The sequence below is a fragment of the Candidatus Afararchaeum irisae genome, assembly GCA_034190545.1.
Lineage (GTDB): Archaea > Halobacteriota > Halobacteria > Halobacteriales > Afararchaeaceae > Afararchaeum > Afararchaeum irisae.
Genome location: JAXIOF010000039.1, coordinates 1 through 54,508, shown reverse-complemented (window position 1 = coordinate 54,508; position 54,508 = coordinate 1). Strand labels below are relative to the sequence as shown.

The window sequence follows — 54,508 nt, the reverse complement described above, 5'->3', positions numbered from 1 at the left end:
GCCTCCGAGGGAAGGAAGTCGGACGCAGCCACGATTCCGACGGCTATCGACAGGTTGCGCATGCTGGTGGCGTAGACGAAGGCGACCGACTGTTCGGTTTCGAGGATGGCTCTTCCGACGACTGAACCCACTCCGAGTATGACGGCGTAGAATATAACGAGAGGGACGACAGTTGCTCCCGAGGCGACGGGGTCTGCGAGTATGCTCTTTGACCGCATCGACATAGCTATGAAGACTATCAGCATGACACCCAGAGAGCTCAGACCGCCGAGACGCGGCTTTATCGTCTTGAAGCCGTCGGAGCCGTACCTTCGGAGAAGGAGATGGCGTATGGCTGTTCCGAGAGCCATCGGAACCACGACGACGACTGCGAGCTGACGGTAGAGTGACGCAGGGTCGAAGTCGACTGCGCCCTGTACGAGGAACGAGAGGTATGTCGGGAGTAACAGAACCGCGGCTATCAGGTTGACTGCGACTGCGACGAGTGAGGCTTCGAGGTCGCCTCCGGCTAATCCCGTCCACGCCGCGGTCATTCCCGAAGTGGGTATGAGGGCGATGAAGTAGAGTCCGACAGCGTAGGCGGCAGATCCCCCGAAGAAGGTCTGAGAGAGACCGACCGCGAGAAGCGGTACGAAGACGAAGTTGAACACGATTAAAAGCAAGCTTGTAAGCCACTCCGCTACGTTCAGTTTGAGCTCTCGTTCGTATTAGAACGCTACTGAGACATTTCGGAGACGGCCGCATCCAAAGTCAGCATTAAGAACAGCATCGAGAGAAGTGCGATATCTCGGTCAAGATACGCTAAAGTTGGAGAGCCGTGAACGATGGCATTTCTGTGCTCGTAGAAGTCTTCGTAGGGTGGAATAACGTCACCTGTTTCTACTCCGTGATATCCTGAATTATTGTATGCTCTCGCAAACGCATCTACCTTGTCTGACCGTCCATAGTAACCCTCTGAGTTAGTAGAATCTCCAAAGTGGTCACAGAGCATCGACATTATGCCGTCTTGGACGCTAATGAAGTAGAAAGCAGCCGCGCCGTATTCGTCATTTGAAATATGGTTACGGCCATATCGAAGCCGGTCAAGATATGCATCTAAGTCGCTATAGCCGCCAGATTCCAGTTCATCAATCAGCCTATCGGTCGAGTCCTTTGCCAGTTGTTCTGAAAAAGGCGATATAGTCAATTCATCTGGGTCATAGTCCTCTGGTTGTTCAAGTCCATCAATATCGCTTGCAATAACCTGTGATACATTTTCGAAGTAACTCTCAATTGCATCGTACAGACTCGCCCAATCTACGGAGTCTTGAACCGTTTCACGAGCCTGTCTAACGGCCTTTGTTGCTTTGTGCATACTAGCTACTGTTTCTGGGGGAATACTGTCCTCCAAATCCGTCTCTGTCAACCCCGCTACTGCAGCCGACTTATCATTATCAACGATGGAGGATTTTTCATCATCTGTATCATCTTCTGGAGCCATATCCTGATTGTTAGAACCAACCACTGTAGAGGTGGTGGTATAAGGTCATTTCCGAGCGATTCCCGTCTACCAATAGATTTCGACTTTAGGAACCCCCAAATGGAGGTTGTAAGGGGTTCTCGGTAGGTGGGAACCGGAAATAACTAGTCAGAAGACAGATCTTGAAGCCGCGGTGTAAATGAAGAAGACGCCGAACGCGGTGAGAATCCCACCACTGAGGTAGGTGACGCCTCTCGCGAAGCCTCCGTCGAATCTCTCAGATCCGAGGCTGAGACCCGTGGGGAAGACTGTAATCCAGACGAGGATTCCGACAAAGAAGCCGACAAGTGCGACGGGTCTCGACTCTACGAGTGTGACACCGGCTGTGAGCCACCAGGCTATCTGGTACGGGTTGGTGAGTGCGAGGACGAAAGCCTTCGTGAAGCCTCTTCTTCCCCCGTCCTCGGCGTGGGTATCGGCGTCAGCGCGAAATCCGAACGTGTCGCCCGAACGTATGTCAGACACAGCCGAGTATCCGAAGTAGAGCATCAGAAGACCTCCGAGTGCATAGAGTAGGGTTCTGGTGCGTGACCCTACGACTGCGAGCAAACCCGCGACCGAGAGGACACAGAAGACAGTGTCGGCGGTGAGTGCTCCGAGTCCCGCCCTGAAGCCGTCTCTCAGCGATCCGAGGGCGGTCTCCTCGGCTATGACGGCGTTCATAGGTCCGGGAGGCGCGGCGAGAGAGAGTCCGAGTAATACGCCAGACACAAGAGATCCGGCTATGGTGGAAAGCATGGGCGTAGATGTCAGACGTGTGACCTGTAACTCTCGAAGACCATGACAGTCCCCACGAGTATAAAGCTAAAGCCGACGACTAATCCGAGTACCATCGATGCATCGTCTGAGATGGGAACACAGACACCATCGGGAAGAGGCGAGGCGTCTGTCGGAGTCATATCTGTGATCCCACCTGTGTCGGCGCACTGCCAGAGACCGGGGTTCATGCCGACCCCGAGTACGACGAAGCCGACGACGAAGAGGAGGACTCCGAGCTTAATCATACCTATCAGAAGAACTTGAGGAGGTCGTGTCTGTTCTGGTGTCTGAGCTTCTCGCCGACCGCCGAGTTGAGAGCCTCTATGTTGCCTCTCTTCGCCGAGATGGGTGCGATTGTGTCGTCCCACTGATCCCACGGCGGCAGGAGACCCAGACGTTCGCCTATCTCGTCGAGTTCGGAGTCACGGTCGTCGATCTTGTCTGTCTTGTTGACCGCAACGACCGTCGGAATTTCGAGGTCGGCGAGGAACCGGAACATGTCGACATCGTGGGGAACCTCTCCTCTCTCTGTCCATCTGTCGACTATCTCGACGAAAGAGTTGCCGTCTACGACCTCGACCGCGACGAGTATCCTGTCGGAGTTCGACTCGACGTACTCGACGACGCCGTCTTTTATCTTCTCGCGTCGCGACTCCTCGACTCCGTTCATGAATCCGAATCCGGGGAGGTCGGTGACAGCGAACGACTCCGCCGACCAGTCGTACGAGTTGGGCTCGAGAGTCACCCCGGGGCGTCGTCCCGTGTCGTACTGCTTCCCCGTGATCTCACGCATAAGTGTCGTCTTGCCGACGTTCGACCTCCCGACGAGGACGACCTCGGAGTCGACATCCGGTCCTTCGAACATACTGTGTCTATGTCGCAGACGCTCAAAAGCTTTTAAGAGACGCAGTCGAAGACAGACTGTGCGGCTAATACAGGTCGCGGTTCCGGAAGGGAAGATAGATGCAGTCGTCGAGACGTTGGAGGAAGCCGACTTCGAGTACACAGTCACTGACGAGACTTCAGGCAGGGAGTACTCGAACGTCGTGAGCTTCCCCGTCGAGGAAGACGGTGTCGAAGACGCCCTCGAACGTCTCAGAGAGGCGGGGGTCGAGAGAGAGGGCTACACTGTAGTCACAGACACCGAGACAGTCGTGTCGCGGAAGCTAGAGGAGAAGAGAGAAGAGGAAGAGGAAGAAGACGGGTCTGAGTCTGAGGAGGGGGAGGATGAAAACGCGACTGACAGCCGTATATCGCGCGAGGAGATGATCTCAACGGCGCGGGAGATGACACGGAGTAAGTCACATTATGTCCTCTTCACATTACTTAGCTCAGTCGTCGCGACTGCGGGTCTTCTGACAGACTCCGCCGCGGTCGTCGTGGGAAGCATGGTTATAGCCCCCCTGATAGGACCTCCGATAGCCTCTAGCGTCGGCACTGTCGTGAGGGACGACGAACTCTTCTACGACGGCGTCAAGCTCCAGTTGGTCGGTGTCGTGGTCGCAGTAGCGAGTGCGGCAGTCTTCGCGGCTTTCGCGCGTTTCGTCGCAGTTCCACATATCGACCTGCGTCTCCTGAGACAGGTCAACGAGAGGGTCAACCCGGGGATACTCTCGCTCACGGTCGCGCTGGGTTCGGGAATAGCGGGCGCGCTCTCACTCACATCGGGTATGAGTACGGCACTCGTGGGGGTCATGATAGCCGCCGCACTCATTCCTCCCGCCGCGACCGTCGGACTCGGAATAGCCTACTTCGACTACCCGATGGCTGTGAGCGCGGGGTTACTCGTACTCGTCAACGTCCTCTCTATAAACCTCGCAAGCCTCGCGACCTTCTGGGCGGAGGGCTACCGTCCGAAGTACTGGTTCGAGGAGGAGAAGGCGAAGAGCACGACACTGAGACGGATGGGAGTTCTCCTCATCGTCGTTCTAATTATGTCGTCGGTTCTCGGGGCGACGACTGGGAAAGAGAGACAGAACGCCGAGATTGAGGAGACTGTGAGAATGATAGGCGACGAGATGGATGTCGAGGTTCTGTCTGTCGAGGTGTCTTACAGTTCGGGTGTCGTCTACAGAGATCCCGAGGAGATCGTTGTGAGGGTCGCCGACGGCAACAGGGGTATAGCCGAGGAGATGAAAAGTCGGCTCACCGAGAGGATCGGCGGAAACGACATACGTCTCGTAGTTATACACGAGGACACCGAGTCGGCGGTATAACTATACTAATATAGATCCGAGCCAGACAGCCGTGAGCGACAGAACGAGATTGGCGGCGGCGTTGAGAGCCGACCGTGGTTTCTCGCCCGTCTCCCAGAGACGGAAGGTCTCGAACGAGAACGACGAGAAAGTAGTGAAGGAGCCACACGCTCCCGTGCCGACGAGAAGTGTTAGCTGGCTTCCGGCGTCGGAGAAGGTCACGAGTGCGAGTACGAAGCTCCCGACGGCGTTAACGACCAAGGTCGAAAGAGGGAACTCTCTCATGCTTACTACTCTCGAGACCGAGTACCGTGCGGCTGCCCCCATAGCACCGCCGATGCCGACGAGTAAGGCGGTCTGGACAGAACTCATCGATCACACCTCGTTGTTCTCAGGATTAGTTCGCGTCCGAGATACACCGCAGTGAGACCGAGGACGTAGTTGGCTCCGAAATTGGCGACTGTATACGTGACGGTAGGCTGTGTAAACGTCTCAACTCCAAAGGTGCTGTAAGTCGTGAGAGACGACAGAAATCCCGTCGAGACGACGTAACGTGACTCCCTCGATACGAAGCCTATGTGGATAGACTCATACATCACGACGCCGAGGAGGAAGCTCCCAACGACGTTGACCGCGAGAGTGCCGAGAGGCGATGCGAGAGAAGCCGAGACGGCATAACGTAGACCCGCACCGGCGAATCCGCCTACTCCTACGAGTACGACGGCTTTAAGGTACGAATGCCCCTCTCCTGTCATCGTATTTTACCTATCTCGACCTTTTCACCGAGCTTCGGCGCGTGCGCCTCGACCCCGATATCCTCGCGGACCCATTCAGCGAAGGCGACACAGTCGTCTTCGTCGCCGTGGACACACAGAACCTCCTCGACCCCGTTCTCGACTGCCTTCTCGACGTATGACTTGAGACCGTCACGAGAGCTTTGCTCTCGTTGGCTAACGAAATCGGAAGATTTCGTACCGTCGCCATCGGCGTGGGCGGAGAAGTCGTGTAGCTCGACCTGTGCCGAAATCGGGAGTATCTTGCCGTCGATCTCAGCGCGGCTCGAATCGAGTGCACGCCTGCCGGGGGTTCCCTCGACCTGGTAGCCCGTAAGACAGATCTTGTTCGCGGGGTTGTCGAAGAGACCTTTTATGTAGTACATAGCGGGTCCGCCCGTGAGCATACCGCTCGTGGTGACGACTGCTGCACCGTTTCCGAGAACTCGGTCTCTCTTCGATGGGTCGACCTTTCTCGCGTGGTTCCACGCTCTCTTGAGAGCCTCGGGATCACGGACGTAGTCGGGATGTTCGCGGAGTATAGTCGTGACGTCACAGCCCATTCCGTCGACATAACACGGTATGTCGTTTTCGGCGAGCACCATCAGAATCTCCTGAGTGCGTCCTATCGCGAAGACGGGTATCAGTACGTCGCCGCCCTGGTGGAGGGTCTCCCTCACCGACCTCACGAACTCTTCCTCAACCTTCTCGCGGTCTTCGTGTTCGTAGTTAAAGTAGGTGCTCTCGATCATTAGGGCGTCTGCAGGAGGCGGCGGCGAAGCGGCTTCTAAGAGACGTGTCTGTGTCGTGTTTATGTCTCCGGTGTAGAGGAGTCTCGTCTCGCCGTCGTCGATCCTGACCGAGGCACTCCCGGGTATATGTCCAGCGTGGTGGAAGTCACAGTCGAAGCCCGCCGCCTCGAACCCCTCTCGGTCTCCGTAACCGTGGAGACGTGAGACCTCCGAGAGACGTGAGACGTCCTCGCGTGAGAAAGGTGCTCTGTACGACCCGGATCTCTGGGCAATCTTGAGAGTGTCGTTGGCGAGTAGCTCCGAGAGGTTACGTGTCGGAGGTGTCTGGTGGACGGATGGGTAGTCGTGCATCAGGGTCGGGAGCGCGCCGACGTGGTCGAGATGTCCGTGTGATATAACGACCTCTTCGGGGTCGGCACGTGAAAGAGGGAACTCGGGAGGGTTGCCCGTCTTCATTCCGTAGTCAACGAGGAGGTCGTCGATAAGGAACGCACTCCTGCCGACCTCGCGGGCACCCCCGAGACAGCTTAGTCTCATGGCGGTGGTAGAGAGGCGGAGTCTTAATTACTTGCGTTCTGCCGGTAGGTAGTAGTAGCCGCGTGTAGTAGTTAGGACAAGAAGATGACTGTGAACGACGAAGACGGCGAGATACATCCCGACGTGAGGGATATACTCGAAGACGCGAGAAAACGAGCGAAAGAAGCCGAGAGAAGGATAGATGAGGTCGAACCGAGAAGCTTCGAGGACGCAGTCGAAGACGCGAACGACGACAACAGAACACCACTGATAGCGGAGGTCAAGCCGACTTCCCCGACGACTCAGGGAGTGAAAGAGACAGACCCCGTCGAGGCGGCGAGGGAGATGGTCGAGGGCGGTGCTTCGGCTCTCTCAGTACTCACGGAGCCCGAACATTTCGGGGGGAGTCTCGAAAATCTGAGACGCGTGAGGGACGCCGTCGAGGTGCCCGTACTCCGGAAAGACTTCATACTCGACTCTTCTCAGCTATACGAGGTCGAGACCGACATGGTACTCCTGATAGCCGCGTTCCTCGACGACGAACTCGGCGAACTCGTCGACGAGGCTCTAAGTCTGGGTCTACAGCCCTTAGTCGAGGTACACACACACGAAGAGCTCGAACGCGCGCTCGATACAGACGCAGGTCTGATAGGGGTCAACAGCCGTGACCTCAAGCAGTTGGAGGTCGACCTCTCAGTCTCGGAGGATCTTCTACCCGAGGTGCCTGACGACAGAATAGGTATCGCCGAGAGCGGAATAGAGACGCGCGAAGACGTCGAGAGGATGGTCGAGGCAGGTGCTGACGCTCTCCTCGTCGGAACGGCTATAATGCAGGACGACGACGTGAGCGCGACGACACGGAGGCTCGTGGGGGCGCGCGAAACACAAGCTTAATGTACAGATGAGTACATAGATGAACAAGAAAGAACATGACTGCTAACTCAGAGGGCAAGTTCGGGGATTACGGAGGTCAGTACGTTCCCGAGGTTCTGATGCCCGCGATAGAGGAGCTTGAGGAGGCTTACGACGAGTATCTGAGTGACGACGACTTTCTCGACGACCTCAACGCGAAGCTCAGAGACTACGGGGGACGTCCGACGCCCCTCTACCACGCTCCCGAGCTCAGCGAACGCGTGGGTTCGAAGGTCTACCTCAAGCGCGAGGATCTACTCCACGGAGGCGCGCACAAGCTCAACAACGCTCTTGGTCAGGCACTCTTAGCGAAGAGGATGGGGAAGGACAGGATAATCGCCGAGACAGGGGCGGGACAGCACGGGACTGCGACAGCGATGGCTGCGGCGGCACTCGGAATCGACTGTGAGATATACATGGGAGCGAAGGACATAGAGAGACAGAAGCCCAACGTCTTCCGTATGCGTCTGATGGGGGCGGAGGTCAACCCCGTCGAGACAGGGACGGGTACTCTCAAGGACGCCATAAACGAGACGCTGCGTGACTGGGCTACGAACGTCGAGGACACACATTACGTCATAGGATCGATAGTGGGTCCCCATCCCTTCCCCGCGATGGTACGTGACTTCCAGAGCGTGATAGGCAGAGAGATACGTCAACAGTCGGTAGAGAAGGAGGGTCGTCTCCCCGACTCGGTCGTCGCTTGTGCGGGTGGCGGGTCGAACACGATGGGGGCTTTCTACGACTTCATAGACGACGAGGAGGTCGACCTCTACGCCGTAGAGGCGGGGGGTTCTTCACTCGAAGTCAACGAGGAGAGGGCACCCAACTCGGCTTCGCTCAACATAGGTGAGGAGGGCGTCCTCCACGGCGCGCGTACTAAGATTCTCGAAGACGAAGACGGACAGATACTCGAAAGCCACTCTCTGAGCGCGGGTCTCGACTACTCGGGCGTCGGACCCGAACTCGCCTACCTCGTTGACTCGGGCAGGGTCGAGCCGAGGACAGCCGACGACGACGAGGCACTCGAAGCATTCCATCTCGTGAGTGAGACTGAGGGGATAATCCCCGCTCTCGAATCGAGCCACGCGGTCGCTCTACTCGAAAAGGAAGACCTCGGGGACTTCGTCGTCGTCAACCTCTCGGGGAGAGGGGACAAGGATCTCGACACAGTCATGGAGAAGTCGGGGGTGGAGGTATGATCGAGTTCCCCGACGAGCCCGCTCTGATACCCTACTTTACTGCGGGCGACCCTTCGGTCGAGTCGGTTCCCGAGATAATAGAGGCACTCGAAGACGGAGGCGCGGACGTGATAGAGGTCGGACTCCCTTTCAGCGAGCCCGTCGCAGACGGTCCGACTATACAGGAGGCGATAGCGCGCGCACTCGAAAACGGAATGACACCCGATGTCTTCTTCGAGAAGGTCAGCGAGGCGGAGGTCGAGGTTCCACTCGTCGTAATGACCTACTACAACATCATATTCCACAGAGGGGTCGAGGAGTTCGTCGAGGACTGTGCCGAAGTCGGAATAGAAGGTATAATCGTCCCCGATCTGCCGGTCGAGGAGTCGGACGAGCTCTACGAGGCGTGCCGAAAGAACGATGTTGACCTTATCTTCATAATCGCTCCGACGACAGACGACGAGAGAATAGAAGGTATCATGGAACGTGTCTCGGGCTTCGTCTACGTACAGGCACGTCTCGGCACGACGGGGGCGCGCGAAGACGTCTCGGGGACGACATACGACGTCCTCGAAAGACTCGAAGGCTACGACGTCCCAAAGGCTGTCGGATTCGGCGTCTCGAAGGAGGAACACGCTCGGTCGATAATCGAGGGAGGTGCCGACGGAGTTGTCGCAGGGAGCGTCTTTGTCGAGACTGCTGCGGAGAACGAGGAGTACGCCGAGGCTGTCGAAGAGAAGACGCGCGAGTTAAAGAGAGGTGCAGTCTCAGGCGAGGAAAGATAATATCCTCACATTCGATCCTTGAGATAAGAAAGCTTGAAGTTAAGGGGGATTGGTAATGTATGTAAAACATTAGCATGAAGCCTCAGTCGTATCTCGCCCCTCTTCTCCAAGGGTCGAGGGTCGGATGGAGAAGATGGCTCTCTAACACCTCGAACCTCGTTCATATCTCCGTCCTCGTCTTCGTGCCCGCACTTCTCGTCCTCATAATAGAGATAGGGGTGATGAGTCAGATCAGTTACTTCCTCTTTCCACCGCTCGCGTCAGCGACATACACACTCTTCTCCGAACCTGACGGCGACTACTCGAACACGAGGAGCCTGATAGGAGGACTTACGCTGGGTGCTTTCATAGGCTGGGCTTCTTTCACCATCTTCGGCTACGGCGGTGTCGCGGCAGGAATTGCTCTCTTCGTCACGGGTGTAGTAACCTGGTTCGGGGGATTCGAACATCCGAGTGCTTTCTCAGCGACACTCCTTGCGGTTATTCTGAAGACCGACTCTTACCTGTATGTCATCTCAGTCTTCGGTGCTACGTTGGTTGTCGGAAGCGTATTCTACGTCTGGAAGACGCGTTTCTACGACGTGAGGTCGGAGTACCTCTACGAACACACTTGGAGTGACGACCGTGTCCTCGTGCCTATACGCCACAGAGAGGACACGGGTATAACCGACTTCGCCGCACAGATAGCGGGGGCACACGAGGCGGGACGGGTAGTCCTCCTCAACGTCACCGAGGACGAAAATGTCATAGAGAACGCGAGGAAGTTAGAGGATCTCGCAAACGAGATCAGAGAGGGGTACGACGTCAACGTCAAGGTCTCTATACTCGAAGCAGAGCTCGACGACGCGCGCGCAGTCTTAGACGCCGCCGAGAGGTACTCGTGTGACCTCATAGCGGTGCCGTGGGAAGGCGACTCAAGCCTCTCCGACTATATCACGCGTCTCTTTGGAGGTGACAGGGACGTAGTCGTCTTCCGTCCGTCGCCGTCCGAGGAGAAAAGCGACTCGGGTCCGTGGCACGACATACTCGTTCCCGTCAAGGGGGACGATGAGATCTCACGTCTCATGGTCGATTTCGCGTCACGTCTCGTCGGAAAGGGCGCGATAAGTGTCTCGAAGATCATATCGAACGAGAGCGGGAGAAGGACTGCCGAGAAAGGTCTCTTCGACCTCGTCGACGGCTTCTCCGGAAGGTTCGAGACACGTGTCACGAACGCGTCTAACATCTCACGAGAGGAGTTCATATCGAAGGCATGCAGGGAGTACGACCTTATGTTGCTCGGCGCGTCGACCGACAGACCCGTGGCTTCGAGGATCTTCTCGCCCCCGATGGTCGAACAGGTCATAAACAAGGTCGACATACCCGTCGTAATCGTCCACAGTGAGTCGGCTTCGAGGTGATATACTATCTACTATACCAACTACTCCGGAAAGACTAGTTCTCCGTGTCCCGCCTCGCCGAAGCTCCCGTTATCGGCGTCGTAGACGACCTCGCCTCGGCAGAGAACTAGGTCAGGAAAGACGGCATCGAAGGACTCGAAAGGTGTCCAGCCTGCCTTCGAGTGTAGCTTCTCGGCTCTTATCTCCTCAGTCTCCATATCTGTAACCACGAGGTCAGCGTCGTTTCCGACCTCTATACCGCCCTTCGAGTCGAATCCGAAGACTTCAGCGGGGTTCGTCGAGGTTAGCTCGACGGCTCTCGAAAGACTGAGTTTGTCCTCGACGACGGCTCCGAGAACAAGCGGGAGTAGAGTCTCGACACCGGGTACTCCCGAGGGTGCCTGAGTTATAGGAGCATTCTTCTCGTCTACTGTGTGGGGAGCGTGGTCGCTCGCGATCAGATCGAAGGTGTCGGTCATATCCCAGAGAGTCTGTCTCGCCTCCTCGGTGCGAAGGGGCGGGTTCATCCTGCCGAATGTACCGAGTTGGTCAAGGTCGTCGCGCGAGAGGAAGAGATGGTGAGGTGTGACCTCGCACGTGTGAGAGGTCGACGAGACGGCTTCGACCGAGTCGGGGTGTGACGTATGGGCGAAATGGAGACGCGCGTCTTCGATCCCGTCGGCGATTCCGAGGGCGTCCTCGACTGCGGAGACCTCCGCCTCGGGAGGACGGTGGACAGACCAAGCGTCTGGGTTGTCCTCGTCGTAGTCGTCTATTTCGACGAAGAGAGACGAGTCCTCGGCGTGTATAGTCGAGAGCTTTCGATCCTCGGATATGATCCCGACTGCCTCAGCGAAGAGGTCACGTGGTATGCCGAGCTTTCCGGTCGAGTCAGCCATGAATATCTCGCCGAAAGCCGTGACGGGGAGGTCGAGAAGCTCATTGGGCTTCCAGTCGGTCGTGACCCCCGCGTTTATGCCGAAGTCTATCACTGACTTCTCGTCCGCGAGACGTCTCTTCTGTTCGAAGGCGTCGGCGTCGACCGTCGGCGGAGAGGTGTTGGGCTGGTCGACTACAGTCGTGACGCCGCCTGCCGCCGCCGACCTCGATCCTGTGTGCCAGTCCTCCTTGTGTGTCGCTCCGGGCTCCCTGAAATGGACGTGGACGTCTATAGCACCCGGGAGAACGAGACCCCCGTCGGCGTCTATCTCGTCGTCGGCTTCTACGTCTGTGTCGATTTGGGCAATCTCGCCGTCGTCTACGAGAATGTCGACGTCTCTGAGACTGCCGTCGTAAAAGACGCGTCCGTTACTGATCCTGAGACTCATTAGACGGTTTTGGGGACACGTATAGAAGAAAACGCGGGTTTCGGCTCGGTTCGGGTTCTATCCGAGGTCTCTGCTTCTACTCGTCTCCGACTCCTAGGTCCCCGGTGACCTCGACGGAGCCCCCGAGATCTCTCTTCGGGAACGGCATCTCTATGCCCTCCTCGTCGAACCTCTCTTTTACCCTCTGTACGTACTCCGAACGTGTCTTGACGTAATCGGAGCGTCCGGGGTCGTTTATCCAGATCCTCGACTGGAGACCCACATAAGAGTCGGCGAGTTCGGAGACACGTACCGACGGCGAGGGCGAGTCCATTATGCCGTCGTCTTTCTCGGCTTCCTCGATTATTATGTCAGTCGCCTGGTCTATGTCGTCGTCGTAGCCTATACCGAAGACGAACTTGAGACGTAGCCTGTCTTTCGCCACGGGGTTCTTGACGACTCCGCCGGTGAGCTGTGAGTTGGGGACTGTGAGTAGCTCGTTGTCGAATGTCCTGACACGTGTCACGCGGAGGCTTATGTCCTCAACTACGCCCGAGTAGCCGTCCCACTCGATCCAGTCACCTATCTTGAACGGCTTCTCTATGAAGACGAATATACCTGAGACGAAGTTTTTCATCACGTCCTGTGTCGCGAAGCCGATAGCGAGTGTCGCCGCAGCACCTATCGTCGCGAGAGAACTGAGGAAGCTCCCGAATCCCGCGGTTCCGAAAGCCACACCGAAGGCGACAAATACTATAGCTATGTTGAGTATCTTGATGAGAGGCTTGCGGGCGTGTTCGTCCATCTTCCTCGCTGAGAGAGTACGTCGGAAGAGAGGTACGACGACTGTCTTTCCGATTAGGTAGACGGCGACGAAGCCGACAACGAAGAGTATGAGCTGGGTTATGACACCGCCGTAGGGAACTCCCCCGAGAAACGGGAGTTCGACTGGTGGATCACCTGTCTGTATGGGCATGTCAGTGTTAGTGTCGGTACCTGTACCCGTACCTGTCTGAAGAAGCCAGCTCGCGGCGCGATTCGGAGGGGGTAACGAGAGATCCATACAGACAAAAGACGGCGAATTCACTTATACTTAAGTCTAAACCTTCTCGGCGAAGCCGTAGCCCGACTTGAGGTCGGTGACCCGAACCTCCGTAGTCTCGCCCTCGTCTCCGCCCTTTACTATGAGTGTGTAGCCGTCTATCTTAGCGATTCCGTCACCCTCGTCACCCTCGCTGATTATGTCGACTTCTAACTCCTCACCCTCCTCGACAGGAGCGTCTATGTACTCCTTCCCTATGACATAGACCTCCGAGCTCTCGTCACGTGAGGCATCGGGAGAGGCTGTCGAGACGTAGTCGAAGCTCGACTCGACGTCGGATCGGAAGTCGTCTATCATGTCACCCTGGAAGACCTTGACGACGAAGCTTCCGCCGGGTCTCAGAAGATCCTCGGCGGTCTCAAGTGCCGAACGGGCGAGATGTACAGACCGTGAGTGGTCGATGTTCCAGTCGCCGGTGAGGTTAGGAGACGCGTCGGAGGTCACGACGTCGACTTCTCCTCCCGTAATCTCACGGATCTCGTCAAGTGTTCTCTCCTCGGTCATGTCTCCGCGTACCGTCTCGACGCCGTCTTCGTCGATGGGATCTATCGACTGGAGGTCGACACCGACCACCTCACCGGCTCTCTCCGCCTCGACCTGGAGCCATCCCCCAGGTGCGGCACCGAGGTCAACGACGGTGTCGGAGGGCGAAAGCAGGTTCCTCTCGTCGTCCATCTGTATGAGCTTGTACGCCGACCTCGCCCTGTATCCCTCCTGTTTCGCCTTGTTGTAGTACTTGTCCTTCGGCATTCTCTTACACGAGATAGGTCGGCGGCTCTAAAGAGGGTACTGCTTGGGGCGTGCGACGTGGTGAAGACTGTACCGACAGACGGAGACAGAGGAGGAGACAGAGACAGCGACAGTATTAAGACTCGCCGAGAGCAATTCGTCGGCATGCCCGAGGAACTTCCTCCTAAGGACGATTTCAGCGACTGGTATAACGAGCTTCTGTTTGAGGCAGAGATAATGGACGTGAGGTATCCCGCGAAGGGGGTCTATGTCTGGTTCCCGTTCGGGTACGAACTCAGGAACCTCGTCTACGACCGCCTCAAGGAGCTTCACGACGACACGGGACACAGGGAGGCGAGCTTTCCCGTCCTCATACCTGAGGGAATACTCGCGAAGGAGAGCGAACACATAGCCGGGTTCGAGGAGGAGGTGTTCTGGGTCACACAGGGGGGCGACAAGGAGCTCGACGAACGTATGGCTCTCCGTCCGACGAGTGAGACGCCGATGTACACGATGTTCGACCTCTGGGTGCGTTCACACACCGACCTGCCTCTCAAAGTGTACCAGGTCGCCAACATCTGGAGGTCGGAGACCGAACACACACGTCCTCTGATACGTCTGAGGGAGATAACGAGCTTCAAGGAAGCACATACCGCACACGCAAACCCCGAGGAGGCGGCGGAACAGGTCGAGACCGCACTCGACATCTACGGCGACTTCTTCGACTTCTTAGGGGTTCCCCACGTCGTCTGTGAACGTCCCGAGTGGGACAAGTTCCCGGGTGCCGAGTACACATACGCCGTCGATACACTGATGCCTGACGGACGTGGACTCCAGATAGGTACAGCGCACAACCTAGGACAGAACTTCTCGGAGCCCTTCGACGTCGACTTTGAGACGCCCGAGGGAGAACACGACTACGTCTACCAGACATCGTACGGCGTGAGCGAGAGATGTATCGCGTCAGTGATGTCGGTACACGGCGACGACAACGGTCTCGTCCTCCCGAGTGAGGTCGCTCCAACACAGGTTGCGATCGTCCCGATACTCTTCGGAGACGACGACGAGAACGAGGCTATACTCGAAAAATGTGAGGAAGTCGCCGATGAACTCAAAGACGACTACGGTATGCGTGTCGAGATAGACGACTCCGACGATAGCCCCGGAGCGAAGTACTACAAATGGGAGCTAAAGGGAACCCCCGTACGTATAGAGATAGGTCCACGTGACCTCGAAGAAGGGTCCGCGGTCGTCGTCAACCGTCTCGGAGAGGAGTCGGACGCCGACTTCGATCAGATAGGTGAGGAGATAGACGACGAGCTAGAGTACCTTTCGAGACAGATAGGACAGAAGGCACAGGGAGAGCTCGAAAGCAGGACTGAGGTCTGTGAGACCTACGACGAGGCGAGGTCGGTGATAGGCAACGGCTTCGCCGAGGCGATGTGGTGTGGAGAAGAGGACTGTGGGAAGGAGATGGAAGACGAGATAGGCGGCGACATGCTCGGCGAGGTGATCGAGGGAATCGACACTCAAGCCGAGGACGAGACCGACGGAAGCTGTCTCGGATGTGGCAGCGAGGGAGAGAAGTCGGTGATATTCGCGAAGACGTACTGAGACTTAGACTTAGACTTAGACTGAGAGTATGAACGACGAGACTGAGACGGGAGACAAAGACGGAGAAGAGGATCGAAGCCGGGACGGAGACGGAGACGCAGACGAGGTCGAAGTAGAAGACGAAAGCCATGACGCAGACGAGGTCGACGGAAGAGAAGACTGTGAGGCGTGTTTCGAGGCGGGGATAAAGCTGGGCGCTCTCTACCACCAGTTCACGGGCACGCCGATCTCGGACGGATCGGCGGAGTCACTCGAAACCGCGATAGAGGAAGCAGTCGGGAACCAGAGGTACGTCGAGGAGGTCGGCGTAGAGATAAGGGGCATAGAGCCCAACAGGTTCGGCTACTCCGAGCTAGAGGGAGAGATGGTCGATGTGAGTCTCGTAGTCGAGAAGGAGGGTGTGGTCGTCGAGGCAAGCATGAGTGAGGAGGACGGCTACCCCATGATGAGGGTCGACGAGGTTCTCGAAGAAGACGAAGAGGAAGACGAAGAGAGCTACGAGAGCCAAGACTAAGGCGGGCGGGACAGGTAGTAGTTGTGACTTCCTCCCCACCCTCCACTCGCACTTAATGTGCGAGTTTAAGGATGGGGCTTCCAGAGCGATTTGACCATGATGCCGTCTTCTTTGGGCCTCACCTCAGAGCGGTCTTCTCTGGAAGTCATCAAGCAGAGCTTGATGGCTCGCAAATCTTTGATTTGCGAAGCCTCTAGGAGGTTCCTGCTTCCACCACGAACTTATAAGCCGTGAAGCCCACAGAGGTTCTGTGTCCACAGGCGTAAATTCCACCGTGCCCCTGTGTACTCAATGCTTAGAAATAGTACCAAGTACGCAAATAGCTTACGGCTGTCGCAAGATCTCTGATCTTGCTACCCACGAATTCAAAGAATTTGTGACTGTATCCCCTCCCTACTGCGTATGCAAATCTTCGATTTGCTTGTGCTAGAAAACTCTACGAGTTTTCTGCATCACAGAAATCTCTGATTTCTGAAGACCCGTGAATCTTAGATTCACGAACGTTACGAGAGCTTTGCTCTCGTTGGCTCGCTAATCGGAGATTAGCGAACGTCTCAAACTCTACGAGTTTGATGGCTCGGAAATCTTTGATTTCTGAACGTCCTCAGAACGCGAAGCGTTCTGATGTGCGAACGAATCGCTACGCGATTCGTTAACGCTTCTTGTCTACTAAAGCAGACTGCGATGTGTTGAAAATCGGAGATTTTCATACGTGATTCGCAACACTCCTTGAGGAAGGGGACTTAGCCTGTAAAAAGTTAAGTCGTGTCGGGTCTAAGCACCGGCATGTCAGAGTCACAGACAAAGCTCGACGACGACGACCTGTTCACAGAGGCGTCCGACGAGATGAGGTCGGACATAACCGAGGCGCTCAACGACGCGCGCGAGGCACTTCCCGAGACAGACAGTCTTCTCGGGATAGAGGGAGAGAACAACAACCTGATAGGCGTGCTCAACGGTCTCAAGTCGGATCTCGACGCCGAGAATGCGGCGGAGTCACTAGCCGAGGCGAAGAAATGGTTCGAGATGGGGAGACGTGCGGACGCATTCGACAGTGACTTCGTCGAGGAGACACAGGGGAGAATAGAAGACCTACATGAGGCGGTCGAGGCGGTAGAGACAGCGGAGGAGTCGGCGACTCAGCTTACCGACTCGGTCGCTAGTCTCAAACATCTCCTGTAGCTATAGCTCCTCTATTCTGTCGAGATATCCCTCGTAGACGTCTATCGCGTCCTCTACGGGCTGGGGTGACGACATGTCTGCGCCCGCGTCTTCGAGGAGGTCGAGGGGATACTCGCTCGATCCCTTCGAGAGGAAATCTATGTACCTCTGTCTCGCCTCGTCGCCGTCTTCGAGTATCTGATTGGCGAGTGATACGGCGGCACTCAGACCCGTCGAGTACTGGAAGACGTAGAAGGCGCGGTAGAAATGGGGTATTCTCATCCACTCTGTCCTTATACGGTCGTCGACGGCTGCGGGTTCGTAGAACTCGGTCTTGAGGTCACCGTATATCTCGTCGAGCCTGTCGGGGGTGAGAGCACCGCCGTCCTCGACTATACCGTGGGTGCGGTCTTCGAAGTCGGCGAACATCGTCTGTCTGAAGAGTGTGCCACGGAACTTCTCTAACATATGGCTGAGGACGTGTCTCCTGAAGTCGTCGTCCTCGACTGTGTCGAGTAAGTGGTTGGTGAGTAGAACCTCGTTGACAGTGCTGGCGACCTCTGCGACGAAGATCGAGTAGCCCGAGTAGACGTAGGGCTGGCTCTCCTTCGTAAGCTCGGAGTGGAGCGAGTGTCCGAGTTCGTGGGCGAGTGTGTACATCGAAGAGATGTCGTCCTGGTAGTTCATGAGTATGAAGGGCTGAGTGTCGTAGGTTCCGCCCGAGTAGGCACCCGATCTCTTCGCCTCGTTCTCATAGACGTCGACCCATCTCGACTCAAGACCCTCCTCTACCCTAGTCTGGTAGTCGTCTCCGAGGGGATCGAAGGCATCGACGACGTGTTGGGTCGCGTCGTCGTAGGTAACCTCGGGCTCGGGGGTATCGGCGAGGGGCATGTAGACGTCCCACATCCGGAGGTCATCGACGTCTAAGAGGTCGCGTTTTATCTCGACGTGTCTGTGGAGAGGATCGAGCCTGTCACGAACCGTCTCGACGAGGCTGTCGTAGACGTCGACGGGTATCTTCGACGAGTCGAGAGACGACTCCCTCGCTGTGTCGTAGTTATGTATCCTCGCGAGCTTTACGTCCGCCTTGACGCTCTTCTCGTAGGTCGTCCCGACTGTGTTCCGGAGTTCGCCGAGTGTGTCGTAGAACTTCTCGTAGACCTCGCGCCTGAACTCCCTGTCAGGGTTCTTCTGGAGCTTAGTGAAGTTGGAGAGTGTGATCTCGACCGCCTCAGAGTCGGGCTTCTCGACAGTCGGAAACTCGGTGTCGGCGTTTGTGAGTATACGGTAGGCAGAAGACGGCGCGCCGAGGACATCACTCAGATCCGAGATGAGAGCCTCGACCTCGGCAGATCGGGTGTGGGGCTTCTTCCTCATCACGTCGTCGAGGTAGTGCTCGTAGATACCGAGTCCGTCGGTCTCGTCTACCATCTCGTCTATCTCGTCGCGGGTGTGGGACTGGATCGCGGGACGTATGAAGCTCGCCGCACTTCCGGCTTCGGACGAGACTGTCTCTGCGCGCGTCGTCATAGCCTGGTACTCCTGTCTCGTGGTATCCTCGTCACGTCTCATCCGGGCGTACGACGAGAGCTTAGAGACCTTCCTCATGACCTCCTCACGTTTCTTCAGGATGGTGAGAAGATGTTCGCCGTCGTCGAACGAGTCGGTCTCCGCCTCGTCGAGTTCGTCGACCATCCCCTTGGTCTCCTCGAACTCCTCCTCCCAGTCTTCGTCTGTCGCGTAGATACTTTCGAGATCCCACCTGTACTCCTCGTCTATCTCCGAACGGTCAGGAACAGAGCTCATGTTATTTATATATGCTTACAGACTAAAGTCAGTCTTGGTTGGGAGTCTCAGACAACGTCGAAAGTATAAAATATCCTACATTTGTATCTGGAGTAAGATGGCAATCGGTCTCACGGGTCTTGCGAGCGTCGAGATCATAGGAGTAGAGCTCTGGAAGGCGTGGATATTCACACATCTCGGAGGTGTCATAGCCGGAGTTGGCTTTATAGTCGCAGGAAGCAAGTCGGGGAAGAAGGTCGAATCCGAAAAGGACTGAGACAGTCCGAAAGACGTAATCCGAGTCTCGCCGAAGACCCCTTATGGAAGACACCGAGAGGAGGGTCGAGGTTCTCAGGATGGGTCACAGACCCAAGAGGGACGAGAGGATGACGTCACACGTGGGGCTTACGTCGCGGGCTCTGGGTGCGGACAGAATACATATAGCGACTTCGAGCGAGAAGCCGAGGGAGACGATAGAGTCGGTCACGGAGCGTTTCGGAGGCGACTTTGAGGTCGAACTCACCGAGGAGCCTAAGAGTATCATACGCGGCTGGGAGGGTGACGTCGTCCATCTCACGATGTACGGTCTTCCGATCCAGGATGTGATAGACGAAGTACGACAAGAGGACGTCTTAGTCGTCGTGGGATCACAGAAGGTTCCGGGATACGTCTACGGTCTGTCGGACTACAACGTCGGTGTGACCAACCAGCCCCACTCCGAGGTCGCGGGTCTCTCAGTCTTTCTCCACGAGTACTTCGAGGGGGCAGAGCTCGAAAACGAGTTCGAGGGTGGTGAGATAGAAGTCGTACCCAGCAACGGCTCGAAGAAGACAGTCGAAAAGGAGTAGAGAGTTAGTAAGAGTTCTTCTGTTGTTTTCTATCTACTTACTCAGACAGGTCGGATATAGCCTGTGCGAGGTCGCCGTCCGCCTCCACGAGTGCTTCGCGCGCTGTCTCGTCGTCGACACCGGCACGCTCGGATACGAGTTCGACGTCGTCGTCGGAGACATACTCGTTCTCGGATACCTCGGGGTTTCCGACTACCTGGAAGGTTCTCTGACCATCTGCCTCCATCGATGTGACCTGAGCGTCGTCGAAACGGTACTCCTTGTCGGAGGTGCGTATGACTACCTCCTCGACGTCGTCTATCTCGTCGATATCTATACCCATCTGGTTCATCATCTTCTGCATCCTCTTGGGGTCCATATTCCCTCTTCCGCCGCCGAACATAGCTCGACTTAGTCCTCGACAGTTAAAAAACGAGGGGTTAAGCGGCTCTGAGACGTTCGACGACGAACTCCCTGTCGAGGGCGGCGAGTAAGGGTCCGAGCTTCGGACCGCTGTCCTGTCCGAGGAATAGCTCGTATCCCGACGAGAAGAAGTCGCCGACTCCTACGTCGTGTCTCCTCGCGGTCTCGAATATCTCACTCTGTATCTCGTCAGCGGAGTGTCCCTCGTCTATGAAGTCGGCGAGATCCTCGAATGCGGCGCGGGTACCGTTGTCGAACTCTACGTCGGGCTTGTGGTAGAGTACCTCGACGTAGTAGTCGTTGTCGAGACGCCGCGCCCAGTTACGTGCGAGATCGACACGTTCGAGGACATCGTCGCGCTGTTGGTGGGTGGCATCTTCAGGGAGATGTCCCGACCGTCTCAGAACGTCGAGTATCGCGTCTTCGTTCTCGGAGACACCTACCATCGCGGCGAAGGTGTAGGGGACACGTATACGTCTGTTAGAGGCTTCTCGTTTGTCGGAGTCAGAGCCGGAGTCAGATCCAGAGACGAGTGTCGGGTAGACCCTTTCGGCGAAGAGTCTCTCCTTATCGTCGGCGGGGTCTTCGTCGCCGTAATGTATCTCCTCTATCCTGTCGAACTCATCGACTAACTGGTCTATCTCGGAGACGTTGAAGTCACGCTGCTTCGTGGGATCGAGCGCGAAGAAGTACTTGAGTACCTCGGGCTCGACGATCTCGAGGAGCTCCTCGACTGTGTAGATGTTGCCCTTGCTCGCCGACATCTTGTCTCCGTCGACGAGGAAGAACTCGTAGACGAGGGGTTCGGGCGGCTCGTGGTCGAATATCCCGCGCGAGATTGCCTTTCCGCTCTCCCACGATCCCTCAGCGTGATCCTTGCCGAAGGGCTCGAAGCCGACGTCGAGTATCTTCCACTGAGCGGGCCACTCGAAACGCCACGGGAGCTTGCCCTGGGTGAAGGAGGCGCGTCCCTCGTGTCCACAGCCTTCAATCTCGTACTTCCCCGCGAGCTCTGTGTCACGGCAGACGTATCCGACATTCTCGTCTTCGAGGTCGACGTCTGTGGGTGTCGTGGTTATACGTCCGCAGCTCTCACAGATCGGCATGAAGGGTATGTAGTCGTCGTCGACTGTGCGCTGGTAATCCGAAAGTGTCTCGCGCGCCTTCTCGACGTCGGAGAGAAGGATACGTGTGGCGTCTAAGAACTCTCCGTCGGAGTACATCTCGTCGTTCGAGTAGAAGGTAATAGGAACATCGAGTCTCTCGGCTCCGTCTCTCAAGAGCGATCCGAAATGGTCAGCCCACGAGTCGCAGCATCCGAAGGGATCGGGGACATCGACGTAGGGCTTTCCGAGATGCTGCCGAAGCTCGTCCCTCGTCTCGTCGTCGAGCTCTACTATCTCACCGTCTGAGTCTGCGAGCTTATGTGGTATGCTTCTGAGAGGGTCTCTGTCATCGCGCGTGAAGACCTGTTGGGCTTCTATGTCCTTTTCGCGGAGGGCGTCGGCGACGAAGTAGCCGCGGAGAACCTCGTTGAAGTTACCTATGTGTGGTATTCCCGAAGGCGAGACACCGCCCTTGACGACCGGGTTTCTGTCGTTGTCTATTACGCGGTCAGCCGCCTCGTCAGCCCAGAAACGGGTTTCAGACTGGGTCGAGTTAGAGTCCGTCATTCGGGAACTACCTCCGTACCTTCGTGTTCGCCTTCGAGTATCGCCCTGCGTAGGTTGTCGGGGTCAGTCCCGTCTAAGACGAGAGTCTTGACGCCGCTTCTCTCGATTATCTTCGCGGCGAGTGCGTCGACGACCGCGCTCGATCCCGCCGAAAGCTCGGTCTGCATCACTATCTCGACGAGCTTGTGAGGCGGAAGCTCCTCGAACTTCTCGGCGTCTTGGTTGGTGCGGGGATCGGAGGAGTAGACGCCGTCGATACTCGTGGCATAGACGAGAAGGTCGGCGTTAGTGTACTCGGAGAAGACCGCGGCGACGGCGTCGGTGGTCTGTCCGGGTGCCATCCCACCCATCACGGGTATCTTGTCGTCGGCGAGTGCATCCTCTGCCTCGCGGTAGCTCGTGGGTGGCTCGGGATACGCGAGAGGATCGAGTGCCGAAATTAGAAGTCGGGCGTTTATCCTCGTGATATCGATTCCGAGGTAGTCACAGATGGAGTCGTTGGCTCCGAGGTCGCGCGCGACCCCTATGTAGTCACGCGCCGTCTGCCCCCCTCCTGCGACTATGCTGAGGCTGTGTGAGTTGTTTATCTCCTCAGCCACCCGAGCGAACTCCGAGATACGTTTCGACGACAGCTCGGGGACGAGAACCGAGCCGCCTACCGAGATTACTACGTCCATGCGCGAGGATTTGTCTCATTGTGACTTAACCCTTGTTTTGTCCTAGTCGTCAGTCGACGGTATAGATATCTGGTAACGTCCGTCCTCCTGGAGGGTTATGACGCGTTCGTCGTTGTCGTAAAGGTTCATGAGGTTTATCTTGTAGCTCCCGGGTTCGATTATACGTATGCTCTCGAACTGTTCCATCAGCTCCTGCCGTAGCTTCTCCTGCCGTATCCTCTCTCTCTCCTCTTCAGTGACCTCAGTCTTATCCTCTTCAGACTCGGATGTCTGTGAGCGTGATCCCGAGACTTCCTCGTCGGCTCCGTGGTGGTCGGGCCAGTCGCCCGAGTAGTAAGACGAGGAGTCGGCTTCAGACTCGGACTGTTCAGACACCGAGGAGTCGGACTGAGACGCCTCTATTATCTCGTCGTCATCAGTATCATTAGTGGATACGGATAGATCGCCGACGTACCTGAACTTGCCCCCGCCACAGACGGGACAGCCGTCGAGAACTTCATCGGTTCCGTCCTCGAAGATTTCGCCGCAGTTTGTGCATTTGTGGGGCATCTTGTCTATCCACCCGAGACGAGTGCTGTTATTAGGTCGCTGTCCTTGTGGAGTGTCTGTATCTGGTTAGCGGGTCCTATTACAGTTAGCTTCGAGGGTTTGTTTCCGAGTATCTTTCCGAGTATGCCCTGGCTCGCCTCCTGTTTGGGATACGACTCTATCTCTATTCCCGAGAATCCGTCAGGGGAAATCTCCGACATAGTGACCTCTATGAGTTTCGACTCCTCGTCAGGGGAAAGTCCGGACTCAAGTATGACGATCTTTCCCTCACGGACGCTGTCGAGTATTAGGTTGACCTTCTCTATGCTCGCCATGCCTTCCATCCTCTCGGAGCTTATCATGTCGATGGGAACTCCATCGGAGTCTGTCTCTAGCTCTGGCATATATTTAACCCCCGAACTCCTCGGCTATCGTCTCATAGAGGTTGTCTATGTTGTTACCTTCGAGACCACTGATACGTACGGTCTCGTGCTGTCGGAACATCTCCTCTATACGGTTGGGAGACGCGTCTTCGAGGTCGATCTTGTTAGCGACTACGACGACAGGAAGACTCCTCTCCTGTATGATGCCGTTTAGCATCGAGTTGACCGCCTTGTAGGGATCCTGTGTCGAGTCGAGGACGTAGAGGACACCGTCGAGATCCTCCTTGAGCCAGTGTATCGCCTCGGTGACTCCCTGTGTAGCCTCACGCGCCCTCTCACGAGCGAGATCCTCGTCGAGACCGTAGTCGACGAACTCCTCGTACTCAACCTTGGTGGCGACACCCGGGGTGTCAACTATGTCGAGAGTGACTGACCTTCCGTCGTGTTCTATAGTTATGTCCTTCTTACGTGTAGCCTCCCTCGTCTCGTGTGGGATCTGAGACTCGGCACCCATCGCGTCGTCTCCCCAGTCTCTCGATATACGGTTCGCGAGGGTCGTCTTGCCCGCGTTAGGTGGTCCGTATATGCCTATCTTCGCGTTCTCCTCGTCCTCGAAGATACGCGATATAGTGCGACTTATGCTGTCTCGGATCTCGGAGATTATGCCCATAGTATCCCCCTGCACATGTTATCTCGGTGATAGTACGTCTAGGGTTATATTAAACCTGCGTCAGACGCTCGTCAGACGGAGTCATAGGAGATAAGGAAAGAGAGTATGAGAAACTGTGACATAGGTACCCCCCACCCCTTCGTTTCAACTGGAACCGAGAAAAAGGGGGTGGGGGGTGGGAGGGGTGGGGAGAAGGGAGTAAACCCCCGGTATATTTCGTGTCTCGTCGTGAGCCCCACGGGATCACGAGTGGGTTAGCCCCGACAGAATTTATTATAGATACGAAACTAATAAGATTTGGTTCTGTTGACAGTAAGTATAATCCTTTTGAAAATATGATGTTGTTAATGATGGAGCTAAGTATTATCCTACCTCGGAGAAAATTACATAGAGTCTCTAAGAAATATGATGTGAGGGTGAAGGAGGAATTCCACCTAAATAGAGGAAATAATATCCAGACTCAAGAGTAATTACATGAAGATAGTGCATCAATTACATGTAGATAACATGTCAGAAAGATAACAAGTCTATTTACAGTCTACCATACTATAAATAACAATTAGTACTATAAATGCTTTATGATAGACAATCCTGATCCTGCTGACTTCGTCACTACTTCTGTCACTCCCCTCCTGTCACTTCTTTTCATTCCGACGAAGACCTCAAACCTCGGTACACGATGCCTTTCCAACTCTTTTACAGGTCTTTCTTAGGTTACACAAAGGTCTACACAAAGATTCTCTCACCCTCCTACCCCCCACCCCCACCCCCTCTTTTTCGCGTTCCAGTTGAAACGAAGGGGTGGGGGGTTAGACGGGAGACACTCGCCGACGTCCTCAGAAGACTGGACATCCTCAGACTCTTCTTGGAACGTCAATCGGATCAGATCAGTTCGCAGGACTTCACTCACAGTCTGTCCGGGGTCAGATCACCCTTTTTCGAGTCTCTTCGCGGGTCTCTGTCAACTACCCCCATGTTTCAACTGGAACATAAGCTATATATTGGTCAAGACTAATCTCATTTGAACGGTGCCTGGCTTGCATCGCTTATCTCGGTCTACGACTTCGCAAGCCTCGGAATGTACACGTATCTCGAAGGGAAAGCATGGTAGGCAGTAATGACACGGACTCCGACGGAACAGGAACCTCGGGCGAAAAGACTGATTTAGGGGACTCGGATCTCAACAGCCTTGAAAGTATAGTCGACAAGGATCTCGTGGACGTCGACGTAGACGTGGGTATAGACGACTCCGACGAAGGACTCTTCGATGAGCTTCTCGAAGTCGAGCCGATATTCGACAACAAGGAGGTTCTCCGACCCTCTTACACCCCCACGAAGCTCCCCCACAGGAACGAACAGATCAACCGGATAGCGACGGTTTTAGTCTCCGCACTCAGGGGGGACACACCTTCGAACCTCCTCATCTATGGCAAGACGGGAACCGGAAAGACAGCGAGCGCGAAGTACGTCTCACAGGAGCTCGAGAAGACTAGCCAGAAGTTCGAGGTCTCGTGTGACGTCGAGTACATAAACTGTGAGGTCGTCGACACACAGTACCGTGTACTCGCACGTCTCGCGCGGGAGTTCGGACGTGACGACGTTCCTATGACAGGTTGGCCCACAGACAGGGTCTACGACGCCTTCTTCGACGCAGTAGATGAGGATGAACGTGTCGTCGTCATAATGCTCGATGAGATAGACAAGCTCGTCGAGAAGAGCGGCGACGACACTCTCTACAACCTCTCACGTATGAATGCCGATCTCGAAAATGCACGCGTCTCGATAATGGGAATCTCGAACGACATACAGTTCACCGAGCTTCTCGACCCGCGCGTCAAGTCGTCGCTCGGCGAGGAGGAGATAGTCTTCCCGCCTTACAATGCCAACCAGCTCCGTGACATACTCGAACAGCGCGCCGAGATCGCTTTCAAGCCCGACTCACTCACCGACGACGTGATACCTCTGTGTGCCGCATTCGCAGCGAAGGAACACGGCGACGCGAGACGTGCACTCGACCTCCTACGTACTGCAGGAGAGCTCGCCGAACGCGCCAAGGCGGAGATAGTCAATGAGGATCACGTCAGAGAGGCACAGGGGAAGATCGAGCTAAACCGAATCGTCGAGGTCGTCCAGACACTTCCGACACAGTCGAAGCTCGTCCTCTTCAGCATAATCTCGCTCGCTGAGGAGGGCTCCGAGAAGATGAACACCGGCGAGGTCTACAATACCTATAAACGTGTCTCGAACCAGATGGAGATGGATGTCCTGACTCAGAGACGTGTCACCGACCTCATAAGCGAACTCGACATGCTAGGAATAGTAAACGCAGTCGTCGTCTCGAAGGGACGTTACGGCAGGAGTAAGGAGATTTCGCTCAGCGTTCCGAGGGAGGAGACAAAGAAGGTAATACTCGAGGACTCGCGCCTTGGATCTCTCAGCGAGGTGTCGACGTCGGCACAGTCACGTCTGGATGACTGATCGATCCTAAGAGAAGACGTATCCTGCCGAGGTATGGTACCCTGACCTTCGCTTTCCCTACGACCCAGTCGGGCTTTACGACTCTGCTTATTCCCGCCTCCTGGTCGTAGAGTCTGTTGTTGTCTCCCTTAGTCACGAAGCCCGAGTGCTGTGCTATATGTACTCCGTTCGCACCCTCCCACCTCTCTCCTTTTTCGACGTACTTCATCGCCCTGTGAATAATGGGTGTCGCCCCGACTCTCCCGTTGGGCTGGTAGACTATGACGTCGCCGTAGTTTCCGAAGCTCTTGTACCTTGACTCTTTACCCTCGGAGTAGGTCACGACTCCGTTTACTGCGTCAGCGTTGTCGGGGACGAACTTCGAGTTGTCTACGAGGTATATCAGGTCTCCCCTATGCATATGTGGTTCCATACTTCCGCTCTCAACTGCGACGAGAGGAGGCCAGATTCCAGCGACAGCCCACAGAACAGCCGCTATTCCGACTACGGCTACCGCGGATGTCAGAAAGTCCTCGACGACCTTTCCCGTCTCCGTCCTCCGAGCCTTCTTCACCTTCTCTATCCACCTTTCGTCCATATACGACGTAAGTAATAGCTCCATATTACTGTTTCCACTCGTTCATAAGGTATATGCCCCGGTCGTTACCTATCCCATCCACATGCAAAACTCCGGCTCTGGGTCGGACGCTGACAGATCTCTCAACACCGAGATTGTCGAGTCCCTCGCCCGCAGGGGTTTCAACGCGACACCCGACGCCCTCAAGGCTATTGCGGAGTCCGACTCGCCCCACGAGACGGTTGAGCGTCTCTCGTCGAGAGTAGACGGTCCCGTCGTCACTGCCCACCACGTCGCCGACCTCAATGGTACTGGTACTGGTACTGGTACGTCCTCACACGACCCCTCTGTTTCGTCTGGAGAAGCGACCCACGGCGTCTCCCCACCGAGCCGTGACGACGACACCACCTCGTCTCGGTCGACGAGCACTGTCTCCCGGAGACCCGACTCCGAGAGACATGTCTCTGTCGAAGACACCATAACCGGCAACTCTACGACGACGGGTGAGATCGACGACTTCGTGGGTCTCTTCCGTGACCGTTACGAGAAGCTCTCGGGGATTCTCAGAAAACGTCTCTCGCCCCGGACTGTCGAGTCGCTGTCGTCGCGTGGGGGCGGCGGCGACGAGGTCGAACTAGTCGGGATGGTCAACGACATACGTTCGACGTCGTCCGGGAACACACTCGTAATAATCGAAGACACCACGGGCGAGATGCGAGTCCTTCTCTCAGACGACCTCTCCGACGAGGCTCAGAGTCTTGTGGTCGACGAGGTCGTGGGGGTCAGGGGACGTCTCTCCGATGACGCCGGAATTGTCTTCGCTGACTCTCTCCATTACCCCGACGTTCCGCCGAGACGACAGCCCAACACAGCCGACCTCGACAGAGACGTCAAGGCTGCACTCATCAGTGACATACATTTCGGCTCCGATGCCTTCCTCCGCGACAAGTGGGACGCATTCACCGACTGGCTACATTCTCAGCCCGAGATTGAGTACGTACTCGTAGCGGGAGACCTCGTCGAGGGCGTCGGAGTCTACCCGGGACAGGACGACGAGCTAACTACGGTCGATCTCTACGAACAGTACGAGGACTGTGCCGACGGTCTCCGTCAGATACCCGATGACATAGACGTAATTACGATACCCGGAAACCACGACTCAGTCCGTCTCGCCGAGCCTCAGCCCGCTCTTCCCGACGAGTTCAGAGAGCCCTTCGCCGAAAACGTCGAGTTCTACGGAAACCCATCGACCGTCGACCTCGAAGGCGTCAAGGTGCTGATGTACCACGGTATGTCGCTCAATCCCTTTGTCGAGAAGACACCCGGGGCGGAGATAGAGAGTCCCGAGACTGCGATGATCCCCATCATAAAGAAGAGGCATCTTGCTCCTATGTACGGCGATGTCCGTCTCTCTCCCGAAACTACGGATCACCTCGTTATAGACGAGATACCCGACATACTCCACGCAGGACACGTTCACACGGTTGGGGTCGACAGATACAACTCCGTCACCCTCCTCAACTCGGGGGCTTGGCAGGGACAGACCGAGTACCAGAAGTCTATGAACATACAGCCCGATCCCGGCATCGCACCCATAATAGATCTCAACAGCCTCGAAGTTACACTAAGACAGTTCTAACGAACAGTTTTTATTATCTGTGTTCGAACTTGGGTGTAGGTAGTAATCATGTTAGAGAACGAGCCCGTAAAACGGGTGGGTCTTGACAACATCGTCGTAGCCGACTCTACTATAACCTACATCGACGGTGAGAAGCCCGAGCTGATATACAGGGGCTACGACGTTCAGGATCTCGCCGAGAGATCGACCTACGAGGAGGTGGTCTATCTTCTCTGGTTCGGCGAGCTTCCGACCTCCGAAGAGCTCGAAGAGTTCAAGTCGGATCTCGTCGGGAGACGTGGTCTGTCGGACGAGACAGTACAGATACTCGAACTCATATCCGAGGACGGAAACCCGATGGAGGTTCTGAGGACGGCTGTGTCGTCGCTGCCTGCGTCGGCGGAGTTCTCCGTAGACACCTCCGAGGCGTCGCGCGACGAGTTCCTCGAACTCGGTAAGTCGCTCGTGGCGAAGATACCTACTATAATAGCCAACTACGACCGTCTCAGCCGTGGACTCGACACCGTTGAGCCCCGAGACGACCTCGACCACTCCGCCAACTTCCTCTACATGCTCGACGGCGACAAAGACGAGCCCTCCGAAGACCGCGTCGAGGTACTCGATGCCGCACTCGTCCTCCACGCTGACCACGGAATGAATGCCTCGACCTTTACGTCGCGCGTCATAACCTCGACGGGCTCTGACCCCTACTCCGCAATAGTCGGTGCGATCTCGGCACTCAAGGGGTACAGACACGGAGGCGCGAACCAGGACGTGATGGAGATGCTCGAATCGATAGAAGGCGACCCCGTCGAACACGTCGAGACGATGCTCGACAACGGCGAGCGCGTCCCCGGATTCGGACACCGTGTCTACCAGACCATGGATCCGCGCGCTGTCGTCCTCAAGGAGACCTCACGACGTCTCTCCGAGTCGTGGGACGGACGTGACTACTACGGGATGTCGACACAGATACAGGAGTACATGGAGTCGGAGAAGGGAATCGCCCCCAACGTCGACTTCTACTCCGCGAGCACCTACAGATGTCTTGGAGTCCCCACGAACCTCTTCACGCCGATGTTCGCGATGGGACGTATCGCGGGCTGGATGGCTCAGGTTCTCGAACAGAAGGAGGACAACCGTCTCATACGTCCGAGGGCAGACTACAAGGGCGAGAGAGACAAGGAGTACGTCCCCATAGAAGAGAGATAGAAGTAGTTTAGTCTTCTTTCTTCTACTACCTACTCTACTCCTCCAATTTCTACTCTAATCTACTCTATCTTCCAGTCGTCTTCCATCCCGCCGAGTACGTCGTTTCTTCCGCCGTACTCAAGCTCCGACGCCTCGACTGTTCCGAGACCGAAGCTTCCCTGTTTCTCCCTGAACTTCCTGAAGAGCTCGCTCGTCTCGTCCCTCACCGAGTCCCAGAACGAGAAGTCGAACGGGTACATCGGCTCCGAGAACTTGCCGTCCTCAACTACCATTCCCGCAGCCTTGACTATCGGAGGTCCGTCGAAGTAAGACGGGAACTCGGTCTGGTCGCTCTTCGCGGGGTAGAATATAGAGTTGTGTGACCCTCTCATCGATCCCGCTACGAATGGCGGGTTTCCGAAGGGATGGAGAACCTCACCCGGCGACGGGTAGTCAGACTGGGTTCTCACGAGTGCGACGGGGTCGTCCTTTCCGACGTACTCTCCTGCTACGTTTCTGAGCTTCTGTGTCGAGACAGAAGCCGCGGGCTCCTCTGTGTGACGTGAGTATATCTTCTTGATACCGAATCTGTGTGGCTCCATGAAGAGACTGACTATCTTCCAGGTGTCCTCGGGCGTCCTGAGACGTACTGTCTTCTCGCCGTCTCCCGTGTGTTCGAGATCCATTATCTCGAACTCGAATCCCTCGTGTATAGTGTCCTTGAGGACTAAGCCGGGTGTCACGCGTGCGTCGGCGAAGACGGTGTACATCGGCTGGTTGAACGCGCCGGGCTCAGTCTTGTCGGCTCCGAAGAAGAGGAAGGGCTCTGCCTCACGCTCCTCGAACTCCATCTCGGCGACTCCGGGTCCGAGTCCACGTACGTTCCCCGAGAATGCGTCCTTGAGGAGATCCTGCCCCGCTCCGTAGAGACCCTCTTCCTTCGCTACGTCGGTACCCTCCTCGAATGCGTCCCACGCGAGCTCGTGAACCTCATCGGAGTCCTCACCCTCCTCGTGGCTCATGAGTATGTCTATGTCGTCTCCGACTGTGAAGATCTGGTAGTCATCGAGGAAGTTACCCTCGGATTCGAGAGTCTCCTCGACTGCGTCGACGACGCCCTCGGTCGGCTTCCAGTGTCCCGCGTTGCTGCCTATGTCCGCCTTTATGACAGATAAGGTTCTCATTGCTATACCATACGGTAGAGAATCCCTTAATTATAGTGTTTGTCAATTCAGATAGGGCGAGCACAAAGTAAATCCAAGATCAAGACCAGATAGACTCGGACTGAATTCGCGTCGAATCGGTCAGACGAGACGAACAGTACCGTCCCTCTGTCTCATCGCCTCGCCCTCGATACACATTGAGTCTATGATCTCCTCGGTCTTCTTCTCGTCGACCCCTCTCTGTCTCGCGTACTCGATGACGTCCTCGTCTGTCGGCTCGTCGAGGTTCTCGACTCCGTCCATCACTATTCTCTTCTGTGGCTTCGACCCACCTGACTTCGATGACTTCCTCTCTCCTGCCTCCTTAATCTCTTCGGCGTCGACACCCTTCTCTTCGAGAAGTTCGTCCTCTCCAAAACTCTCTTCGACTTTCGTGTTGAGGACATCCTCCTCCATCAAGCCGTTGTAGAGTGTCTCCATGTCGTTCCTCTTTGCGAGCATCAGTGACCTCGCTTCCTTTGCCTCTTCGAGGTCGTCTGTCTCGTGGAAGACCCTGAGACGGTCGAACTTCAACGTCTTTCCACAGCTGTGACACGTCGTCGTCTTGGGTCTGCCCTCGACTATCTTGACGCTCTCACAGTTCGAGCATCCGACTACTGAGTACACGACTGTCTTCTAAGCCACGGTCGATATAAACTCTTTCGTACGTCTCAGCTTTAGACCGAGTATGGATCTCGGAATTCAAGACAGAACCGCCGTAGTCGCGGCGTCGAGCCGTGGTCTCGGAAAAGCGTGTGCCGAACATCTCGCGCGTGAGGGCGCGAACGTAGCTATCTGTGCGCGCGACGAAAGGGAGCTAAAATCGACAGCAGACGAGATACGTGAGGAGACAGGTGCCGACGTACTCGCCGTACCCGCCGACGTCACCGACCCCGACGACATACAGAGACTCGTCGACGAGACGCGCGATGCCTTCGGCAAGATAGACATAACTGTCCCCAACGCCGGCGGTCCTCCGTCGGGAGAGTTCGAGGAGTTCACAGACGAAGACTGGAAGTCGGCGTTCGAGCTAAACCTCCTGTCGAGTGTCCGTCTCGCGCGTGAGACAGTCCCCGAGATGGCGGAAGACGGCTGGGGACGTGTCGTATTCATAACCAGCCTCTCCGTGAAGGAGCCCCTACCCGGACTCGTCCTCTCGAACTCGATCCGTGCGGGGGTCACCGGACTCTCAAAGACGCTCTCGAACGAGTACGCCGGAGACGGCGTGACGGTCAACTCCGCGATGCCTGGCTACACACTCACCGACAGGATGGAAGACCTCTTCGAGGGACAGGCTGACGAACGCGGAATAAGCTTAGAAGAGAGACTCGATGAGGTCGCCGAAGAGATACCCGCGGGACGTCTCGCCGATCCCGACGAGTTCGCCGACCTCGTCGCCTTCCTAGCGAGCGAGAGGGCGTCGTACATAACAGGGGCTTCTATACAGGTCGACGGCGGATTCGTGGGTTCGCCGTTCTAACTTAACGTACACCGTCGAGAACTTCGAGAAGACCGTCGGCGTAGCTCTCCTCTGTGACGTCGTCGGCGGCTTCGAGAGCCCTCTCGTCGGCGTTCGATACCGCGTACGACTCTCCTACGACCTCGAATGTCGGGACGTCGTTCTCCGAGTCACCGACTGCGACGAACTCCCCGGGGTCTCGTCCCATTATATCCGAGACTGTTACGAGACCCTTCCCCTTGTCGACGTCGGGCGACTTGACGTGGTAGGCGTACTTTGTGTCGTAGACCTCCAAGCCGTGTCTCTCGGCTATCTCCTTGACTGCGTCGAGCGAGACCTCGCGGCTCACGGCTATCTCGGTCTCTCTCCACCGGTTGACGAGGTCGAAGTTACCCCATCCTAAGCCGTGCCCTTCCTCAGCGAGATCTTCTGCGACACGTCGCGCCGCCTCGCCGTCGCCGTTTATCTCGACTCTGTCGTCGCTGTAGACTATTCCGCCGTTCTCGGCTATGACGTGGTCGTCTATGCCTATGAAACGGCATACTGCGTTCGCGTGTGCGAGGACTTTCCCCGTGGCTATGACGACCGGCTCTTCCCAGTCTCTCAGAGGATCGAAGACACGCGGGTCGAGCGATGCGTCTCGTCGTGTGAGCGTTCCGTCTACGTCTAAAACTAAGGGTCGACTCATCTGTCCTTCTGCCTTCTTCTCCCGTTTACTACTCGGGCTTGAGACCTTCTTCCTTTATCCTGAGGATGCCCTCGCCGTTGGGCAGATTCGGAGCGTCTACGAGCTTTATTATTCTCTTGTTGTCCTTGCTCTTCTTTATGTAGACACGGAATGTCGAGGTGTGTCCGAGTATGTTTCCTCCGACGGGCTTTGTCGGGTCTCCGAAGTAGGCGTCGGGATTCGACTGAACCTGGTTCGTCACGACAGCCGCGGAGTTGTAGAGGTCGGCGAACCTGAGTATGTCGTGCATGTGTTTGTTGAGCTTCTGCTGTCTGTCGGCGAGGTTGCCCCTGCCGACGTACTCGGCTCTGAAATGTGCGGTCAGTGAGTCGACCGCGAGGAGTCTCACGGGCTTGTCGGTCTCCTTCTTCTCGTCACCTATCTCCTGAGCCTTCTCGGCGAGGAGTATCTGGTGGTCGGAGTTGAATGCCTTAGCGACGTGTATGTTGTCGAGGAATATGTCGACGAGTTCGTCGAGTGCGTCCTCGTCGTCTACGTCGCCCTCGATACCCTCTCTCTCCAAGACGTCTTCGAGTATCTCGTCGTCGAGACCCTTCACCATCTGTGAGATTCTCTCGGGTCTGAATGTGTCCTCTGTGTCTATGAAGACGGTGCTCCCTTCGAGACCTCCGTGTTCCTCGGGAAGCTGGACGTTGACCGAGAGCTGGTGGGTGAACTGACTCTTTCCACTACCGAACTCGCCGTAGATCTCTGTGATCGACTGTGTCTCTATCCCGTTTCCGAGGAGGTCGTCTATCTCGGGTACGAGAGTCCCGAGCTTCGAGATGTCCTTTCTTCTCTCGAAGACCTGACTCCCCGTCTCGAAGCCGCCTATCTCCGCCTCGTCGCGCGCGCTGTTTATGATCTTCGACGCCGTCGAGTCGCCTATGCTCGTCTTCTCCGATATCTCTCCCGGGTCCGCGACTGCTATCGACTTGACTGTGTTGAACCCTGCGTCGATAAGCTTGTCTGCGGTCTTGGAGCCCACTCCCGAAAGCTCTTCGAGCTCCTCTCCTGTCGTACTCATACTTCTGAGTTGGTCACGAGATCGGTTAAATCTTTGTAGTGTGTTGTCTCCTCAGCTTAGAGTCTCAGAAAGGCACTCCCCAGACGGGGTACCACTGAGTCTCGTCGTCCTCGATCTCCATCTCGCCTTCGACGACAGTCGTGACACTGAACTCGGCTGCTGTGTCACGTTCCTTCGATCTCTCGTCCTCGGGAGCGAACGGGTACCAGCTTCCCGTGTTGAAGCTGTATATCCAGTAGATATCCTCGCCATCTCTCCCCGTGAAGCCGAAGACCCCACACAGGAGATGCTCCGAGTAGCCTCTCTCGACAATAGTGTCGGTCGCCATATGTACCGCAGTCACGAGATCCTCGAAGTCGTCGTCCTCGACTGTGATCCACGTGTAGCCATACGAGTCCTCGACCGTCTCGTGTGTAGTCCCCGTCTCGTCCTCCGAGACTTCGAGAAGATCCCGTATCTCTTCTACGAGACTGTCGAACTCCGCCGAGTCTACTGTGTTGAAACACAACGCAGCCTGCGAGTTCGACCCGTATCCCTCGGCTTCGAGTGTTAGATGTGCCGTAGATATCTCGAAGAGATCCTCGGGGTCTGCCTCGTTAGAGACGCCCTCACCGAGTGCTGTGTCGACTACGTTACGGAGTCTGCTGAACAGAGACATTCTTTACATCTGGGACTCGAGTTCCCTGAGCCGTTCTATCCTCTTTTCTGTCGGCGGATGTGTGCTGAGGAGACGTGAGATTATTCCCGTCTTCACCGGGATTATGTAGAAGGCGTTCATCGAACTCTCCTCCTGTCTCAGGTCTCTCTCTGGCACCCTGTCCATACGTCCGTCTATCTTCATCAGAGCACTCGCGAGTGCCGACGGAGACCCTGTTATTCTCGCGGCTCCCCTGTCGGCGGCGAACTCACGGTAACGTGAGAGAGCCCTCAGGAGAAGCGTGCTCACGATCCAGACGACGACCGACGCCACGAGTGCGACCATGATACCGCCGCCGTTCTGCCTGTTGTCACGTCCCATCGCCATGAACGGTGACCATCTCACGACCATGAACGCGAGTGTGGATATGAACGACGCAATCGTCATCACTGCGACGTCTCTGTTCTTGACGTGTGAGAGTTCGTGTGCGAGGACTCCATTTATCTCGTCGGAGTCGAGCGTGTTCATCAGACCCGTGGTGACGGCTACGGTCGAGTGCTTCGGCGACCGTCCCGTAGCGAAGGCGTTCGGAACCTTTGAGTCGATCACAGCGACATCGGGCTTAGGAACGTCCGCCTGCTGTGACAGACGGTCTACCATCTCGTGAAGCTCGGGTGCTTCTTCCCTCTCGACCTTCGTAGCACCCGCTCCGTAGAGGGCGATCTTGTCGCTGTAGAAGTACTGTCCCAGCATGAAGAGACCCATCACCACGGTGATACCCACGAATCCCACGCCGTTTGCGGCGAGTACGCCTATGAAGACGAGGTAGAGTATACCGAGGAGCCCCATCGTGAAGAGCATCCTCAGTCTGAGACTCCAGTCTGTTTTCCAGTCCATCTTTGACGGGGATACGTCGTCTAAAGGCATAAGTCTAACCGGAGCTGACCGTGAGACTCGGCGCCGTATGAGAGTCGTCTCCGCGAAACGTCGCCACGCTTAAATTCGACCACGGCTTACTCTGGAGTATGTCTTCGGCTTTCTGTCCCGAGTGCGGGGAAGAGACCGACCCCGACGAACTTCTGTGTGACGCGTGCTATGCCGACTCGGTCGACCCCGTCGAGGCTCCAGAGAACCTCGAACTTCGGGTCTGTTCTGTCTGCGGCTCCTTCGTCGACGACGGCGACTGGACGTCCGAGGAGGGCGACGTCTCCGAGGAGCACGAACTCGCCGTCGAGAGGCTCCAGAGCTCTCTTCGGGCACACGTTGAGGCGGAGACTCCGCGCGTCGACCTAAGTGCCGAGAGGGTTGACCCCGACGTCTACCATATCTACGTCTCCTTCTCGGCTGAAGTCCGCGGCTATCCCGTACACGAGGAGTTCAAGACCTCGGTCAACGTATCGCGTGAGACGTGTCCGACGTGTGCGCGTATCTCAGGAGGCTACTACGAGAGCATAGTCCAGATACGTGGCGAGAACCGTCTCCCGACAGACGACGAGTTACACACGGCTAAGGAGATAGCTTACGGGATCGCGGGAGACGACTTAGACGACCGTGATACATTCGTGACCGATGTTAAGGACGTAGACGACGGGATCGACATCTATCTGAGTACCAACAAGGCGGGTCTCCAGACCGCACGACAGACAGTCGAGGAGTTCGGGGGCTCTTACTCCGACTCGGCTACACTCGTCGGCGAGAAGGACGGCGACGAGCTATACCGCGTTACCTACTCGGTGCGTCTCCCTGAGTTCAGGGAAGGAGACCTTCTTCTACTCTCCGAGTCCGGTGAAGACCGTCAACGTCCCGTATTAGTGACACACAACGCAACCGGTAAGGGAGACGTAGAGAAGGCACTCGACCTCGAAACCGGAGACGAGATAAGAACGTCTTCTTTCGACGACGCCGAGAAGATAGGCGACACCGACGACTCGTCGGAGACGGTCGTAGTAGACGACACCGACGACGAGATACGGGTTCTCGACCCCGAGACCTACGAGACTGTCACACTCCGCAAGCCCGACTTCGTGCGTGAGCCCGGAGACGAAGTCGAAGCTGTTACGACCGAAGAGGGCGTATTCCTGTTACCTTAGTTAATGCTCCCTCACGGATTCCGTCTCCCGCCGGTCGATTACCTGATACCTCTCGTCTTAGGAGTAGCCCTCGCGGTCTACTTCCTCTTACGCACGAAGCCAACTGTCGAAACGTCGACAGTCGTCGGACTCCTGCCTTGGGTAGGGCTCGGCGGCGTACTCCGTGTCGGTCACAGGGTCGAGGTCTTCCCCCCGTCGGTAGAGCCCCTGTTTGGCACCCCCGCTGTCTACCTCACGACCTTCGTCGCGGCGGCGGCAGTCTGGTTACTCTCGCTGCGTTACGACAGATCCGACACAGTACTCGGTGGGGTCGGTCTTCTCGTTATAGCCCCCGCGATTTCCTCACTCTACCTCCTACGTGACACTGTACATACAGCCGCTCCTCTCGCGGGCGTCGTAGCCACAGCGGCTCTGACAGCCGGCGTCTGGCTCGGGATTTCACGTCTCCAGCCCGACGCAGCCGAGACGACGGGATACGTGGGTCTCGCCGTCGTCCTCGGTCACGTCTTAGACGGTGTCTCGACGGCTGTCGGAATCGACCTCCTCGGATTCAACGAGGAGACCCCCCTCTCACGTGTAGTAATAGGGATCGGCTACCATCTAACACCCTCGTTTGGAGGGACGTGGCTCTTCGTATTACTCAAGGTCGCAGTCGCCGTCGGTGTCGTAGTCGGCTTCACCGAGTATGTCGACGAGAGACCCTCTGAGGGAAGACTAATACTCGCTGTCGTCGCCGCGCTCGGTCTCGGACCCGGCATACACAACATACTCTTTTTCACTGTCTCTCCGGCGTGACTGTGTGAGACCGAAATACCGAAGGACTCGAAACACGAAGATCGGGTATGCGCATCGATCTTCAGGTCTGTGAGGGGTGTTACACGGGGGAACACGACGACGAGACCAAGAACGCCGTGACGTATGACATGGTCGAACTCGCGGATGTCCTCGAAAGACACGGTGAGGTCATAGGTATAGACGAGGTGACTGTGACGATGCTCGGCGAGGAAGATGAAGGGGGCGACCTCCCTGTAAACGTCGCATTCATGGAGAACGGTCAGCCCGTTGTGACAGACACACAGCTTACTATGGAGAACGACGATGGGCAGTACTACGCCTACGTCAACCTCGATGACATACTTGAGGTACTCGCTCAGAACGTACAGGTAGTCTCCGACAGTGTCGACGAGGAGGTAAACGTCGGTATCAGTCCAGACGCGGGTGAGATGCTCGGAATGGAGAACACTGGAAGAGGAAGCGGAACCGAGTCACAGCCCAAGCCTGAGACACAGCCCTTCGAGACCGGCTCTCATCAGTCTCCGTCGCCGACTCCGCCGGACGACGACTCCGATGACGACTCCGACGATGTCGATCATATCTCTCTCTGACAAATAAGAAGCCTTAACTTAATTCTCGCCACTTCTTGTATCCGATGTTTAGTGTCGAGAACGTCGACTACACCGACTACACAAACCGCCAACTCCTTGCGGTTCCCGCGGGGATACTCCTCGCCACCTTCGTAATCATAGGTGCGACTATGGCTCTCACGGGAACCCCAGCACATCTCGGACAGGAGTTCACCGGAGGCGTGACGGTACAGGTCACGACGGACGCACCGATGGATCAGGTTCGATCCGACTTCTCGTCGGTGGCTACACCCGAGTCGGTTCAGTCGACACGTACGGGATACATACTGTCTTACCAGCCGTTGTCTGAAGACGAGATGAGTCAGCTCAGGAACGTAGCTTCGAGCTACGCCGACAACTCAGTCAGCCAGATAAGTCCGACCTACGGCGCTTCGTTACAGACACAGGGAATCAGCGCTGTTGTCTTTGCGTTCGCCGTGATGAGTATCATAATATTCGCCTTCTTCAGGACAGTCGTACCATCTCTCGCTGTCGTCCTGAGTGCTTTCAGCGACATGGTGGTTCCGATAGGCGTGATGAATCTCCTCGGAATCGACCTGTCTCTCGCGACGATACCCGCTCTCCTCCTACTCATAGGATACAGCATAGACTCCGACATACTTCTCACACGGAGCGTCCTCAAGGGAAGGAGAAGTGAGTTCCACGAAAACGTCGAGAAGGCTATGGAGACGGGTATAACCATGACGACGACGTCGATGGCGGCGATGTTCGCTATGGCTGTCGTCTCACATCTCGCGTCAATATTCGTCCTGCGTGACATAGGAGTGATACTCTTCGTCGGACTCGGAGTCGACATAATCAATACCTACATGATGAACGTCAGCCTACTGAGATGGGAGGTAGTCGACAGGAGAGGTAAGGCGTCGAATTCGAGAGGTGGTGCGTGATGTCGGATCTAAAGGGACTTCTGAAGGACTGGAGGGTCGTCCTCCTCATAGTCGTGATGGTTCTATCGGTCGTTGCGATAGCTCCCACGGGTGATACTGAGGGCACGACCTCACTCAAGTTCGGACTCCAGCTCGACGGAGGAACACGTATGCAGCTTGAGCCCGTCGGAACCACGGCTCAGGTCTCGGGACTCGGAGACACGGACCCCGCGGAGCTACAGTCCGAACTCACACAGAGCCTCGGTGTACGTACGAAGGTCTACTCGAACGACGGAATAGTCGAGATAAGAGGAAACGCGACCGACGCCGAGATACGTACAGCCCTCGAATCCCACGGCTTGACGGTTGAGTCGATAGACGAAGGGGTTACGCCCGCAACCCTTGAGGAGCTACGTAACTCGTTACAGACACGTATAGAGAACACGCCACAGGTCGGACAGCTCTCGGGTGTGCGTGTCTTCCAGCAGTCGAACCCCATAACCAACCAGAACTTCATAGTCGTCGAGCTTCCCGGAATACAGGAGAACGCCTCGTCTATAATCGCCCAGCAGGGACGGTTCGAGATAAGGGTCGTCGAACAGGGCAACCAGACGAGACATGTCCTCTTCGGAGACGCAGTCGAGAGGGGAAGTGTTTCGAGACCCCGTCCGTCACAGCAGGGAGGCGACACCTACAGCGTCGCTTTCAGCCTCACCGACTCGGGCGTTGAACAGTTCAGAAGTACTGTAATTGATGTCAACGCCACGACTAACCCCAGCGCGCATCCACTCGTGATGTACTTCAACGACGACGAGGTCTTCAGAGGACCCCTCAACCCGACGCTCGCGTCTGACATAGAGTCGGGGAGATGGCAGGGAGGCGGTCTCCAGGTCACCGGTATGACCGAACAGCAGGCACAGAGAGTCAGTGTCTCGCTCAGGTCGGGTGCTCTTCCGACACAGGTCGAGATAGCTTCGTCGACCTCTATAAGTGCCTCTCAGGGATCGCGGTTCAAGACCTACTCGCTCCTCATAGGCATCTTCGCCGTAATAGTAGTCGGAGCCACTATCTACTGGAGGTACAGAGACCTACGTGTAGCAGTTCCAATGGCTCTCACGGGACTTGCCGAGGTCGTTGCCCTCCTCGGATTTGCCGCTGGATTCGGTCTCAGCCTCGATCTCTCACACATAGCCGGGCTCATAGCCGTCATAGGCACGGGAGTCGACGACCTCGTCATAATCACCGACGAGGTTCTCCACGAGGGCGGAGTGAGTAGCTCGAACCTCTACAAGAAACGTATAAAGAAAGCCTTCATCATAATAGGAATGGCTGCGGCGACGACTATCGGAGCGATGCTCCCGCTTGCCTTCCTTGGACTCGGAAGACTCACGGGATTCGCCATAGTCACGATAGTCGGAGTCCTCATAGGGATTCTCATAACCCGACCCGCGTACGGATCTATACTCCGAGTTCTCGTAACCGAGAAATAAACTACATCTCCGACTCTATCGCCGATGCGAGTCCTTCTTTCACCTGTTCTCCGTTGACGAATACGGCAGGTGTCCCCGATACGCCTCTCTCCTCGCCGCTCTTCCTGTCGGCGTTGACCTCGGGTAGATACTCCTCGCTTTCTACTGCGGATCTGACCTCCGAGCCGTCGACACCCACCTCGTCCGCCGCAGTCTCTATGTACTCCATCGACATATTCCCCTGACGTGCGAAGATCCTGTCGACGTACTCCCAGTAGGCGTCGTCGCCTCCGAGTACATAGACCGCCTCGCCTGCTATCGCGGTCGTCTGTGACCAGTCGTCGACAGGCACGGGAAAGTTGCGGTGGACGAACTTCACATCGCCCGTCTCTATGTACCGACTTTCGAGTGCCGGCATAGTCTCTTCGTGGAAGCTGCGGCAGTGGGAACACGAGAAGTCGAAGTACTCGACGACGGTCACCGGCGCGTCCTCGTCGCCCTTAGTAGGTTCACCGTCTACCTGACTCGGTCCCGAGGCTTGACTGTTCCCCCCAGCACCCAGACATCCGGCTGTCGAAGCTACGGCTAACGACGAGACTAAGAAGCCACGTCTCGACATTCCCCTGTTGATCTCCATATTCATATTAGACGTGTATATAAGACCCGAAGCCATAAGACTGACGCTGTGACGTACTTTCTTCTTCCGACTCCGTCAGAAGTCGTCTATCCCCGACTGCTTCGCCTCGTCGAGTATACGTTCGGCTGTGCTCCAAGACTCACGCGCGAAACCCGGAAGACCACGGTTCTCCTCGACGTACTCCCTCAGGTACTCGACTGTCTTAGAGTCCGACGGATAGCCGCTTCCGACCTCCCCGAGACTCTCGACGTGTGAGTCGCGTTCTACCTTCGCTATAACAGACGCTCCCGCGACGGCGTCGTAGCTCTCGTCCGCGCCGTGTTCTGCTGTGACTTCGTAGCCTGTTTCCTCTGAGACACGTCTCCCGAACCTCTCCGCCGACGTGTCGCTCGCGTCGACGACTATCTCCTCTCCGTCGTCGGGGTCTAAGCGACGTACAGCCTCCGACTGTGCCTTGACGACGAGACGGTTCATACCTCCTTCGTCGACGTACTCGTCTATCTTCTGAGGCGTTACCTCGACTACGGAGTAGTCGTACTCGGTCAGCCTACTGTATATCTCGCGCCTCCTCGGTTCTGAGAGCTTCTTAGAGTCACGAACCTCGAAGTCGAGACCGTCTCCGGGCGTCCTGACTCCGGCGACGAACATACTACCCAAGACGGGTCCCTTGCCTGCCTCGTCGACTCCTATCACGTTACTTGGCTCGTCGTCGGACGTAATATATCTGCCGAGGTCGGATCGCAACCGCCAAAAACAACTAATATACCTCTCCGACACCCAGTCCCTGTATGTCGACACTCGAATCAGATATCAACGAGGCGTGGGACGAAGACGAAGCCGACACCGACCTACTCGACGACTTCCTGGACGCCCTAAACTCCGGTGAGGTTAGAGCGGCGGAGAAGGTCGACGGCGACTGGGTCGCCAACGAGTGGGTCAAGAAGGGCATACTCCTCAACTTCTCGGAGCGCGACAACAGGGAGTTGGAGTACGGCGACGTCACCTACCACGACAAGTTCGAGCTAAAGGACACCTCGGAGTTCCTCGAAAAGGGCACGAGAAACACCCCCGACGGTACAGTAGTGAGGGACGGTGCCTACGTCGGCGACTCTGTCATAATGATGTCGCCGAGCTTCGTCAACGTCGGCGCACACGTCGGTGACGGAACCCTCGTCGACTCGTGCGACACCGTGGGGTCGTGTGCACAGATAGGCGACAACGTCAAGATAGGTGCTAACACACTTATCGGTGGAGTCCTCGAACCCGTAGAGGACGCCCCCGTCGTAGTCGAAGACGGCGTCTCGATAGGCGCGGGAGCACGTATAACCAGCGGCTTCGTCGTCGGCGAGGACTCCGTGATAGCCGAGAACACTCTTCTCAACCCCTCGATTCCGGTCTACGACCTTGTGGAGGACGAGGTAGTCTACGGAGAGGTTCCCGCCGAGAGACGCGTGATGCAGAGACACGTCAAGTCGTCTGTCGAGGGATTCGGAGAGGAGTTCTACAAGCCCGCCGCAGTCGCTACGTCGCTCGAAGACGACACACTCGAAAAGACCGAGAAGGAAGACGCTCTCAGGGATTAAGGGACTCGGCTGACTACTCTACTCTACTCTACTCCACTTCACTCTACTTCTCGATTCTCATACTGTAGTCGAGCCAGTCGGACGAGTGTATCAGGCTCCCCATAGAGACGACGTCGACTCCCGTACCGGCGTACTCGCCGACGTTCTCGGGCGTTATACCGCCCGACGCCTCTACTACGACGTCGTAATCTCCGAGTTCGTCTACGCAGCTCTCGACCTCCGACGGCGACATATTGTCGAGTAGGACGATGTCGGCACCGAGTTCGGCGGCTTCTACCGCGGTCTCGACAGTCTCGGCTTCGACCTCTATCTTCGAGGTAAAGCTCTTTGTGTCTCTCGCTCTCTCGAAGGCGGTTTCGAGTCCCTCTAACTCTATGTGGTTCTCCTTGAGCATCACTACGTCGTCTAAGCTGTACCTGTGTGGATCTCCGCCGCCGACGCGTACCGCCTTCTTCTCGAAACTCCTGTAACCCGGCGTCGTCTTACGTGTCGCCGCGACGGTAACTTCGCCCGCCTTCTCGACACAGTCGGCTGTCACGGTAGCGATACCGCTCATGCTCCCGAGTATATTCAGACACGGACGTTCTCCTCTTAGTAGAGACGTGGCGTCGCCCTCGGCTTCGAGGACGGTGTCGCCCTCCTCTATCTCCTCACCGTCCTCGAACCGCGTCTCGACCTCCACTCCGGAGTCTGAGTCTAAGAGACCCAACAGCCTCGAAGCCTCGTCTAAGCCCGCCACGACGCCGTCTTCTTTCGTCACCACTCTTGCGCGCGCGTCGCCCCTGACGACCGAGCTACTCACGTCTCTCCATCCCGTCGAGTCCTCGTCTAGGAACTCACGGAGTCTGTCGTCTAACATTGTTACAGCTCTGCTTCGGTCACGACGTTGACATCGAGGGGCTTCTTGACGACGTGTCCAATCTCCTCTCCTGCGACGGTCTCGACTCCGTTTAGGCTCGCCGAGTCGAGTGTCGCCTGTGTAATCTCGCCGTCTACTACGACGTTCTCGACCTCGCCGTTCGTCTCGTCGAGCTTCTCGCCGAGTGCCTCCGAGTCAACCTCCTCGACCTCGTCGAACTCCGAGTCGAGGAGAAGGCTCTTGCCGTTGCCCTTCACGGCTTCTATCCTGTCCCTAAGTGGACTCTCTCCGTCAGTCTCCGACTCGGACTCCGACTCTCGCTCGTCTGACCCCTCCGCAGTCTCTGTCTTACAGCTCCCTTCCGAGTCGTAACTTCGGTTCTCCTCCTCGGAGTCGACCGCGAGTTCAAGAGGAACCTTGTTTCTGAGTGACTCACGTATCTCGTCGTGTGACATGTCCTCGACACATTTACCTTCAGGTGGATGTGCGACGTAGTCGACGTCTCCGACCTGATCGAGTTCCTTGAGTATGAGGTCGCCGCCCCTGTCGGAGTCGAGGAACGCCGTCACGGTCTTCTCCTCCGAGAGACGCACTATCTCGTCGGGTATATTCGTACCCTCAACTCCTATCGCGTTCTTGATGCCGTACTTGAGTAGGTTGAGTACGTCGGCGCGTCCCTCGACTATCAGGACGGCGTCGCTCTTCTCGACGTTGGGTCCCGCGGGGAGCCCGGCGTATCTCTGTATCCCCTCGGTTCTGACCGCCTTCCTGACCTCGTCTATTATCTCCTCGGTGTCTATGCCGCCCTCGTCGAAGAGCTCTGTGAGTATGTACTTCGACCTCTCGACAATCTGTTTCCTCTTCGCGGCGCGGATGTCCTCGACCATCTCGACCTCGATCTCGGCGGTACACGGTCCTATCCGTTCTATCGTCTCGAGGGACGCCGCGAGTATAGCCGTCTTGACCTTGTCGAGGCTACTTCCGAGGGTGATCGTGCCGTATGACTGACCGTTCTTGCTCTCGACGTTGACCTCCATCCTGCTTATCTTACTCGACCTCTGTAGGTCGCGCAGGTCTAGTTCGTCGCCCAAGAGACCCTCTGTCTGTCCGAATATCGCTCCCACGACGTCCGATCTCTCGACAACGCCGTCTGCTGTCAGATTCGCGTGTATGAAGTACTTGACTGTGTCTGAGTTCTGCATTTTTGACCTCCTTAAACCGAATGAACGTGTTTAGGTTACGCGTAGAGATACAGCCTCGTCAGTACATTAAGCTTGTTACTGGAGTCAGGAGAGCGAAGAAAAGTCTCAGGTGTCTCAGTTACGCGAAACGACGGTCTATGGTACGACTACTACTCGAACTCCTTACGGAAGCTCTTGAACTCGGCGTGGTGTGACTCCTCGTCGGTGAGAAGCTGTACGGCGAGGTCTTCAGTAACGGGGTCGTTCGCCTCGTCAGCCTTCTCTATTATCGACCTGTATGTCTCTATGGCGTCTTTCTCGGCGTCTATGACGCCGTCTATTACCGACACGACGTCGGTCGAGTCCTCGGGAGGCTGCATGGACTCCTGTCGAGCCTCGAAGTCATACGACGCGGGCGGACGTTCATCTAGCTCCTTGAGACGTCTTCCTAACATCTCGGCGTGGTTCAGCTCCTCCTGTATGTCGGCGTTGAGTGACTCCTTTATCTCCTCGGCGCTCACGCCGTCGAGTATTATCGAGTTGGCGAGGTAGTTCATCACTGTCTCGATCTCGTCCTCATACGCCTTCTTGAGTAGGTCGACGACCTCTTGGTTCGTCATGTCTCGGAGGTACACGCTACTTCCTCTTAGTACTTTGGCGGCTCGCGTCGAATTCCTAAGGTTTAATTATTCTAAAGTACCTTCTCAAGACACCGATAAGTAACTTAATCGGAGTGATCAGATGGGAACAAAGGTATCAGAACTGACAGACGAAACGCAGGATCTGACGACAACTAAGGTTGCGGGGGTTTCGAGCACCGACTTCGGAAAGCACGTCGACTCGTCGGCGCGGGAGCTCTTCAGCGAGGCGGCTCTCGACGCGGTAGACGACGCCGGAATTACGCCGGGTGACCTCGACGCAGTCTACTTCTCGAACTTCATCGGCGAGTTCTCGGAGCACCAGGGACATATGGGTCCTCTGATGTCGGACTACATCGGCGCGCGCGACGCCGCGTCGATACGTATAGAGAGCGCGTGTGCGTCGGCGGGGGTCGCCTTCACTCAGGCGTACAAGGCGGTCGCCGGAGGCTTCTACGACGCAGTAGTCGTCGGAGGCTCCGAGACGATGCACACACTCGGCACTGCGAAGGCTACAGACGGTCTCGCAGTCGCAGCCGACGACAAGTACGAGGTTCAGACGGGTCTGACCTTCCCCGGACTCTATGCTCTGATGGCGAGGAGACATATGGAGGAGTTCGGCACCACGAAGGAGGATCTCGCCGAGGTCGCTGTCAAGAACCACAAGAACGCCCTCAACAACCCTATCGCCCAGTACCACCAGGAGATCGATATCGACGATGTTGTCGACGCGCGTACGATAGCTACTCCGCTCGGACTCTACGACGCGTGTCCCATAACCGACGGAGCGAGTGCCGCCGTGATAGTCAGCGAGGAGTTCGCGAAGGAGAACGACATAGACGCCGAGGTCACTGTCGAGGCGAGCGGACACTCTAGCGACGCGATAGCACTCCAGGACAGGGCGACTATATCGAGGACTCCCGCCGCCGAGATCGCCGCAGACCAGGCGTACGAACAGGCGGGAATAGAGCCCGACGACGTAGATGTCTGTGAGGTTCACGACTGTTTCACTATCGCGGAGATAATCGCGATAGAGTCGCTCGGCTTCTACGAGAGAGGAGAGGGCGCGAAGGGCGCGCGCGAGGGCGAGACACACGTCGACGGACGTATTCCCGTCAACACCTCGGGCGGACTCAAGGCGAAGGGACATCCCGTCGGAGCCACCGGAGTCGCACAGGTCGTCGACATCACCAAACAGCTCGAAGGACGCCATCCCAACCAGGTGGAAGACGCCGAGGTGGGTCTGACACACAACGCGGGTGGTAGCGTCGCGAGCGCAGCCGTACATATATTCAGGAGGGACTGAGAATGCCATCGTATACTGAGTTCGTCGACATGGTTGAGATGGGCGATCCTATATACCTCGAGTGTGAGGACTGCGGCGGAACGGGTCTCCCGCCGAGGAAGGCGTGTCCCGACTGCGGGTCGCGCCACGTGATCGAGAAGGAGCTTCCGAAGACGGGCGAGGTCGCGACCTTCACCCAGATACATGTTCCGACGCCTATGTTCCAGGGCGACGCGCCGTTTACGGTCGTAGTCGCCGAGTTCGATGACGTCGACCTGCGTCTCACCGGACAGCTCAGAGACGCTGACGGAGACGAGATTCAGATAGGCGACGAGGTGGAGGTCGGAGCCGAGGAACACGACGAAGCCGACCGCGTCATAACATTCACCGCGGCTTAGTCGGGTAACTCTCGACATCTCTCCCGTCTAGTCTTATATCGGCGGTACACTTTTCTCGGACACGTCTTATACTTACTCGGAATGACCGAGACAAAAGACGTAATAATCATCGGAGGCGGACCCGCGGGTCTGAGTGCCGCAGTCTATACCGCGCGAGCTGAACAGGAGACTCTCGTGATCGATAAGGGCGATGGAACCACACGCGGTGTCGACTGGATGGAGAACTTCTATGGATTCCCTGATGGGATCAGCGGCGAGAAGATAGTCTCACTCGGCGAGGAACACGCCACGAAGTACGGTGCTGAGATACGACACGAGGAGGTTGTCCACGTCTCTGTCTCTCAGAAAGAAAAAGACGACTCCGACGACTATAACTTCGTAGTCGAGACCTCCGACAACGAGTACGAGTCGCGCGGTCTAATACTCGCGACCGGAGCCTCCTACAAGTCGCCCGCTATACGAGGTGTTGACGACTATGAGGGACAGGGAGTCTCGTACTGTGTCGAGTGTGACGCCTACTTCTACCGCGACCGGCCCGTTGGAGTCGTGGGATCGGAGAACTACGCGGCTAAGGAGGCACTGATGCTTCTCGATTACACCGACGATGTCCGCGTACTCACGAACGGAAACGAGTTCGACGCAGATGACGAGCTTGAGCGGAGACTCTCGGAGAATAGTGTCGAGGTGATCAATGACAAGATCGACAGGGTCGAAGGCGACGAAAGCCTCGAAGGTGTCGTCTTCGAGTCGGGAGAGACACTCGAACTCGATGGTCTCTTCGTCGCTCTCGGGGCGGCGGGGGGAACTGACCTCGCCGAGACGCTCGGAATACCTACAGAAGGACCCTACCTTCAGGTCAACCCCGACCAGAGCACGACAGTCGACAGGCTCTATGCCGCGGGCGATGTCACCGGAGGGAACAGACAGGTCACTGTCTCGGTCGGCGAAGGCACCGACGCCGCAATCAACCTACTTGAGGAGCTCCGGGGAACTGACTACGTCGACTACAGGAAGAAGTCCGACGGCGAGGACGACGACTGAGATTGAGACTTAGATTCAGATTTAGATTTAGATTTAGATGCGTATAGAGAGAGCCGACTTATATCCCGACCCTACCCTCTCGCGCGACGAGATGGAGGAGTTACAGCGGAAGGTCGCCTCGGAGGCGGTCTTCGACGACTGTCTCCCTACCGATCCCGGTGAGGTTGAGGAGGGTGACGCCGTGATCGCGGGAGTCGATCAGTCGTTCCGGAGAAAAGAAGAAGGAAAAGAGGAGGCTGTGAGCGCAGCCGTGGCTACGAGACGAGGCGAGGTGACAGAGAGAGTCCACGCATCTGCTGAGACACGTACGGAGTACATACCCGGTCTCCTCTCGTTCCGCGAGGGCGAGGCGGTAGTCGAGGCTCTGAAGAAGCTCTCGGTGACTCCTGACATACTCCTCTTCGACGGAAGCGGACGTATACATTTCCGACAGGCAGGCATCGCGACACATATAGGCGTAGTCTTCGACGTGCCTTCGGTAGGAGTCGCCAAGAACTTACTGTGTGGTAGGGTCGTGACCCCTGACGGCGAAGACTGGGACGCGACGCCTCTGGACGAGGGAAGCCGTCTCGGTGTAGTCGCCGACTCTTCCGTCGAGGCTCCTGACGGAACCGTCATAGGCTACGCCTACCAGTCGAGGCAGTTCGAGTCGTCGAACAGACACGTCAACCCGCTTTATGTCAGCCCGGGTCACAGAGTAACTGCCGAGACTGCGGTCGACCTCGTCGAGTCTACGTGTGAGGGCTACAAGCTTCCCGAGCCGACACGTATAGCCGACTCGTACGCCGATACTGTGAAATAAAATAGAGTAGATACGACAGACAAAGACCGGATCGAACTACAACTACTCGTCTTCTGTCCCGTTCTCGTTCTCGTTCTCGTTCTCGTCTATGCAGTCGGTGATCGGCTCGAGCATCCTCTCAGTCGTCGTGTAGGGGTCGGATTCCCTCTCGACGACCTCCTCGGCGAGCGCGTCTATACCGCCTGCCTTCTCGATCTCCTTCTCAGCTATCTTCCTCAGGCTGTCCTCTAAGAGGCTGTGTATCTCCGACGAGTACCTCTTGAACTCCCTCTCCTTCATCTCTCCTGACTCTATGAGGTACTCCCTGTGGTCACTCACTATTCCAAGGAGGTCAGTGACTCCGTCGCCTCTCTCAGCGATCGTCTTGGTGACCTCGGGCTTCCAGTCGTCCTCGTAGGCGTCCTCGTCGCCTATGTCGTCGTCGTTGTTCATCGCGCTCGGACCGTGGTGACCCGTCGGAACGCCCGCTGTGGGATCCTCACGCATCTCTATCATCCTCTTGACCTCCATCACTGTCCTGTCCGCGCCTTCGAGGTCAGCCTTGTTGACGACGAATATGTCTCCTATCTCGAGTATACCCGCCTTTATCATCTGTATGTCGTCTCCTCCTGACGGCATAAGCAGGACGAGGACGCTGTCGGCAGTACGGACGATCTCGACCTCGTTCTGACCCGCTCCGACCGTCTCGACTATTATGACGTCCTTTCCGAAGGCGTCGAGAGCCTTTATGGCGTCGGTCGTCGCGCTTGAGAGTCCTCCGAGGGCACCCCTCGAACTCATCGACCTAAAGAAGACGTCCATGTCACCCGACCCCGCCTGGAGACGTATTCTGTCGCCTAAGAGGGAGCCTCCCGTGTAAGGCGACGACGGATCGACAGCGATCACTCCGACCGTCTTGCCCTGTTCGCGGTACTCCTCGACCATCTTGTCGACGAGTGTCGACTTACCCGCTCCGGGCGATCCCGTGACTCCTATGACGTGGGCGTCTCCCGTGTGCTGATGGAGTCTCTTTATGGCGTCTCTGTATCCCTCACGCTGGTTCTCTATGTGGGTGATGAGACGCGCGAGAGACCTGTACTTACCGTCTAAGACGCCGTCGACGAGCTCGTCGAACTCTCCCTTGTCCGTGGACTCTTCGCTCATCTCTCTGGTGCGTTCTCCCGGACGAACTCTATGGTATTGCTCGTGTCAGCTCCGGGACCGAAGACGGCGTCGACGCCCTCCTCCTTGAGGTTCTTCTCGTCTTCCTCGGGTATTGTGCCGCCGACTATGACTAGAGTGTCCTCGAAGGCGTCGTACTCCTTGAGACCGTTGATGATCTTCGGAACCACTGTGTTGTGGGCTCCGCTCAGGATAGAGATACCTACGACGTCGACGTCCTCCTGAACAGCCGCCTGTATTATCTCGTCGGGGGTGTTGTGGAGTCCCGTGTATATGACCTCGAATCCCGCGTCACGGAACGCACGTGCTATTACATGTGCTCCTCTGTCGTGTCCGTCTAAGCCCGCCTTTGCGATCAAACATCTTATCTTGCGCTCTGTCTGCTGTTCACTCATCGTGATCTTACTGTGAGTATTTTTGAGTCCTTCTTGAGTTTAACGAAAGATCACGGGAAATTCCCGCTCATGTCGCCTCCGAACTTCTTCATCATACGTCCGAGGTCGCCTCCACCGCCCTGCATCTGGTTGACAGTCCTCTTCATCGTCTTGTGGTACTTGAGAAGCTCCCTCACGTCGTCCTCGCTCGTACCCGAGCCGCGCGCTATCCTCTCAATCTCCGACGAGCCTATATTACTCGGGTTCTGAAGCTCGTCGTCGGTCATCGAGTCCATTATCGTCTTGTAGGCGTCCATCTTCTGCTGTGTCGTCTCGGCGAAGTCGTCGGGCATCTCATCGGTGAGACCGCCCATGCCTCCCATTCCACCCATTCCGGGTATCATATCGAGAACCTGATCCATCGGTCCCATCTTGTTCATCGCCTCCATCTGCTTGTAGACATCTTCGAGCGTGAGGTCGCCCTGGAGTATAGCCTCGGGATCGAGTTCCTCCTCGCCCTCCTCTTCTGACTCCGCCATCGCCTCCTCGACGCGCTCGGCGAGGGCACGTATGTCTCCCATTCCGAGGAGACGTGATATGAAGCCGTCGGGGTCGAATCTCTCTATGTCGCTCACGGTCTCCCCCGTGCCTATGAAGGCTATCGACGAGTCGGTCTGGTTGACCGCGCTCAGAGCACCTCCACCCTTCGCAGTACCGTCGAGCTTAGTGATTACGACTCCGTCTATTCCTACAGCTTCCTCGAAAGCAGTCGCCTGATCCTTCGCTCCCTGTCCTATCGAGGCGTCGAGTACGAGTAGGTTGAGGTCGGGATCGACGACCTCCTCTATCTCCTCTATCTCGTTTATGAGGCTCTCCTCGAGCGAATGTCTACCCGATGTGTCGACTATAACGACGTCCCTGTTCTCGAACTCGTCGAGACCCTCGCGCGCTATCTCGACGGGATCTTCGGAGTCGGGGTCGCCATAGAAGGGCACGTCCGCCTCGTCCGCCATCTGTTTCGACTGTTCGTAAGCACCCGGACGGAATGTGTCGGTCTGAACTATCGCCGACTGGAGACCCTTACGTGAGAACCAGTTCGCTATCTTCGCCGACGTTGTCGTCTTACCCGATCCCTGAAGACCCGACAGCATTATGACCTGGTCGTCAAGAGGCACCTCCGTCTCGTCACCTATGACCTCGACCATCTCCTCGTAGACTACGTGTAGGACGTGTTCCCTCGGACTCGTTCCGGGAGCGGGCTCCTCGTTGAGAGACCTCTCACGAACCGAGTCGCTGAGATCCATCACGAGATCGACGTCGACGTCCGCCTGGAGAAGAGCACGCTGTATGTCCTTCACGACCTCGTCGACAGCCTCCTCGTCTATCCGTGACTTCCCCGCGAGCTTCTCAAGAGCGTCCTGTAGAGATGAACCCAGACTGTCAAGAACCATTTAAGAGAAGTAGGTCTCGAAACTCTAAATGGCTTATGGTACCCCCGTATCTGGGTAAAAAGTTAAATACTTGACTTTTACTTGTTAACCGTATGCGTGACCTCACGGCGTTTCAGAGGAAGATAGTCCAGGTTCTCGCCGAGGAGAGTATGTACGGTCTGGCTATAAAACGCGAACTTGAGAACTACTACGGTGACGAAGTCAACCACGGACGTCTATATCCCAACCTCGACGAACTCGTCGAACTCGGCTACCTACGTAAGAACGAACTCGACAAGAGAACCAACGAGTACGAGCTTACCGAGAAGGGTGCCGAGAGACTCGCTGACGAGATGAGATGGGAGATAGAGAGGTACGTAAGAGGAGACGGTAACCTCGACGACGTCGACTCTCTTCTCCCCGACGGAATAGAGGTCGAAGCCGAGGTCGAGACACACGACGCCTAATGTCTGACGCCTGAACCCCTACCCCATATTTACGTAGGACCGCGGTCTATCTTCCCTATGGCTCCGAACCCCGACGTTCCGCGCGTGATGAGTACACAGCACCCCGACAACGCCACCTCGCCTTTCTTCTCAGAGGGCGATGTCCTCGAAGACGAGGACGAGATACAGGAAGCCTACTACGTCTACTCACATCTCGGCTGTGACGAACAGATGTGGGACTTCGAGGGAAAGGAAGGAGACGAGTACGCCGTCAAGAAGCTACTGTCGAGGTACGAACAGTTCTTCTCCGAGACGCGGATAGGAGGCGATGTCCGTCTCACGGTACGTGGACCCAACCCCGACGTCGAGGAGTCGGAGGCTAAGATACTCCTGGAGATACTCGAAAGCATACCCCGGTCTTACGACGCCGCCGAGACATTCTACTCCGAGAAAGGTACCGACGAACAGAGCCACGGTACCGCACCCATATTCGAGGTCATAATACCCATGACGACCTCCGCCGACCAGATCAACACAGTCCGTTCTTACTACGAGAAGTTCGTCGTCGGAAAGGAGGAAAGGACTGTCTGGGACGACAAGACTCTACGTGACTGGGTCGGAGAGTTCCGTCCGCGTGAGATCGACGTCATACCTCTGATAGAGGACAGACAACATATGCTCGACGCTCACGAGATACTCCGTGAGTACGCCGCCGACAAAGATATAGAGTCCCAGCGCGTCTTCCTCGCGCGGTCAGACCCCGCTCTCAACTACGGGTCGCTCTCCGCCGTCCTCATAAACAAGGTCGCCCTCCAGCGTCTCTACGACACAGCCGATGAGATAGATGTCGAGGTACATCCCATACTCGGTGTAGGCTCCGCTCCGTTCCGAGGCAATCTCAAGCCTACCAACACTGAGACTGTCACTGAGGTCTACCCCGAGGTACGTACCTTCACAGTCCAGTCGGCTTTCAAGTACGACTATCCCGTCGAGGATGTCAGAGACGGCATCGAGTCGCTCCGTTCTACCCAGGTCGAGAGATCCGAACGTTTCGACGAGGACAGGGCACTCGACATAGTAGACAGGGTCGCTGACGAGTACTCGTCCCAGGTCGAGAGGATCGCACCGGTCGTCAACCGTATGGCTAAGTACGTCCCCGACAGACGTTCGAGAAAGCTCCACGTCGGACTCTTCGGCTACTCACGTGAGGTCGGCGAGGAGTCACTGCCACGTGCTATCAGTTACACTGCGTCGCTCTACAGCATAGGCTTTCCACCCGAAACGATGGGGCTGTCGGCACTCGAAGCCGACGACCTCGACTTCATAGAGACAGTCTATCCGACCTTCTACGACGACCTCAGAGACGCCGTCCGTTTCTATAATCCGAGGTCTCTCGAAGTCGTACCGATAGACGACGGGAAAGTCGAGAAAGCCCTCGACCTCGTAGACGTAGTCAGAGACAGACACCACGAGGAGGCGACAACTGAGGTAATAGAAGCACTCGGAAGGGAGGACACAGAAGCAGTCAGGTCGGGTGTTCAGAGAGCGGCGTGGCAGAGGAAGTTCCTAGGCTAAAGATTAAGAGCCTTCTCCTCCGTCGGCGGCGACGTCGCTGCCGAACTCCGTACCCTCTGTCTCGGACACTGTCTCCGAGCCCGATGTCTCGTCACGTAGCTCGAAGTCGTCCATCAGTGACCTCAGGCTCTCGGCTCTGTCAGAGAGCTGGGAGGCGTTTTGGGAGACTTCGTTGAGGGCGGAGGTT

General features: G+C 56.5%; 60 protein-coding genes (1 of these 60 cut by a window edge). 26 read left to right on the top strand and 34 right to left on the bottom strand.

Annotated features, from left to right (window positions below):
• The 5 genes from SV253_05555 to engB all read right to left on the bottom strand — a co-directional run.
• A protein-coding gene (locus SV253_05555; protein ID MDY6775529.1) for a bile acid:sodium symporter crosses the window boundary here: on the bottom strand, positions 1-689 show its 5' portion. 127 nt of this gene lie to the left of the window's left edge; only the first 689 of its 816 coding nucleotides appear in the window; its start codon is at positions 687-689; the stop codon falls past the left edge of the window.
• Positions 690-715: 26 nt separating this feature from the next.
• Positions 716-1,480 carry a hypothetical protein gene (locus SV253_05550; protein MDY6775528.1) on the bottom strand — a complete coding sequence of 255 codons (765 nt, stop codon included), beginning with the start codon at positions 1,478-1,480 and terminating at the stop codon, positions 716-718.
• A 147-nt stretch (positions 1,481-1,627) separates the two neighbouring features.
• Positions 1,628-2,257 (bottom strand): LysE family transporter, encoded by a 630-nt coding sequence (locus SV253_05545; GenBank protein MDY6775527.1) that lies wholly within the window; start codon positions 2,255-2,257, stop codon positions 1,628-1,630.
• An 11-nt stretch (positions 2,258-2,268) separates the two neighbouring features.
• Positions 2,269-2,523: a hypothetical protein gene (locus tag SV253_05540; protein MDY6775526.1), complete on the bottom strand. Its 255-nt coding sequence runs from the start codon at positions 2,521-2,523 to the stop codon at positions 2,269-2,271.
• Positions 2,524-2,528: 5 nt separating this feature from the next.
• Entirely contained in the window at positions 2,529-3,143 is a 615-nt protein-coding gene (gene engB, locus SV253_05535) for a GTP-binding protein EngB (protein ID MDY6775525.1), read from the bottom strand.
• A gap of 58 nt (positions 3,144-3,201) precedes the next feature.
• Here engB and SV253_05530 point away from each other — a divergent pair, with 58 nt between their 5' ends.
• The gene (locus SV253_05530) at positions 3,202-4,494 is read left to right on the top strand and encodes a TIGR00341 family protein (protein ID MDY6775524.1); all 1,293 of its coding nucleotides are present in this window, start codon (positions 3,202-3,204) and stop codon (positions 4,492-4,494) included.
• Here SV253_05530 and crcB (SV253_05525) read toward each other — a convergent pair whose 3' ends face one another.
• Genes crcB (SV253_05525) through SV253_05515 form a run of 3 tightly spaced genes read right to left on the bottom strand, consistent with a single transcriptional unit; the run spans position 4,495 to position 6,535 of the window.
• On the bottom strand, positions 4,495-4,845 hold the full coding sequence (gene crcB, locus SV253_05525; GenBank protein ID MDY6775523.1) for a fluoride efflux transporter CrcB: 351 nt from the start codon (positions 4,843-4,845) through the stop codon (positions 4,495-4,497).
• Positions 4,842-5,228 carry a fluoride efflux transporter CrcB gene (crcB, locus tag SV253_05520; protein ID MDY6775522.1) on the bottom strand — a complete coding sequence of 129 codons (387 nt, stop codon included), beginning with the start codon at positions 5,226-5,228 and terminating at the stop codon, positions 4,842-4,844. The genes crcB (SV253_05525) and crcB (SV253_05520) overlap by 4 nt, the downstream gene beginning before the upstream one ends.
• Complete coding sequence (locus SV253_05515) at positions 5,225-6,535, bottom strand: MBL fold metallo-hydrolase (GenBank protein MDY6775521.1); 1,311 nt, start codon at positions 6,533-6,535, stop codon at positions 5,225-5,227. Before SV253_05515 ends, crcB (SV253_05520) begins: the two co-directional genes overlap by 4 nt.
• 123 nt (positions 6,536-6,658) lie before the next feature.
• On the opposite strand from SV253_05515, the gene SV253_05510 reads away from it, so the two are divergent.
• The 4 genes from SV253_05510 (at position 6,659) to SV253_05495 (ending at position 10,792) form a co-directional block, all read left to right on the top strand.
• Complete coding sequence (locus SV253_05510) at positions 6,659-7,408, top strand: indole-3-glycerol-phosphate synthase (GenBank protein MDY6775520.1); 750 nt, start codon at positions 6,659-6,661, stop codon at positions 7,406-7,408.
• Between the two features lie 35 nt (positions 7,409-7,443).
• Positions 7,444-8,628, top strand: a complete 1,185-nt coding sequence (trpB, locus tag SV253_05505; protein MDY6775519.1) for a tryptophan synthase subunit beta — start codon at positions 7,444-7,446, stop codon at positions 8,626-8,628.
• Positions 8,625-9,392 (top strand): tryptophan synthase subunit alpha, encoded by a 768-nt coding sequence (gene trpA / locus SV253_05500; GenBank protein ID MDY6775518.1) that lies wholly within the window; start codon positions 8,625-8,627, stop codon positions 9,390-9,392. Before trpB ends, trpA begins: the two co-directional genes overlap by 4 nt.
• 74 nt (positions 9,393-9,466) lie before the next feature.
• Positions 9,467-10,792 (top strand): HPP family protein, encoded by a 1,326-nt coding sequence (locus SV253_05495; protein MDY6775517.1) that lies wholly within the window; start codon positions 9,467-9,469, stop codon positions 10,790-10,792.
• A 20-nt stretch (positions 10,793-10,812) separates the two neighbouring features.
• Here SV253_05495 and SV253_05490 read toward each other — a convergent pair whose 3' ends face one another.
• The 3 genes from SV253_05490 to SV253_05480 form a co-directional block, all read right to left on the bottom strand.
• On the bottom strand, positions 10,813-12,099 hold the full coding sequence (locus SV253_05490) for a dihydroorotase (GenBank protein ID MDY6775516.1): 1,287 nt from the start codon (positions 12,097-12,099) through the stop codon (positions 10,813-10,815).
• A gap of 76 nt (positions 12,100-12,175) precedes the next feature.
• A complete protein-coding gene (locus SV253_05485; protein ID MDY6775515.1) occupies positions 12,176-13,054 on the bottom strand; it encodes a mechanosensitive ion channel family protein in 879 nt (292 codons plus the stop codon).
• A 123-nt stretch (positions 13,055-13,177) separates the two neighbouring features.
• Positions 13,178-13,930: an SAM-dependent methyltransferase gene (locus tag SV253_05480; GenBank protein ID MDY6775514.1), complete on the bottom strand. Its 753-nt coding sequence runs from the start codon at positions 13,928-13,930 to the stop codon at positions 13,178-13,180.
• Between the two features lie 144 nt (positions 13,931-14,074).
• Here SV253_05480 and proS point away from each other — a divergent pair, with 144 nt between their 5' ends.
• From proS to SV253_05465, 3 genes are all read left to right on the top strand, one after another.
• Positions 14,075-15,523: a proline--tRNA ligase gene (proS, locus tag SV253_05475; protein ID MDY6775513.1), complete on the top strand. Its 1,449-nt coding sequence runs from the start codon at positions 14,075-14,077 to the stop codon at positions 15,521-15,523.
• Between the two features lie 28 nt (positions 15,524-15,551).
• Positions 15,552-16,037, top strand: a complete 486-nt coding sequence (locus SV253_05470; protein ID MDY6775512.1) for a dihydroneopterin aldolase family protein — start codon at positions 15,552-15,554, stop codon at positions 16,035-16,037.
• A gap of 786 nt (positions 16,038-16,823) precedes the next feature.
• Positions 16,824-17,219, top strand: a complete 396-nt coding sequence (locus SV253_05465; GenBank protein MDY6775511.1) for a DUF5790 family protein — start codon at positions 16,824-16,826, stop codon at positions 17,217-17,219.
• Here the strand turns inward: SV253_05465 and pepF are convergent, their stop codons facing one another.
• Positions 17,220-19,007, bottom strand: a complete 1,788-nt coding sequence (pepF, locus tag SV253_05460) for an oligoendopeptidase F (GenBank protein MDY6775510.1) — start codon at positions 19,005-19,007, stop codon at positions 17,220-17,222.
• Between the two features lie 97 nt (positions 19,008-19,104).
• Here pepF and SV253_05455 point away from each other — a divergent pair, with 97 nt between their 5' ends.
• Together SV253_05455 and SV253_05450 are read left to right on the top strand one after the other, a co-directional pair.
• Positions 19,105-19,263: a hypothetical protein gene (locus tag SV253_05455; GenBank protein ID MDY6775509.1), complete on the top strand. Its 159-nt coding sequence runs from the start codon at positions 19,105-19,107 to the stop codon at positions 19,261-19,263.
• A 43-nt stretch (positions 19,264-19,306) separates the two neighbouring features.
• Positions 19,307-19,834 (top strand): tRNA (cytidine(56)-2'-O)-methyltransferase, encoded by a 528-nt coding sequence (locus SV253_05450; protein MDY6775508.1) that lies wholly within the window; start codon positions 19,307-19,309, stop codon positions 19,832-19,834.
• Between the two features lie 37 nt (positions 19,835-19,871).
• On the opposite strand, the gene SV253_05445 is transcribed toward SV253_05450, so the two are convergent.
• Genes SV253_05445 through SV253_05420 form a run of 6 tightly spaced genes read right to left on the bottom strand, consistent with a single transcriptional unit; the run spans position 19,872 to position 24,167 of the window.
• A complete protein-coding gene (locus tag SV253_05445) occupies positions 19,872-20,216 on the bottom strand; it encodes a nascent polypeptide-associated complex protein (protein ID MDY6775507.1) in 345 nt (114 codons plus the stop codon).
• Positions 20,217-20,253: 37 nt separating this feature from the next.
• Positions 20,254-21,909, bottom strand: coding sequence for a lysine--tRNA ligase (gene lysS / locus SV253_05440; GenBank protein ID MDY6775506.1), 1,656 nt, complete (start codon positions 21,907-21,909; stop codon positions 20,254-20,256).
• Positions 21,906-22,586 carry a UMP kinase gene (pyrH, locus tag SV253_05435; GenBank protein MDY6775505.1) on the bottom strand — a complete coding sequence of 227 codons (681 nt, stop codon included), beginning with the start codon at positions 22,584-22,586 and terminating at the stop codon, positions 21,906-21,908. The genes lysS and pyrH overlap by 4 nt, the downstream gene beginning before the upstream one ends.
• A gap of 42 nt (positions 22,587-22,628) precedes the next feature.
• Positions 22,629-23,135: a Zn-ribbon containing protein gene (locus SV253_05430; protein MDY6775504.1), complete on the bottom strand. Its 507-nt coding sequence runs from the start codon at positions 23,133-23,135 to the stop codon at positions 22,629-22,631.
• A gap of 5 nt (positions 23,136-23,140) precedes the next feature.
• Positions 23,141-23,518 (bottom strand): DUF2073 domain-containing protein, encoded by a 378-nt coding sequence (locus SV253_05425; protein ID MDY6775503.1) that lies wholly within the window; start codon positions 23,516-23,518, stop codon positions 23,141-23,143.
• A gap of 4 nt (positions 23,519-23,522) precedes the next feature.
• Entirely contained in the window at positions 23,523-24,167 is a 645-nt protein-coding gene (locus SV253_05420) for an Era-like GTP-binding protein (GenBank protein ID MDY6775502.1), read from the bottom strand.
• 1,104 nt (positions 24,168-25,271) lie between these two features.
• On the opposite strand from SV253_05420, the gene SV253_05415 reads away from it, so the two are divergent.
• A complete protein-coding gene (locus SV253_05415; GenBank protein ID MDY6775501.1) occupies positions 25,272-26,645 on the top strand; it encodes an ORC1-type DNA replication protein in 1,374 nt (457 codons plus the stop codon).
• Here the strand turns inward: SV253_05415 and SV253_05410 are convergent.
• Positions 26,602-27,222 (bottom strand): S26 family signal peptidase, encoded by a 621-nt coding sequence (locus SV253_05410; protein ID MDY6775500.1) that lies wholly within the window; start codon positions 27,220-27,222, stop codon positions 26,602-26,604. The genes SV253_05415 and SV253_05410 overlap by 44 nt on opposite strands.
• A gap of 82 nt (positions 27,223-27,304) precedes the next feature.
• On the opposite strand from SV253_05410, the gene SV253_05405 reads away from it, so the two are divergent.
• Complete coding sequence (locus tag SV253_05405) at positions 27,305-28,840, top strand: DNA-directed DNA polymerase II small subunit (GenBank protein ID MDY6775499.1); 1,536 nt, start codon at positions 27,305-27,307, stop codon at positions 28,838-28,840.
• A 48-nt stretch (positions 28,841-28,888) separates the two neighbouring features.
• Positions 28,889-30,031, top strand: coding sequence for a citrate/2-methylcitrate synthase (locus SV253_05400; GenBank protein ID MDY6775498.1), 1,143 nt, complete (start codon positions 28,889-28,891; stop codon positions 30,029-30,031).
• Positions 30,032-30,090: 59 nt separating this feature from the next.
• On the opposite strand, the gene SV253_05395 is transcribed toward SV253_05400, so the two are convergent.
• Together SV253_05395 and SV253_05390 are read right to left on the bottom strand one after the other, a co-directional pair.
• Entirely contained in the window at positions 30,091-31,194 is a 1,104-nt protein-coding gene (locus SV253_05395; GenBank protein MDY6775497.1) for a fructose 1,6-bisphosphatase, read from the bottom strand.
• A gap of 120 nt (positions 31,195-31,314) precedes the next feature.
• The gene (locus SV253_05390; protein ID MDY6775496.1) at positions 31,315-31,839 is read right to left on the bottom strand and encodes a DUF1922 domain-containing protein; all 525 of its coding nucleotides are present in this window, start codon (positions 31,837-31,839) and stop codon (positions 31,315-31,317) included.
• Positions 31,840-31,900: 61 nt separating this feature from the next.
• Between SV253_05390 and SV253_05385 the strand changes: the two genes are divergently transcribed.
• Positions 31,901-32,692, top strand: a complete 792-nt coding sequence (locus SV253_05385; GenBank protein MDY6775495.1) for an SDR family oxidoreductase — start codon at positions 31,901-31,903, stop codon at positions 32,690-32,692.
• A 1-nt stretch (position 32,693) separates the two neighbouring features.
• On the opposite strand, the gene SV253_05380 is transcribed toward SV253_05385, so the two are convergent.
• The 4 genes from SV253_05380 to htpX all read right to left on the bottom strand — a co-directional run bounded on the left by SV253_05380 (position 32,694) and on the right by htpX (position 35,959).
• Positions 32,694-33,359: a phosphoglycolate phosphatase gene (locus tag SV253_05380; GenBank protein MDY6775494.1), complete on the bottom strand. Its 666-nt coding sequence runs from the start codon at positions 33,357-33,359 to the stop codon at positions 32,694-32,696.
• Positions 33,360-33,387: 28 nt separating this feature from the next.
• Positions 33,388-34,425 (bottom strand): DNA repair and recombination protein RadA, encoded by a 1,038-nt coding sequence (gene radA / locus SV253_05375; GenBank protein MDY6775493.1) that lies wholly within the window; start codon positions 34,423-34,425, stop codon positions 33,388-33,390.
• Between the two features lie 64 nt (positions 34,426-34,489).
• Positions 34,490-35,083: a hypothetical protein gene (locus tag SV253_05370; GenBank protein MDY6775492.1), complete on the bottom strand. Its 594-nt coding sequence runs from the start codon at positions 35,081-35,083 to the stop codon at positions 34,490-34,492.
• Positions 35,084-35,086: 3 nt separating this feature from the next.
• A complete protein-coding gene (gene htpX, locus SV253_05365; protein ID MDY6775491.1) occupies positions 35,087-35,959 on the bottom strand; it encodes a zinc metalloprotease HtpX in 873 nt (290 codons plus the stop codon).
• A gap of 128 nt (positions 35,960-36,087) precedes the next feature.
• Here htpX and SV253_05360 point away from each other — a divergent pair, with 128 nt between their 5' ends.
• Genes SV253_05360 through SV253_05340 form a run of 5 tightly spaced genes read left to right on the top strand, consistent with a single transcriptional unit; the run spans position 36,088 to position 40,932 of the window.
• A complete protein-coding gene (locus SV253_05360; protein ID MDY6775490.1) occupies positions 36,088-37,152 on the top strand; it encodes an NMD3-related protein in 1,065 nt (354 codons plus the stop codon).
• Positions 37,153-37,155: 3 nt separating this feature from the next.
• The gene (locus SV253_05355) at positions 37,156-37,947 is read left to right on the top strand and encodes a DUF63 family protein (protein MDY6775489.1); all 792 of its coding nucleotides are present in this window, start codon (positions 37,156-37,158) and stop codon (positions 37,945-37,947) included.
• Between the two features lie 47 nt (positions 37,948-37,994).
• Positions 37,995-38,537 (top strand): hypothetical protein, encoded by a 543-nt coding sequence (locus SV253_05350; protein MDY6775488.1) that lies wholly within the window; start codon positions 37,995-37,997, stop codon positions 38,535-38,537.
• A gap of 44 nt (positions 38,538-38,581) precedes the next feature.
• Entirely contained in the window at positions 38,582-39,463 is an 882-nt protein-coding gene (locus tag SV253_05345; GenBank protein ID MDY6775487.1) for a protein translocase subunit SecF, read from the top strand.
• On the top strand, positions 39,463-40,932 hold the full coding sequence (locus SV253_05340) for a preprotein translocase subunit SecD (protein ID MDY6775486.1): 1,470 nt from the start codon (positions 39,463-39,465) through the stop codon (positions 40,930-40,932). The genes SV253_05345 and SV253_05340 overlap by 1 nt, the downstream gene beginning before the upstream one ends.
• 1 nt (position 40,933) lies before the next feature.
• Here SV253_05340 and SV253_05335 read toward each other — a convergent pair whose 3' ends face one another.
• Together SV253_05335 and rnhB are read right to left on the bottom strand one after the other, a co-directional pair.
• A complete protein-coding gene (locus SV253_05335; GenBank protein ID MDY6775485.1) occupies positions 40,934-41,554 on the bottom strand; it encodes a thioredoxin domain-containing protein in 621 nt (206 codons plus the stop codon).
• Between the two features lie 69 nt (positions 41,555-41,623).
• Complete coding sequence (gene rnhB / locus SV253_05330; protein MDY6775484.1) at positions 41,624-42,241, bottom strand: ribonuclease HII; 618 nt, start codon at positions 42,239-42,241, stop codon at positions 41,624-41,626.
• Positions 42,242-42,336: 95 nt separating this feature from the next.
• Here rnhB and SV253_05325 point away from each other — a divergent pair, with 95 nt between their 5' ends.
• Positions 42,337-43,131: a 2,3,4,5-tetrahydropyridine-2,6-dicarboxylate N-succinyltransferase gene (locus SV253_05325; GenBank protein ID MDY6775483.1), complete on the top strand. Its 795-nt coding sequence runs from the start codon at positions 42,337-42,339 to the stop codon at positions 43,129-43,131.
• Between the two features lie 43 nt (positions 43,132-43,174).
• Here the strand turns inward: SV253_05325 and nadC are convergent, their stop codons facing one another.
• From nadC to SV253_05310, 3 genes are all read right to left on the bottom strand, one after another.
• A complete protein-coding gene (nadC, locus tag SV253_05320) occupies positions 43,175-43,990 on the bottom strand; it encodes a carboxylating nicotinate-nucleotide diphosphorylase (GenBank protein ID MDY6775482.1) in 816 nt (271 codons plus the stop codon).
• 2 nt (positions 43,991-43,992) lie between these two features.
• On the bottom strand, positions 43,993-45,192 hold the full coding sequence (gene dnaG / locus SV253_05315; GenBank protein ID MDY6775481.1) for a DNA primase DnaG: 1,200 nt from the start codon (positions 45,190-45,192) through the stop codon (positions 43,993-43,995).
• Between the two features lie 149 nt (positions 45,193-45,341).
• The gene (locus SV253_05310) at positions 45,342-45,791 is read right to left on the bottom strand and encodes a ferritin-like domain-containing protein (protein ID MDY6775480.1); all 450 of its coding nucleotides are present in this window, start codon (positions 45,789-45,791) and stop codon (positions 45,342-45,344) included.
• A 163-nt stretch (positions 45,792-45,954) separates the two neighbouring features.
• On the opposite strand from SV253_05310, the gene SV253_05305 reads away from it, so the two are divergent.
• The 4 genes from SV253_05305 (at position 45,955) to SV253_05290 (ending at position 49,335) form a co-directional block, all read left to right on the top strand.
• On the top strand, positions 45,955-47,115 hold the full coding sequence (locus SV253_05305) for a thiolase domain-containing protein (GenBank protein MDY6775479.1): 1,161 nt from the start codon (positions 45,955-45,957) through the stop codon (positions 47,113-47,115).
• Positions 47,116-47,117: 2 nt separating this feature from the next.
• The gene (locus SV253_05300) at positions 47,118-47,492 is read left to right on the top strand and encodes a Zn-ribbon domain-containing OB-fold protein (protein MDY6775478.1); all 375 of its coding nucleotides are present in this window, start codon (positions 47,118-47,120) and stop codon (positions 47,490-47,492) included.
• Between the two features lie 81 nt (positions 47,493-47,573).
• On the top strand, positions 47,574-48,533 hold the full coding sequence (locus SV253_05295) for an NAD(P)/FAD-dependent oxidoreductase (protein ID MDY6775477.1): 960 nt from the start codon (positions 47,574-47,576) through the stop codon (positions 48,531-48,533).
• Positions 48,534-48,570: 37 nt separating this feature from the next.
• Positions 48,571-49,335, top strand: a complete 765-nt coding sequence (locus tag SV253_05290) for an endonuclease V (GenBank protein ID MDY6775476.1) — start codon at positions 48,571-48,573, stop codon at positions 49,333-49,335.
• A gap of 42 nt (positions 49,336-49,377) precedes the next feature.
• On the opposite strand, the gene meaB is transcribed toward SV253_05290, so the two are convergent.
• Genes meaB through SV253_05275 form a run of 3 tightly spaced genes read right to left on the bottom strand, consistent with a single transcriptional unit; the run spans position 49,378 to position 52,321 of the window.
• Positions 49,378-50,478, bottom strand: a complete 1,101-nt coding sequence (gene meaB, locus SV253_05285) for a methylmalonyl Co-A mutase-associated GTPase MeaB (protein ID MDY6775475.1) — start codon at positions 50,476-50,478, stop codon at positions 49,378-49,380.
• Entirely contained in the window at positions 50,475-50,891 is a 417-nt protein-coding gene (locus tag SV253_05280; GenBank protein MDY6775474.1) for a cobalamin B12-binding domain-containing protein, read from the bottom strand. The genes meaB and SV253_05280 overlap by 4 nt, the downstream gene beginning before the upstream one ends.
• A 50-nt stretch (positions 50,892-50,941) precedes the next feature.
• On the bottom strand, positions 50,942-52,321 hold the full coding sequence (locus tag SV253_05275) for a signal recognition particle protein Srp54 (GenBank protein MDY6775473.1): 1,380 nt from the start codon (positions 52,319-52,321) through the stop codon (positions 50,942-50,944).
• Positions 52,322-52,413: 92 nt separating this feature from the next.
• On the opposite strand from SV253_05275, the gene SV253_05270 reads away from it, so the two are divergent.
• Together SV253_05270 and ppcA are read left to right on the top strand one after the other, a co-directional pair.
• Positions 52,414-52,767: a PadR family transcriptional regulator gene (locus SV253_05270; GenBank protein MDY6775472.1), complete on the top strand. Its 354-nt coding sequence runs from the start codon at positions 52,414-52,416 to the stop codon at positions 52,765-52,767.
• Between the two features lie 57 nt (positions 52,768-52,824).
• Positions 52,825-54,321 (top strand): phosphoenolpyruvate carboxylase, encoded by a 1,497-nt coding sequence (ppcA, locus tag SV253_05265; GenBank protein ID MDY6775471.1) that lies wholly within the window; start codon positions 52,825-52,827, stop codon positions 54,319-54,321.
• 3 nt (positions 54,322-54,324) lie between these two features.
• On the opposite strand, the gene SV253_05260 is transcribed toward ppcA, so the two are convergent.
• Positions 54,325-54,508: hypothetical protein (locus SV253_05260; GenBank protein MDY6775470.1), on the bottom strand; the 184-nt coding region annotated here is incomplete at its 5' end.

What these genes read in the sequence shown, in the direction of transcription:
- nadC (MDY6775482.1), bottom strand. Translation starts at nt 43,990, where the DNA reads ATGTTAGACGACAGACTCCGTGAGTTCCTAGACGAGGACTCGACGGGA.
- SV253_05425 (MDY6775503.1), bottom strand. Translation starts at nt 23,518, where the DNA reads ATGCCAGAGCTAGAGACAGACTCCGATGGAGTTCCCATCGACATGATA.
- SV253_05550 (MDY6775528.1), bottom strand. Translation starts at nt 1,480, where the DNA reads ATGGCTCCAGAAGATGATACAGATGATGAAAAATCCTCCATCGTTGAT.
- dnaG (MDY6775481.1), bottom strand. Translation starts at nt 45,192, where the DNA reads ATGCAGAACTCAGACACAGTCAAGTACTTCATACACGCGAATCTGACA.
- SV253_05290 (MDY6775476.1), top strand. Translation starts at nt 48,571, where the DNA reads ATGCGTATAGAGAGAGCCGACTTATATCCCGACCCTACCCTCTCGCGC.
- SV253_05345 (MDY6775487.1), top strand. Translation starts at nt 38,582, where the DNA reads ATGTTTAGTGTCGAGAACGTCGACTACACCGACTACACAAACCGCCAA.
- SV253_05465 (MDY6775511.1), top strand. Translation starts at nt 16,824, where the DNA reads ATGTCAGAGTCACAGACAAAGCTCGACGACGACGACCTGTTCACAGAG.
- radA (MDY6775493.1), bottom strand. Translation starts at nt 34,425, where the DNA reads ATGAGTACGACAGGAGAGGAGCTCGAAGAGCTTTCGGGAGTGGGCTCC.
- SV253_05415 (MDY6775501.1), top strand. Translation starts at nt 25,272, where the DNA reads ATGGTAGGCAGTAATGACACGGACTCCGACGGAACAGGAACCTCGGGC.
- SV253_05400 (MDY6775498.1), top strand. Translation starts at nt 28,889, where the DNA reads ATGTTAGAGAACGAGCCCGTAAAACGGGTGGGTCTTGACAACATCGTC.
- SV253_05295 (MDY6775477.1), top strand. Translation starts at nt 47,574, where the DNA reads ATGACCGAGACAAAAGACGTAATAATCATCGGAGGCGGACCCGCGGGT.
- SV253_05430 (MDY6775504.1), bottom strand. Translation starts at nt 23,135, where the DNA reads ATGCCCCACAAATGCACAAACTGCGGCGAAATCTTCGAGGACGGAACC.
- SV253_05380 (MDY6775494.1), bottom strand. Translation starts at nt 33,359, where the DNA reads ATGAGTCGACCCTTAGTTTTAGACGTAGACGGAACGCTCACACGACGA.
- trpA (MDY6775518.1), top strand. Translation starts at nt 8,625, where the DNA reads ATGATCGAGTTCCCCGACGAGCCCGCTCTGATACCCTACTTTACTGCG.
- SV253_05545 (MDY6775527.1), bottom strand. Translation starts at nt 2,257, where the DNA reads ATGCTTTCCACCATAGCCGGATCTCTTGTGTCTGGCGTATTACTCGGA.
- ppcA (MDY6775471.1), top strand. Translation starts at nt 52,825, where the DNA reads ATGGCTCCGAACCCCGACGTTCCGCGCGTGATGAGTACACAGCACCCC.
- SV253_05420 (MDY6775502.1), bottom strand. Translation starts at nt 24,167, where the DNA reads ATGGGCATAATCTCCGAGATCCGAGACAGCATAAGTCGCACTATATCG.
- SV253_05335 (MDY6775485.1), bottom strand. Translation starts at nt 41,554, where the DNA reads ATGAATATGGAGATCAACAGGGGAATGTCGAGACGTGGCTTCTTAGTC.
- SV253_05470 (MDY6775512.1), top strand. Translation starts at nt 15,552, where the DNA reads ATGAACGACGAGACTGAGACGGGAGACAAAGACGGAGAAGAGGATCGA.
- SV253_05480 (MDY6775514.1), bottom strand. Translation starts at nt 13,930, where the DNA reads ATGCCGAAGGACAAGTACTACAACAAGGCGAAACAGGAGGGATACAGG.
- SV253_05540 (MDY6775526.1), bottom strand. Translation starts at nt 2,523, where the DNA reads ATGATTAAGCTCGGAGTCCTCCTCTTCGTCGTCGGCTTCGTCGTACTC.
- htpX (MDY6775491.1), bottom strand. Translation starts at nt 35,959, where the DNA reads ATGGACTGGAAAACAGACTGGAGTCTCAGACTGAGGATGCTCTTCACG.
- SV253_05385 (MDY6775495.1), top strand. Translation starts at nt 31,901, where the DNA reads ATGGATCTCGGAATTCAAGACAGAACCGCCGTAGTCGCGGCGTCGAGC.
- meaB (MDY6775475.1), bottom strand. Translation starts at nt 50,478, where the DNA reads ATGAGCGAAGAGTCCACGGACAAGGGAGAGTTCGACGAGCTCGTCGAC.
- SV253_05450 (MDY6775508.1), top strand. Translation starts at nt 19,307, where the DNA reads ATGGAAGACACCGAGAGGAGGGTCGAGGTTCTCAGGATGGGTCACAGA.
- SV253_05405 (MDY6775499.1), top strand. Translation starts at nt 27,305, where the DNA reads ATGCAAAACTCCGGCTCTGGGTCGGACGCTGACAGATCTCTCAACACC.
- SV253_05490 (MDY6775516.1), bottom strand. Translation starts at nt 12,099, where the DNA reads ATGAGTCTCAGGATCAGTAACGGACGCGTCTTTTACGACGGCAGTCTC.
- SV253_05340 (MDY6775486.1), top strand. Translation starts at nt 39,463, where the DNA reads ATGTCGGATCTAAAGGGACTTCTGAAGGACTGGAGGGTCGTCCTCCTC.
- SV253_05355 (MDY6775489.1), top strand. Translation starts at nt 37,156, where the DNA reads ATGCTCCCTCACGGATTCCGTCTCCCGCCGGTCGATTACCTGATACCT.
- crcB (MDY6775523.1), bottom strand. Translation starts at nt 4,845, where the DNA reads ATGAGTTCTGTCCAGACCGCCTTACTCGTCGGCATCGGCGGTGCTATG.
- SV253_05300 (MDY6775478.1), top strand. Translation starts at nt 47,118, where the DNA reads ATGCCATCGTATACTGAGTTCGTCGACATGGTTGAGATGGGCGATCCT.
- SV253_05395 (MDY6775497.1), bottom strand. Translation starts at nt 31,194, where the DNA reads ATGAGAACCTTATCTGTCATAAAGGCGGACATAGGCAGCAACGCGGGA.
- SV253_05495 (MDY6775517.1), top strand. Translation starts at nt 9,467, where the DNA reads ATGAAGCCTCAGTCGTATCTCGCCCCTCTTCTCCAAGGGTCGAGGGTC.
- SV253_05515 (MDY6775521.1), bottom strand. Translation starts at nt 6,535, where the DNA reads ATGAGACTAAGCTGTCTCGGGGGTGCCCGCGAGGTCGGCAGGAGTGCG.
- pyrH (MDY6775505.1), bottom strand. Translation starts at nt 22,586, where the DNA reads ATGGACGTAGTAATCTCGGTAGGCGGCTCGGTTCTCGTCCCCGAGCTG.
- lysS (MDY6775506.1), bottom strand. Translation starts at nt 21,909, where the DNA reads ATGACGGACTCTAACTCGACCCAGTCTGAAACCCGTTTCTGGGCTGAC.
- SV253_05410 (MDY6775500.1), bottom strand. Translation starts at nt 27,222, where the DNA reads ATGGACGAAAGGTGGATAGAGAAGGTGAAGAAGGCTCGGAGGACGGAG.
- SV253_05310 (MDY6775480.1), bottom strand. Translation starts at nt 45,791, where the DNA reads ATGACGAACCAAGAGGTCGTCGACCTACTCAAGAAGGCGTATGAGGAC.
- SV253_05325 (MDY6775483.1), top strand. Translation starts at nt 42,337, where the DNA reads ATGTCGACACTCGAATCAGATATCAACGAGGCGTGGGACGAAGACGAA.
- SV253_05280 (MDY6775474.1), bottom strand. Translation starts at nt 50,891, where the DNA reads ATGAGTGAACAGCAGACAGAGCGCAAGATAAGATGTTTGATCGCAAAG.
- SV253_05270 (MDY6775472.1), top strand. Translation starts at nt 52,414, where the DNA reads ATGCGTGACCTCACGGCGTTTCAGAGGAAGATAGTCCAGGTTCTCGCC.
- trpB (MDY6775519.1), top strand. Translation starts at nt 7,444, where the DNA reads ATGACTGCTAACTCAGAGGGCAAGTTCGGGGATTACGGAGGTCAGTAC.
- pepF (MDY6775510.1), bottom strand. Translation starts at nt 19,007, where the DNA reads ATGAGCTCTGTTCCTGACCGTTCGGAGATAGACGAGGAGTACAGGTGG.
- SV253_05350 (MDY6775488.1), top strand. Translation starts at nt 37,995, where the DNA reads ATGCGCATCGATCTTCAGGTCTGTGAGGGGTGTTACACGGGGGAACAC.
- SV253_05485 (MDY6775515.1), bottom strand. Translation starts at nt 13,054, where the DNA reads ATGCCCATACAGACAGGTGATCCACCAGTCGAACTCCCGTTTCTCGGG.
- SV253_05360 (MDY6775490.1), top strand. Translation starts at nt 36,088, where the DNA reads ATGTCTTCGGCTTTCTGTCCCGAGTGCGGGGAAGAGACCGACCCCGAC.
- SV253_05275 (MDY6775473.1), bottom strand. Translation starts at nt 52,321, where the DNA reads ATGGTTCTTGACAGTCTGGGTTCATCTCTACAGGACGCTCTTGAGAAG.
- engB (MDY6775525.1), bottom strand. Translation starts at nt 3,143, where the DNA reads ATGTTCGAAGGACCGGATGTCGACTCCGAGGTCGTCCTCGTCGGGAGG.
- SV253_05445 (MDY6775507.1), bottom strand. Translation starts at nt 20,216, where the DNA reads ATGTTCGGCGGCGGAAGAGGGAATATGGACCCCAAGAGGATGCAGAAG.
- proS (MDY6775513.1), top strand. Translation starts at nt 14,075, where the DNA reads ATGCCCGAGGAACTTCCTCCTAAGGACGATTTCAGCGACTGGTATAAC.
- SV253_05455 (MDY6775509.1), top strand. Translation starts at nt 19,105, where the DNA reads ATGGCAATCGGTCTCACGGGTCTTGCGAGCGTCGAGATCATAGGAGTA.
- crcB (MDY6775522.1), bottom strand. Translation starts at nt 5,228, where the DNA reads ATGACAGGAGAGGGGCATTCGTACCTTAAAGCCGTCGTACTCGTAGGA.
- SV253_05370 (MDY6775492.1), bottom strand. Translation starts at nt 35,083, where the DNA reads ATGTCTCTGTTCAGCAGACTCCGTAACGTAGTCGACACAGCACTCGGT.